Here is a 41,001-nt window from a genome sequence, read left to right as displayed (position 1 = left end):
GTGGCGGGGTCTGATGGCCGGGGTGAGCGCGGTGGCTTCGACGGTCTCGGTGGCCGGGGTGAGAGCGGCGACTCCCACGGTTCCGGTGGCCGGGGTGGGTCCGGTGCTGTGGCGGGGTCTGATGGCCGGGGTGAGCGCGGTGGCTTCGACGGTCTCGGTGGCCGGGGTGAGAGCGGCGACTCCCACGGTTCCGGTGGCCGGGGCCAACTCGGTGTCGCAACGGAGTCCGGTGGCCGGGACGAGTCCCGTGCCAAGGCGCAGGCCGGTCACGAGGATGACCGGGACGCGCCGCAGGCCGCCCCAGCCGCCCGGCCCGCGGGACGCCCGGCCGACGTGGCCAGGGAAGCGCTCCGGGCCGCCCGCCGGGAGGCGCTGCGCGCCGAGGCGTCGGCGGCGGAGTCCCGGCGTGGCCGGCGGACACCGCCACGGCCCGCCGTCTCCCCACCCGCCTCCGCGCGCCCCGGCGAAGAATCCCCGGCCACCGCCCGCGTCCGAGCCGCCCACGACATGCGGCAGTTCCTGGCGAACTCCTTCCGCATGCCCGCCTGGACCGACACTCCGGAGCAGCCGGACACCTCCGGCACGGACACCTCCGGCACGGGCACCTCTGGCACGGGCACCTCTGGCACGGGCACCTCCGGCACGGGCACCTCCGCCGGCGAATCCGACGCCACGCAACCCGACCGCACCGAACCTCGCCCCCCGGCCCCGGCGCCTCCGCAGATCCCCGCCACCATGGCCGCTACCCACCGCGTCACCGAACCCCTCCCCCCGGCCCCGGCGCCTCCGCAGATCCCCTCCACGATGGCCGCTCCCCACCGCGACACCGAACTCCGCCGTACCTTCCCGGCGTTGCCGCCCCGGGTGGACTCCCCGGAGGACCGCGGCTTCGCCGAGACCTGGTGGGGGAACGCCTGGGTCGACGCGCTCGAACAGGGTGCGCTGGACGTCAAGCGGCTGGGCCGCGGCCGGGGTTACGCGGACCAGGGCCAGGTGGACGCGATCACCGTGACCCCGGGCCTGGTGCTGGCCTACGTGCGGGGGAGCCGCCCGCGCCCGTACCGGGTGCAGGTGCGGCTGCGCACACTGGAGGACGCGGACTGGGAGCGCTTCCTGGACGCGGCCGCCGACCGGCCGGGGTACATCGCGGCACTGCTGGACAAGGAGTTGCCCCAGTCCCTCGCCGACTGCGGTGTGCCTCTGCTGCCCGGCCCCGGCGACCTCGCCCCGCAGTGCAGCTGCCCCGACTCGGGCCGTCCCTGCAAGCACGCGGCCGCCCTCTGCTACCAGACGGCCCGCCTGCTCGACGCCGACCCCTTCGTACTGCTCCTGCTGCGCGGCCGCGGCGAGAAGGCCCTCCTCGACGCGCTCTCCCGCCGCAGCGCCGCCCGCGCGGCCCGCGCCGCCCAGGAGGGTCCACCGCGCTCCGTGCCGGGCGTCCGCGCCGCCGACGCCCTCGCTCCGCGCCGGCTCCCGCCGCTGCCAGGCCCGCTGCCCGTGCCGGCGCACCCCGAGCAGCCGCCGGTGTACCCGGCGGCGCCCGGCGGGCCGGATCCCTTCGCACTGGACCAGCTGGCGACCGACGCCGCCGCCCGCGCACACGCGCTGCTCTCCACCGGCCGCGACCCGGTCGGCGAACTGACCCTGTGGCAGGACGCCGTACGGCTGGCCGCCGCTCGCCCCGGCTCCGGCCTGACCGCCGGCACCCGCGCCCTCTACGCCACGCTCGCCGCGGCCGCCGACCGCACCCCGGCCGACCTGGCCCGCGCGGTCGCCGCCTGGCGGCAGGGCGGGCCGGAGGGGCTGGCCGTGCTGGAGGAGCCGTGGGATCCGCCGGCCGGCCGCTTCGACCGGGCCCGTCCGCTGCTGCTCGCCGCCGACCTGCCGGCGTTCCGCCCCTGGCGCAACCGCCTCACCCACCCGCGCGGCCACGTCCAGCTCCGCCTGGGCCGCGACGGCCTGTGGTACGCCTACGAGTCGGAGCCGGGCCGCGACGACTGGTGGCCCCGGGGCACCCCCGACCTGGACCCGGTCGGCGCCCTCACCGGTCTCGGCACACCGGACGACCTCTGAGCGACGCAGGCCGCCGACGGTACCGGCCGCGTCCGCCGACGGCACCGGCCGCGTCCGCCGCCGGACCGGCAGCCCACGGCATCCGGTGAAGGCCGTGTGAGGATCCCCGGTGATTCCCGGGGCCCGGTGCGGACAGCGGGGCCCAGCGGCCGCCCGTCCGGCCGCGGCGGTTGGCGTGGAGCGGTGAGTGAGACGAAGACCCCTGCCCTCCAGTACCGCTTCGACGGCCCGGAAGATGCCCCGGTCCTCATCCTCGGCCCCTCGCTCGGTACCACCTGGCACGGGTTGCAGGGACCCTCCAGGGGCGTCCACACCAGTCAATTGCGGGCATGAAATCGCAGGTCAGGGCCTACTGGTCCGAGAGGGTCCGCCCAGTTCGTGACAGCTGCGTGACAGCGGGTGATACGGTGAGGCCCGCCAGAAGCGTTCCGACGGGGACCTCCGCGCGGAGCCCTGAGACCCCGAAGCCGCACCGGAGCGCTCCGGCGCCTCTTCGGCGTGAGATCGGTTGCGCTCGCACGAGTGGTTCCCGGGAGCGGTGCAGGAACGCATGCCCGAGCAGCCGACCCGCCGAAGGAAGGCACTCCCCGGGTGCGAAATACTCTCCCGATGAGTTCACGCACTTCTCCGATCAGCCAGCCGATCACGATACGGAGGGCAGTCGCGCGGGATGCCAAACGGCTCACGCGGCTCGTGCGTGGCTCAGGCGCCTACGAGGGTAAGTACGCAGCCGCAGTCGCGGGCTACCGGGTCGGTCCTGATTACATCGAGGCCCACCGCGCCTTCGTAGCCGTCGGCGCCGACGAGCATGGAGGCCGGGTCCTCGGGTTCTACTCGCTCGTCCTCGCTCCACCGGAGCTCGACCTGCTGTTCGTCGCTGACGAAGCGCAAGGACGGGGTATTGGACGATTGCTCGTCGCGCACATGCAGTCCGAGGCCCGTGCCGCCGGGCTCGACCGTGTCAAGGTCGTGTCGCATCTTCCCGCCGAGGACTTCTACCACCGCGTTGGTGCAGTGCGGACCGGGACCGCGCTCGCGAACCCGCCCGCCGTGCCGTGGGACCGTCCCGAATTGGAGTTTCGCATTCCTTCGGAATGACGCGGTGTGCCGGTTCGCAGGGCACCGGGCTCGCCCGCATGGTGGCTGGCATGCAGGAGCCGCTGGACGCCGCGCGCTCCGTGTGTGCCGTCGTCTCTGCCCTGGCGGGGGATCGCCTGCGCCGGCGGCCTCTCCCGGCGACCCCCTCGCCTCCGGCACTCCCAGGGCCATCGAAATCGCGTACACCTCGGCTGGCTCCACACACGATCGAGGTCGGCCGCGTAAATACGTGGTTCACACAACCCCGATCTGTGAGACGAAGTGGCCACAGTCCACCGTCAGCGCTGCAGGGGGGTGATGTCTTGCCAGTGCAGCCATCAGCGCAAGTGGAAGTAGTCACAGCCCTTGCCCCGTGGAGCTAGGCCGACCGGCGTCGGTGCGGCCCGCGGTGGAGCGGATCTGCGGGAGGCTCCGGACAGGGGCATCAGAGCCTGACTGTCGTGGGTGTTGGCCAGGTCCGACTCGGAGCTGGGGTCGTCGTAGGCGTCGACGATGGCGATGGTCCTGCCGGAGCCGCTGGCGGAGGCGGTGGAGGTCAGGCCGTAGGCCGACCGCAGGTCGCCGGGGCCGTGGCCGCTGGGGGAGTCCGCGGCGGCGTTCGGCCGGACGGTCCGGGGTGCGATGCCCTTCTTCGCCGCCTGCTCTTCCTGGAAGGCGGTGGTGCCGCTGGTGACGCGCCGGGCGTTGCAGGATGCGTAGCCCTTCTTCGGGGTGCCGGCGCACTGCGGCATCTCCAGGCGGAACCGCCGGCCCACCCAGCGCTACGGCGTGGGGGGCCGCTGCGGGGAGCGGAGTACGAGCAGGGTGATCTCGCTCGGGGCGAAGACGCGGAAGGGCGGGCCCCAGAAGCCGGTGCCACGGCTGGTGTAGAGGAGGGTGCGGGTGCCGTGGCGGCTGAGGCCGGCGAGGGCGGGCTGGTCGATGCGGACCAGGTGGTGGAAGGGCCAGATCTGGCCGCCGTGGGTGTGGCCGGAGAGCTGGAGGTCGACGCCGCCGGCTGCCGCCCGGTCGACGAACTTGGGCTGGTGGGCCAGGAGCAGGACGGGGTGGTCGGGGTCGGCGCCGTGCAGGGCTCCGGCGAGGTGGGCGCCGTGCCCGGCGAGGCCGGAGGACTCGGCGGTGACGTCATCCACGCCGGCGACCACGAGGGTGTCGCCACCGCGTTCGAGCAGCAGATGGCGGTTGCGCAGCGGCTCCCAGCCCAGCTCGTCCATCAGGTCGACCCAGCCCTGGGCCTCGCTGTAGTACTCGTGGTTGCCGGTGACGTAGACCCGGGCCCGGGTGGCCTGCACGGTGCCGAGTGGGGCGGCCTGGGCGCGGCGGCGTTCGGCCGTGCCGTCCGCGATGTCTCCGGTGTGGCATACCAGGTGGGCGTTCAGCGTGTTGACCGTCTCGCATACCCGCGCCGACCAGCGGGCGCGGTCGAGCGGGCCGTAGTGGGTGTCGGTGATGAGGACGACGCGCGTGCCGTCCAACCCGGCCCCCAGACGCGGAAGTTGCACGTCCAGACGGCGTACCCGTGGTACCCGGCGGGCCTCGGCGTACCCCCAGGTGAGCAGCACGGTGGCTGCGCCGAGGACCGCCCAGGTGACGATCCGGGCCCGGCCCCGGCCGTCGCCGACACCGGTCACGGTCAGGGCGAGCCGCAGCGGGACGCCGAGCACGACGGACCAGGTGAACAGGGTCCAGATGGTGCCCAGCAGGGTGTCTCCGACGATCGCCGCCCAGTCCTGCTGGCGTCGGCCGTGGCCGCGCACCATCGCGAGCGGCATACCGATCAGGCCGAGGGCGAACAGGGCGGTGCCGGCGAGCGTGACAGGGAGCGGCCAGTGCTGGCCGGTGTGCAGCAGCAGCCAGCAGGGCACGGTCCACAGCAGGACGGGGGCGATCAGGGGGAGGTAGCGCATCAGGCGGTGCAGTCGGCTCTGCCGAGTCGCGTGCGCTGCACTGTCGGCGGATCGGGTTTCGCTGGTGTCGGTCACGCTTCCCCTCCTTGAGCAACCACTCTGCCGTCGCGCGCACTGTATCCGGCCGTCCCAGGCCGGTCGGGGTGCTCATGGTGGGCAGCCCCATGTGGGTGCTGTCCCGGGTCCGGGGTCTGACTCGCTTGTTCCGGCGGGGGTGTCTGCGTTCGAGGCGAGCCGCCTTCCAGGACGGCAGGAACCGGGGCCGCTGTGTGTTCGTGCCCCCGACGGCGGCACAGCACGACCCGTCCAGCGGATCTGCGACGAGGAGGTCACCGACCCGGCGACGGGTCTGACCTGGCAGCGCGGCTCCTCACCGGCCGCGATGAGCGTGACGGAGGCCACCGCGTACTGCCGAGACCTCCGACTGGCCGGCCACACCTGGGACTGCCCGGCATCAGGGAACTCGCCGTCACGGTCGACGACAGTCGGATGGCCCCCGCCGTCGGCCCCGCGGCCTGCCCTGCGACCCAGAAAGACGCCTGGCACTCGACGGCCGGTGCCTCTGAACTCGAGCCCGCCATGCGCCGGGCCCTGAACTACGACGACCCCACCAACTGCCGCAAGCTCACCACCGGATACGTCCGCTCCGTACGCCGAACGCACCAGTGTCCGGTTCTCGCCGGTCCGCGTTAAATGCCTGGACTGAGATCCTCTCTCAACGGGACACTTCCGACTTCCGAACCTCTGGGAGTGTGATGGGGACAACAGATACGCGAGGGCCGACGCCGGGCAGGAGCGCGGTCGTTCTGGCATTGCGCCGCTACGGCCGAGAACTGATGCGACTACGACGGCTGGCCCTGCCCGCGCTGCTGCTGCCGGCCGTGGGTAACATCGGCATTAGCTACGTCGCCCCCCTGCTGATCGCCAAACTGGCAGGACAGGCCGCCGGCGACAGCGGTCTCACCCTCACCTCGGCGCTGCCGTACGTGCTGGGCTTCGGCGTGACTCTGCTGCTCGCCGAGGCCGTGTGGCGGGTCGGGCAGCACTGCCTGAACCGCGTGGACGCCCTCGGCATGGAACACCTGTACGTGAGCGGCATGGACGAACTCCTCGCCAAGGACGCGGCATTCTTCCACGACAACTTCGCCGGCTCCCTGACCAAACGGGTGCTGAGCTTCGGCAAGCGCTTCGAGGACTTCGTCGACACGGTGACGTACCGGATCGTGGGCAGTCTCGTCCCCCTGGTGTTCGGTGCCGTGGTCCTGTGGAGCTACGAACCGATGCTCGTCGTCGGCCTTCTTGTGATGATCGCGCTGACCGTGGTGGCCGCGACACCTCTGATCCGTCGCCGGCAGAGGCTCGTCAACGACCGTGAGGCGGCGATCGCCCGGGTCTCCGGCCACGTCGCCGACAGCCTCACGAACATGGAGACCATCCGGGCGTTCGCGGCCGAGCGGCGGGAGGCCGACGAACACCGCAGCCGTGTCGCGGACTCCCGTCGCCTGACGCTGAGGTCGTGGGACTACGGCAATCTGCGCGTCGACACCTTGATCGCCCCCCTGTCCGTGCTGACCAACGTGCTGGGCCTGTTGGTCGCCATCGCCTTCGGCGGCCCGGGCCAGGGAGTGGAGGAGGTCGTCGTCGCTTTCACCTACTACTCCAACGCGACCCAGATCATGTTCGAGTTCAACCAGATCTACCGGCGTCTGGAAAGCTCGATGACCGAGGCCGCGCAGTTCACGGAGCTGCTGCTGGATCCGCCCACCGTGCTCGACCCGACGGAACCCGAACCGCTCGCACCGCGGGACACAGGAATCCGCTTCGAGGCGGTGACCTTCGCTCACACGGGCGCGAAGCCGATTTTCCAGGCACTCGACCTGGACGTGCCCGCAGGCGCACGGATCGGTCTGGTCGGCAGGTCCGGCGGCGGCAAGACCACACTCACCCGGCTCCTGCTGCGGATGTCGGACATCGACGACGGACGCATCCTGATCGGTGGTCAGGACATCAGCAGGCTGCGCCAGACCGACCTGCGCTCACTGATCGCCTACGTCCCGCAGGAACCCGCCATGTTCCACCGCAGCCTGCGGGACAACATCGCCTTCGCCCGGCCCGGAGCCACCGACGAGGAGATCCACGCCGCGGCCGCGGCCGCGCACGTCACGGAGTTCGCCGACCAACTCCCGGACGGCTTCGGCACTCTGGTGGGGGAGCGGGGAGTGAAACTCTCGGGCGGCCAGCGCCAGCGCGTCGCCCTCGCCAGGGCCATCCTGCGCGACGCCCCGATCCTGCTGCTCGACGAGGCGACCAGCGCGCTGGACTCGGAGAGCGAGCTCCTCGTCCAGGACGCCCTGTGGCGGTTGATGGACGGACGGACGGCCCTCGTGGTCGCCCACCGTCTGAGCACCGTCGCCGGCATGGACCGTCTCGTCGTCCTCGACCGCGGAAGCGTCGTCGAGCAGGGCACCCACGAGGAGCTGCTCGCGGCCAAGGGTGCCTACGCCAAGCTGTGGCAGCACCAGTCGGGCGGCTTCCTTGGCGAGAGCACCGAGTTGGCCTCCGGACGCCCGGTACCAGGAACCGGTCCCAGTGGGCTGCCCGGACCGGCCGACCCGGCGCCGGACGGGGACCGCAGGACGTCGTCGCACGCTCGTACGAGCACCGGGTCCAGGTGACCGAGTCGGTCACGGAGCGGGATGTCGACGTTCGCGATCCGCTGTGGTCGGCCAGAGTCGGATTCAGGATGTTCCATGAGCTGGGATTGAGCATCTTGTGCGGGACTGGGCCGGGGGCTGTGGGTGTGGGGAGAATTGGCGGGTGCTGTCCTGCGGCGGGGTCCGACTCTTGAGATCTCTGACCGGGGTGTCTTGCTCACGCTGTGTCGACCTTTGGCCGGGCATGGGGCGTTGCTGGTACCGGGTCGGCCGGGTGTGTCTCGACAGGGGCTTGCCGACCAGGCGTCGTCACGGTTCTGACCGTCCGCGCGGTCCGGTGCCGGCTACGCGATGCGCCACCGGGTCGGAAGGTGAACGAGCATGACCGGTACGTCCCCTGCCCCGCGTACCCGCCGACGCCGGCCGTCGGGGGAGGTGGTCCTTGGAGTGGACACGCACCGGGACGCTCATGCGGCTGCTGTGCTCTCCCTGGTGGGGGCGGTGATCGGCACGGAGGTGTTCCCGGCCACCGTGGCTGGATACCGCGAACTGCTGGAGCGGGCAGCACGGCTGGGCACGGTGCGGCGGGCCGGGGTGGAGGGGACCGGCTCCTTCGGGGCGGTCCTGTCCCGCTGCCTGCCGGCTCAGGGTGTGGACGTTTTCGACGTGAACCGGCCCGATCGGACCGACCGTCGTAGGCGGGGACAATCGGATCCGCTCGATGCCCGGAACGCGGCCCGGTCAGTGCTGAGCGGGCGGACTCGCGCGCAGGCCAAGTCGGGTCATGGTCCAGTGCAGATGGCCCGGATGCACAACCTCGCTGAGGTCTCGGGCGTCAAGGCCCGCACCCAGGACCACTACGAACGTCGCATCAAGGAGGGGAAGACCCGAAACGAGGTTGTCCGGTGCCTCAAGAGGTACGTCGCCCGAGAGGTCTTTCACCTGGTCCGGCCCACATCCTCACAGCCCCCGCTGTAGGGGCAGTCGTGATACGTGAGAGGGTCTGGGGCGTGAGTGAGACACCGTCGAACACCCTGCAATACCGCTTTGACGGGCCAGAAGAGGCTCCGGTCCTGATCTTGGGTCCCTCCCTGGGTACCACCTGGCACATGTGGGACCGCCAGGTCCCCGAGCTGACGCAGCAGTGGCGGGTCTTCCGGTTCGACCTGCCGGGCCACGGCGGAGCCCCCGCCCACCCGGTCGGCTCCGTCGGCGAGCTGGCGGCCCGCCTCCTGGCCACGCTGGACGCGCTCGGCGTGCAGCGCTTCGGCTACGCCGGGTGTGCGCTGGGCGGAGCGGTCGGCATCGAGCTGGCCCTGCGCCACCCCGAGCGGCTCGCCTCGCTCGCGGTGGTCGCCGCCTCGCCCCGGTTCGGCACCGCCGACGAGTTCCGCCAGCGCGGAGTCGTCGTCCGCACGAACGGGCTCGACCCGATCGCACGGACCGCGCCCGACCGCTGGTTCACCGGCGGGTTCGCCGCGGCGCAGCCCGCGATCACCGAGTGGGCCGTCCAGATGGTGCGCACCACCGACCCGGGCTGCTACATCGCGGCCTGCGAGGCCCTCGCCGGTTTCGACGTCCGGCCCGAGCTGGGCCGGGTCGGCGCGCCGACCCTGGTGCTGGTCGGCTCCGAGGACCAGGTCACCGGGCCGGCCGAGGCCCGCACCCTGGTCGCCGGGATACCGGACGCCCGTCTCGCGGTCGTCCCCGGCGCCTCCCATCTGGTGCCGGTCGAGCAGCCCGCCGCCGTCACGGACCTCCTGGTGCGGCACTTCTCGACGGCCTGGCAGCAGCCCTTCGACACCGGCCAGACGGCACTGCCCGCCGCCCCGGTCAACCCGGCCCTGACGGCGGCGCCACCGGTCGTGCCCGTCGCCGAGATCGCACCCGCCGTCGTACCGCCGCACCCGTTCGGGCCGCCCGACCGGTACGAGACCGGGCTGAAGATCCGCCGGGAGGTGCTGGGCGACGCGCACGTGGACCGGGCGCTGTCCCAGGCCGACGAGTTCTCCGGCGACTTCCAGGAGTTCATCACGCGCTACGCCTGGGGCGAGATCTGGGACCGGCCCGGCCTGGACCGCCGCACCCGCAGCTGTGTCACGCTCACCGCACTGGTCGCCGGCGGCCATCTGGAGGAGCTGGCCTTCCACACCCGCGCCGCCCTGCGCAACGGCCTCACCCCGGACGAGATCAGGGAGGTGCTGATGCAGGCGGCCGTGTACTGCGGCGTACCGGCGGCGAACAGCGCGTTCAAGGTGGCCCAGCAGGTCATCCGCGAGGAGACCACGCCCACCCAGTGACACCCCGGGCGGCCGCAGGCGGCAGGATGTGGAGACATGAAGCTCACCAAGAAGTCCCACGCCTGCGTCCGCCTCGAGAAGGACGGGCGGACGCTCGCCATCGATCCCGGAGGGTTCAGCGAGCAGGACGCCGCGGTCGGCGCGGACGCGATCCTGGTCACGCACGAGCACCCGGACCACTTCGACGAAGGCCGGCTGCGGGCCGCGCTGGAGGCGAACCCGGCGGCCGAGATCTGGACCCTGAAGTCCGTCGCGGACCAGATCGCGGCGGCCTTCCCCGGCCGTGTGCACACCGTCGGCCACGGGGACACCTTCACCGCAGCGGGCTTCGACGTGCAGGTCCACGGCGAGCTGCACGCGGTGATCCACCCGGACATCCCGCGCATCACCAACGTCGGCTACCTGATCGACGGCGGCCGGGTCTTCCACCCCGGCGACGCCCTCACCGTCCCCGACCACCCCGTGGAGACGCTGATGCTCCCGGTGATGGCCCCCTGGAACAAGATCTCCGAGGTCATCGAGTACGTCCGTGAGCTGAAGCCGCAGCGCGCCTACGACGTCCACGACGCCCTGCTCACCGACCTCGCCCGCCCGATCTACGACCGCCAGATCGGCGCCCTGGCCGGAGCCGAGCACCTCCGGCTCGCCCCGGGAGCCTCCGCCGACGTGTGAGCCGGGCCGGTTGTCACACCCTCCGGGTAGGTTGTGAGACATGCGCATCGCCACCTGGAACGTGAACTCGATCACCGCCCGCCTCCCGAGGCTGCTCGCCTGGCTGGAGAGCAGCGGCACCGATGTGCTCTGCCTCCAGGAGGCCAAGATCGCCGAGGAGCAGTTCCCGTTCGACCAGCTGCGCGAACTGGGCTACGAGGCGGCGGTCCACGCCACCGGCCGGTGGAACGGCGTGGCGGTGCTCTCCCGCGTAGGCCTGGAGGACGTCGTCAAGGGCCTGCCCGGCGACCCCGGCTACGACGGCGCGACCGAGCCCCGTGCCCTCGCGGCGACCTGCGGCCCGGTCCGCGTCTGGTCGGTGTACGTGCCCAACGGCCGAGAGGTGGGGCACCCGCACTACGTCTACAAGCTCGAGTGGTTCGAGGCCCTGAGGGCGGCCGTCGCCGGCGACGCGTCCGGCAGCCGCCCGTTCGCGGTCCTCGGCGACTACAACGTGGCACCGACCGACGACGACGTCTACGACGTGGCCGCCTTCGAGGGCCTCACCCACGTCACCCCCGCCGAGCGCGCCGCCCTCGCCTCCCTGCGCGAGGCGGGTCTCGCCGACGTCGTCCCGCGCCCCCTGAAGTACGACCACCCGTACACGTACTGGGACTACCGCCAGCTCTGCTTCCCCAAGAACCGCGGCATGCGGATCGACCTGGTGTACGGCAACGAGCCGTTCGCGGGGGCCGTCAAGGACGCCTACGTCGACCGCGAGGAGCGCAAGGGCAAGGGCGCCTCCGACCATGCGCCCGTGGTGGTCGACCTGGACGTGTGATGCCACGCTGGGTCCATGCACCTTCCGTTCCTGGGCCACCGGCACCACAAGAGCGATGGGGCGGCGCTCCCGGCCGACCCCGAGGGCATCGCCGCGCTCCTGTCCGAATGTGAACTGCTCCGCTCCCAGGCGGACGAGGCGGGCGTCCGCCTCGACGACACTCCGGCCTCCCTGGAGGCGCTGGACCAACTGGTCCCGCGCTGGCGCGAGGACGCGGAGATCCTGCCCTGGCTGGGCAACGACGCGGGGCTGTACCTGGGCACGGTCGTGGTGCGCACCGTGCCCGGCGCGGTCTGGCGGATCCGGGCCGACGGCGAGCCCGTGGTGCGGCTCGTCTCCGGCCGTGAGGTCGAGGTCGCTCGGTCCGGCCGGGAGTGGGCCGCGAGCGGTGTCCCCGAGCTGTCGCAGCTGTACGCGGAGATCGCCGAGGCATGACACCCCGCATGCGGAATCGGAGTAAATACGGCTATTGCCCGAAAAGTGCGTGTCGTCCCTGAAGTCCACTGGCGTCTGGATAGTTTGCGGCAATCACGACACAGCTGAGAGTGAGTAGGGCTGCGGATGGCCGTCGATCCGTTGATCGAGCTGCGTGACGTCAACAAGTACTACGGGGAGCTGCATGTCCTGCAGGACATCGACCTCACCGTCGGCAAGGGGGAGGTGGTCGTGGTCATCGGCCCGTCGGGGTCGGGGAAGTCGACGCTGTGCCGGACGATCAACCGGCTGGAGACCATCGAGTCCGGGACGATCAGGCTGGACGGGCAGCCGCTGCCCGCGGAGGGCAAGGCGCTCGCCCATCTCCGCGCCGAGGTCGGCATGGTCTTCCAGTCCTTCAACCTCTTCGCCCACAAGACGGTCCTGCAGAACGTCTCCCTGGCCCAGATCAAGGTCCGCAAACGCAAGCGGGAGGACGCCGACCGCCGCTCCCGGGAACTCCTCGACCGTGTCGGCCTGCTGAACCAGGCCGACAAGTACCCGGCGCAGCTCTCCGGCGGCCAGCAGCAGCGCGTGGCCATCGCCCGCGCCCTCGCCATGGAACCCAAGGCCCTGCTGTTCGACGAGCCCACCTCGGCCCTCGACCCCGAGATGATCAACGAGGTGCTGGAGGTCATGCGGCAGCTGGCCCGCGACGGCATGACCATGGTCGTCGTCACCCACGAGATGGGCTTCGCCCGCTCGGCCGCCAACCGGGTCGTCTTCATGGCCGACGGCCGGATCGTCGAGGACCGCAGCCCGGAGGAGTTCTTCACCAACCCGCGCAGCGAGCGTGCCAAGGACTTCCTCTCCAAGATCCTCAAGCACTGACCGGGGGAGTGCGACCCGTGTTCCGTACCACCCGTGTGCCCCGTGCCCTCTGCGCCCTCCTGGGCGTCCTCGCCCTGCTCGCCGCCGCCTGCGGCAAGGAGGGCAGCCCGCCGGGCAAGGGCCCGGCGGCCGGACAGCTGCCCCACTACCAGGTCGCACAGGGCTTCAGCCTGCCCGCGTCCCCGACCTGGACCCGGGCGAAGAAGCGCGGCTACTTCAACGTCGGCGCCAAGGAGGACCAGCCCTACCTCGGCGAGAAGGACCCTGCGACCGGCACCTACTCCGGGTTCGACATCGAGATCGCCAAGATGATGTCCGCCTCCCTCGGCTTCCCGCCCCGGACCATCCGCTTCCGGACGATCGCCTCCGCCAACCGCGAGACCGCCCTGCAGAACGGCCAGATCGACTACTACGTCGGCACCTACACCATCAACGACAACCGCAAGAAGCTCGTCGGCTTCGCCGGCCCGTACTACATGGCCGGGCAGTCCCTGCTCGTACGCAAGAACGAGAACGACATCCACGGACCGCAGGACCTCGACGGCAGACGCGTGTGCTCGGCGGCCGGTTCGACGCCGTACCAGCGCATCAAGGCCGACTACCCGAAGGCGATTCTCGTCGCCTACGACACCTACTCGGTGTGCGTGGACAACCTGCTCACCTATCAGGTCGACGCCGTCACCACGGACGACGCCATCCTCATCGGCTACGCGGCCAAGGCCCCCGGCGAACTCAAGGTCGTCGGCAAGCCCTTCTCCGAGGAGCCGTACGGCATCGGCGTCCCGCACGGCGACACCGCCCTGCGCTTCGCCCTCGACGACGCACTGGAGGCACGCGAGAAGAACGGTGACTGGAAGAAGGCCTACGAGGCGACGCTCGGCCTGTCCGGCGTGCCCGCCCCCCACCCGCCCGCGATCGACCGCTATCCGGCGAGCTGAGCGAGGACGGCATGAACGTACTGACAGAGAACTTCTCGACCTACTGGGACGGCTTCCTCGGGACCCTCGAACTGACCGTCTACGCCTCCCTGCTCGCCCTGGCCCTGGGCTTCGTGATGGCTTCCTTCCGGGTCGCGCCCGTCGCCTCCCTGCGGGTCTTCGGCACGGCCTGGGTCACGGTCCTGCGCAACACCCCGCTCACCCTGCTGTTCTTCGCGGTGCTGCTGGGACTGCCCCGGTTCGGACTCGTGCTCCCCTTCGAGGTGTTCGCGATCCTGGCCCTCGGCTGCTACACCTCGGCCTTCATCTGCGAGGCCCTGCGCTCCGGCATCAACACCGTGCCCCGGGGACAGGGCGAGGCGGCCCGCAGCCTCGGCATGTCCTTCGGACAGACCCTGTCCCTCGTCGTGCTGCCCCAGGCGTTCCGGTCGGTGATCCCGCCGGTCGGCTCCACCCTCATCGCGCTCGCCAAGAACTCGGCGATCGCGGGCGCGTTCAGCGTCACCGAGCTGCTCGGCACGTACCGGACCATCAACGAACTCGGCTACAACATCGTCTGGACCTTCGTCTGGATCGCCGTCGGCTATCTGATCATCACGCTCGCCATCAGCGCGCTGTTCAACCTGCTGGAGCGCACGTACGGAGTCGCCCGATGACCGAGGCCACCGCGCTCTACGACGTCCCGGGGCCCAGCACCCGCCGGCGGCACGCCGTGTACGGCGTCGTCTCCACCGCGGTCCTCCTCGCGCTGCTCGCCTGGATCCTGTATCTGCTGTTCGACACCGGCCAGTTCACCTACACCAAGTGGATGCCGTTCGAGTACAAGGGCATCCAGGAACTGCTTCTGCGGGGTCTCGGCAACACGCTCAAGGCGTTCGTGCTGGCGGCCGTCCTCTCCCTCGCCCTCGGCGGTCTCCTGGCCACCGGGCGGCTGTCGGACCACCGGCCGGTGCGCCTGCTGGCCACGGTCGTGGTGGAGTTCTTCCGCGCCATGCCCGTGCTGGTGATGATCTTCTTCATCTTCGTGGCGCTCCAGGTGCGGCCGCTGCCCGCACTCGTCGCCGGGCTGACCCTCTACAACGGCTCGGTGCTCGCCGAGGTGTTCCGCTCCGGTGTGAACGCCGTCGAACGCGGCCAGCACGAGGCGGCGTTCGCGCTCGGCATGCGCAAGACCCAGGTCATGACGCACGTCCTGGCCCCGCAGGCGGTACGCGCCATGCTGCCCGCCATCATCAGCCAGTTGGTGGTGGCCCTGAAGGACACCTCCCTCGGCTATCTCATCACCTACGAGGAGTTCCTCCATGCCGGGAAGCTCATCGCGTCGAACCTCGACTACGATTTGCCGTTCATCCCTGTGGTGATGGTGATCTCGCCGATCTACATCGGGATGTGCATGCTGCTCTCGTGGTTCGCCGGCTGGGTGTCCCGGCGTGAGCAGCGCAGTCCCAAGACCGAGGCCGTGGCGCTCGCCACGGCCGAACCTGGGACGCTGCTGCCGGGTGGGGAGCCCCCCACGGCCCTGAAACCGTAGGGGGCAGCAGTTCACACGGGCCAGGCTCGTCCGGCGGCAGCCGGAGATCACTGCTCGCGCAGGGGGACGGACACGTACGACGGGTCGTCCGACGGCGAGGAGAAGGTCAGCTGCGCGCCGGACGGGTTGTGCTCGATGTAGAGCGGGTCGACGGTGTCGACCACCAGCGCGAGGCGGTGCCCGGCCGGGACGTCGTAGGCCGTGGAGAACAGGTCCAGGTCCACGTCGAACGGCTCGCCGGGCGTCCGGTCGTGCCAGGTGTAGGGCGCGTTGGTGACCAGCTTGCCGAAGCCGAGCGGTCCCACGTCGTACAGGTAGGCGACCAGGGTGCCGCTCTCCTTGGTCGGGGTGAGCGTGGTGTGCAGCGAGGCCGTGCCACGCACCTGCTGGGCCGTGCCGTAGCGCTCCGACTGCCACACGGCCGCCCAGCGGCGCGGCAGCAGCGGGATCGAGGCGACGGGCGGCAGCTGGGCGACCTGGTCCAGGATGCTGGAGAGGAAGACGATCCCGCCGTCCGCGCCCGAGTCGACGTTCGCGTGGATGGTGGTGGAGCCCGCGAGCGCCATCTTCCGGCGGGTCGCGCCGACCGACTTCCAGTCCGGGTAGCCCTCGTATCCCCCCGCGCTACGGGACTTCAGCTGGACGGGCTGTTCGCGGTCGATGCCGTTGCCGGCGCCCTTGAGGTAGTGGTCGAACCAGCGCCCGGTGTCCGTCCACACGTCGTTGGGCAGCCCGAACAGGCCGGTCAGCTCGGCGGTCGCGTGGTCGCCGGGACGCAGCTCCAGCCGCTTCGGGACGGTCAGCTTCTCGTAGAAGTCGGCGTACTGGTTCACCGGGAAGATCGTGTCGCCCCAGGCGTTGGCGAGCATGACGGCGGCGCCGTTCTTGTTCAGCTGGTCGACATAGGTCGCGACGGAACGTTTCCGCCCCCAGTCGATCATCTCCTGCTCGTGGGTCAGGTCGGAGGCGTAGAAGTTGTCGAAGATCTGCCGGAGTTCGGGGCTCTCCCGCCCGGTGAGGATGCCCGCGCCGTCGAGCAGGGCACCCGCCTGGAGGTGCTGGGTGCGGCCCGAGTAGATCGAGGCGATCAGGTCGGCCCAGCCGCTGAGCGCGGCGACGGCCTTGATGCGCTTGTCGTGGGCGGCGGCCAGCAGGCTGATGCCGGCGCCGTAGGAGACGCCCGCCATGCCGATGTGCCGTGGGTCCGCGGGGGTGTTGGCGAGCGCCCAGTCGATGACCTTGGAGGCGTCCGCTATGTCCGGCGGACCGGCCACTTCTATCTCGCCGCCGGACTGCCAGAAACCGCGCACGTTGTACGTGAGCACCACGTAGCCGGAATCGGCGAGCTTCTGTGCCTGGGCGAGATACTCCACCTGCGGCAGGCCCCAGCTCGTGGGCAGCACGATGAGCGGGTAGTCGTGCGAGCCGTCGGCGCCCGCGGGCGTGACGACGTTGGCCTTCAGTACGGTGCCGCCGTCGCCGGTGATGTCCACGAAGCGGACGGACGGGGCGGCCTGCGCGGCCGGAGCCAGGCCGACGACGGTCCCGGCGACCAGCGCCGCGGAGACGGCTCCGACGGCAGTGGTGCGCAAGGTGGTGCGACCGTGTCCCATGGGTCACTCCTCACTCGTGTCAGTGCAAAGTGACCCGACGGTAACCGGCGGAACCTACCGTAAGTAACCCGTCGGTAAGTTACGTGCCGGTAAAGACTGTTGAGCGTCACGACGCCCGGTGCGAGGTGCGGGCCGTCTCGGTCGCCGGGAGCGGGGCCTGTGCCGCCCGTGTCACGTCCGCGACCAGCTCGACGAGGTCGGGGCCGTACGCCTGGGAGTTGACCACCTTCAGCAGCAGGACGAAGGGGTTGTTGCCGTGCTTGCGGTTCAGGCGCTCGTGGTTGCGGGCGAGATAGCGCGTGGCGGCCTGGTTGGTGATGGCCCGCTGCCCGCAGAAGAGGAACACCGGCCGGGTCTGCACGCCCGCCGTGAGGCGCGCCAGCAGGACGTACTCGGTGACGCCCGGGTCCATGCGGTACCGGTCGCCGCCGATCTGGAAGGCCCCCCGGTCCGGGCCGGGTTCGGGATCGATGTTCACGCGCACGCCGGGGAGCATCGCCGACATGTGGGCCAGCATCCGCCGGTTCGACCCGGGGCCGCCCACGCAGAACTCGGTGCGCTCGCCGAACCCCTGCTGCGTCGCGTCCTGCGTGACCATCTGCAGATGCGCCCCGCAGTCCTTGATCAGGGCGGAGAGTTCCAGCAGCGCGAAGACGTCGAAGCGATGGACGGCCGGCTCCGAGGTGGCCGGGTCGCGGTTGACGACGAGCAGCGACTCGGAGTTCTCCGGCAGCCCGAAGAACTCCTGCTTGCGCCGCAGCTTGCGCCGCCACAGGTAGGTACGGGCCAGCCAGCCCAGCGCGGCACTGACGCCGGCCGCTATGACGCCAAGGGCGATGTTGCGCACGTCGTCGTTCATGGCCGCGCATGCTAGCGGGCCCGGGTGAGCACTACGCACCGGTGTTCGATCTGTGACGTTCGTGTGGCGGGGGCCGAGGCGTACTGTTGGCCCTACGGGCCATCTGGTTACGCTGCGCGGACGGTCCCGACGGGAGGTACGGATGGGTCGCCTTGGCGCGCAGAAACTGGCGGTGGTGGCGGTATCAGCCGCTGTGGTGTCGGTGGGAGCGGCGGCGCCGCCCCCCGCGCCGAGTGAGACGCGCACGAAGGTTCCGGTGGCCGTCGGCTACGGCGGCGCCGTTGCCAGCGTCGACGCGGACGCCTCGGCCGCCGGCATAGAGGTCCTCAGGAAGGGCGGCAACGCGGTCGACGCGGCCGTCGCCACGGCAGCCGCACTCGGCGTCACCGAGCCCTACTCCTCCGGCATCGGCGGCGGCGGCTACTTCGTCTACTACGACGCCAGATCCCGTACGGTGCACACCATCGACGGCCGCGAGACCGCGCCGCTGACCGCCGGCTCCGACCTCTTCACGGAGAACGGAAAGCCGCTCGCCTTCGCCGACGCCGTCAGCAGCGGCCTGAGCGTCGGCACCCCGGGCACGCCCGCCACCTGGCAGACGGCGCTCGACACCTGGGGCAGCAGGAGCCTCGGTACGGTCCTGAAGCCGGCCGAACGGATAGCCCGCGACGGCTTCACCGTGGACGACACCTTCCGCGCGCAGACCGCGTCCAACGAGACCCGGTTCCGCTACTTCCCCGACACCGTCAAGCTGTTCCTGCCGGGCGGACAGCTCCCGGTCGTCGGCTCCACCTTCAAGAACCCGGACCTGGCCCGCACTTACGAGGAGCTGGCGAGGAAGGGCGTCGGCGCGATCTACCGCGGCGACCTCGGCGACGACATCGTCGACACGGTCGACAAGCCGCCGGTGGACCCCGGTTCGGGGTGGAACGCCCGCCCGGGCAGGCTGACGGAGAAGGACCTGGCCGCCTACGGCGCCAAGCTGCAGAAGCCCACCAGGACCTCGTACCGCGGTCTGAAGGTGTACTCCATCGCGCCCTCCTCCTCGGGCGGCACCACGGTCGGCGAGGCGCTCAACATCCTGGAGCGGACCGACCTCTCCAAGGCGAGCGACGTGCAGTACCTGCACCACTACATCGAGGCCAGCCGCGTCGCGTTCGCCGACCGCGGCCGCTGGGTCGGCGACCCCGCCTTCGAGGACGTACCGACGAAGGACCTGCTCTCGCAGAAGTACGCCGACTCGCGCGCCTGCCTGATCACGGACGATGCGGTGCTCAGCAGCCCCCTCGCGCCCGGCGACCCGCGCCACCCGGCCGCCTGCAACACCGGCGGTACGGCGGCCCCGACGACGTACGAGGGCGAGAACACCACCCATCTGACGGTGGCCGACAAGTGGGGCAACGTCGTCTCCTACACGCTCACCATCGAGCAGACCGGCGGCAGCGGCATCACCGTCCCCGGCCGGGGCTTCCTGCTCAACAACGAGCTGACCGACTTCTCCTTCGCGCCGGCCAACCCGGCCGTGCACGACCCGAACCTGCCGGGACCGGGCAAGCGGCCGCGCTCGTCCATCTCCCCGACCATCGTCCTCGACCGGCACGACAGGCCGGTGGTGGCGCTCGGTTCGCCCGGCGGCGCGACCATCATCACCACCGTGCTGCAGACCCTGACCGGGTTCCTCGACCGGCACCTCCCGCTGGTCGACGCGATCGCCGCACCGCGGGCCAGCCAGCGCAACGCGGCCAGGACCGAACTCGAACCCGGCCTCTACAACAGCGACCTGAGGGGGAAGCTGGAGGCCATCGGCCACTCGTTCTCGCTCAACCCGGAGATCGGCGCGGCGACCGGCGTGCAGCGGCTGCCCGGCGGCAAGTGGCTGGCCGCCGCGGAGAAGGTACGACGTGGCGGAGGCTCGGCGATGGTGGTGGACCCGGCGCCGTAACCGTCAGCTCTCGGGAGCGGGCGGCCGGGTCTCCTCCGCGCGGGCGGACGGCTCGGCCGCCTCGGCACGGAAGTCCAGCCGTCCGTCCCGCACGTCCACCCGGACCCGGCTGCCCGAGGAGATCGTGCCGTCCAGCAGCAGCCGCGACAACTGGTTGTCGACCTCCCGCTGGATGGTGCGGCGCAGCGGGCGGGCGCCGTACTCGGGCTGGTAGCCGCGCTCGGCGAGCCAGTCGACGGCCGCGTCCGTGAACTCGACCACGACGCCCTGGCCGTCCACCAGCCGGCGGGTGCGCTCCAGCAGCAGGTCGGTGATCTGCCGCAGCTGCTCGCCCGTCAGCTGCCGGAAGACGACGATCTCGTCGATGCGGTTGAGGAACTCCGGCCGGAAGTGCTCGCGCAGCGGCCGCAGGATCTGTTCGCGCCGCGCCTCCTCGTCGGCGTCCGCGCCGCCCGGCCCGAACCCGATCCCGGCACCGCGCCGCGTGATCACGTCGGAGCCCAGGTTGCTGGTCATCACGATGACCGTGTTGGTGAAGTCCACCGTGCGCCCCTGGGAGTCGGTGAGCCGGCCGTCGTCCAGGACCTGGAGCAGGATGTTGAAGACGTCCGGGTGGGCCTTCTCCACCTCGTCCAGCAGGAGCAGCGAGTACGGGTGCCTGCGCACCACCTCGGTGAGCTGTCCGGCCTCCTCGTGGCCGACGTACCCGGGCGGGGCGCCGACCAGCCGGGAGACGGTGTGCCGCTCCTGGTACTCGCTCATGTCGAGGCGGACCATGCGGTCCTCGCTGCCGAACAGGGCCTCGGCGAGCGCGCGGGCCAGCTCGGTCTTGCCGACACCGGTCGGGCCGAGGAAGAGGAAGCTGCCGATCGGCCGGTCCGGGCTCGAGAGTCCGGCGCGCGAGCGCAGCACGGCCTCGGCGACCACGCTCACCGCCTCCTCCTGGCCGACCACCCGCCGGTGCAGATGCTGCTCCAGGCCGAGCAGCCGCTCCTTCTCCTCCTGGGTCAGCCGGCTGACCGGGATGCCGGTCCGCCGGGACACCACCTCGGCGATGGCCTCGGCCGTCACCTCCAGGTTCAGCCCCTCGTCGGCCTCGTCGTCGCCGCTGGCCTCGGCGATGCGCTCCTTCAGCGCGCCGATCCGGTCACGCAGCTGCGTGGCCTGCTCGTACTGCTCGTCGGCGACCGCCTGGTCCTTGTCGCAGACGAGCTGTTCGACCTCGCGCTCCATCGCGCGCACGTCCGTGCCCTTCGTCCGGGCGCCGAGGCGCACCCGGGCACCGGCCTGGTCGATCAGGTCGATCGCCTTGTCCGGCAGCCGGCGGTCGGTGAGATAGCGGTCCGACAGCTCCACCGCGGCCACCAGCGCCTCGTCGGTGTAGCGGACCTGGTGGTGGGCCTCGTACCGGTCGCGCAGACCGCGCAGGATCTCGATCGTGTCCTCGACCGTCGGCTCGGGCACCAGGATCGGCTGGAACCGCCGGGCCAGCGCCGCGTCCTTCTCGATCCGCCGGAACTCCTCCAGCGTGGTCGCGCCCACGATGTGCAGCTCGCCACGGGCGAGCGCGGGCTTGAGGATGTTGCCCGCGTCCATCGCGCCGCCCTCGCCGCCCGCACCGGCGCCGACGACGGTGTGCAGCTCGTCGATGAAGACGATCAGCCGGTCCGAGTGGGCGCGGATCTCCTCCACGATGGTGTTCAGGCGCTCCTCGAAGTCGCCCCGGTACCGGGTGCCCGCGACGACCCCGGTCAGGTCCAGGGCGACCACCCGCCGCCCCGCCAGGACATCCGGGACCTCCCCGTCGACGATCCGCTGCGCGAGCCCCTCGACGATCGCCGTCTTGCCCACGCCCGCGTCACCGATCAGCACCGGGTTGTTCTTGCCGCGGCGGGACAGCACCTCGATCGTCTGCTCGATCTCCTCGTCACGGCCGATGACCGGGTCGATACGCCCCTGCCGGGCCAGCTCGGTCAGATCACGGCCGTACTTGTCGAGGGTCGGCGTGGAGGTGGGCCGCTGGCGCTCCGTGCGCGTCTGGACGGCCTCCGGGGCCTCGGGCGGCAGGGCGCCCGCCGAGAAACGGGCCTCGTTCAGAATGTGCCCGGCCGCCGAGTCCGGGTTCGCGGCCAGCGCGCTCAGCACGTGCTCCGGGCCGATGTACCCGGCACCGGTCGACCGCGCCAGGTCGTGCGCGTCCAGCAGGGCCCGCTTGACGGCCGGGGTGAGCGACAGCGACGTGGGCGGCGGCGCCTCGCCCGGCGGGTGCTGCACGGGGCCGGCGCGGTCGTCGATCTCCGTCGCGAGCGAGTCCGGGTCCGCACCGGACCGGCTGAGCAGGCTCCGGGTGGGCTCGGTGGACAGGGCGGCCCGCAGCAGGTGCTGTGTGTCCAGGTTCCGGCTGCCGTGCTCGGCGGCGTACTGGGCGGCCCCGCGCACCATCTCCCGGGCCGGCTGGCTGAGCAGGCGGCCGATGTCGATGTGGCGGGGGCCGGGGGCTCCGCCGCCGGCCCCGCCGAAGTAGCGGCCCAGGAATTCACCGAAGGGGTCGGGAGGGTAGCCGTTGGTCATGGCGTTCCGTTCCTTTGGTGCTCGTTCTAACACCTTGGCACGGATGCCTGCGGCTGGCATGTGCGGGCGCCTCTTGTCCGGGACCTCGTGCGGCGGGGCGGGTGCGGGTCGTTGCGGGGCCGGTCGTGAAGCTCCCCGCGCCCCTGGGCCGGCTGCCCTAGCGCCTCTCGGTGAGAACCCTCGGGCCGGTCTCCGTGATCGCCACCGTGTGTTCCACGTGTGCCGCGCGTGACCCGTCGTTCGTACGGAGGGTCCAGCCGTCCGAAGCCTCGTGGTAGCCGTCCTTGCCGCTCGCGACGAGCATGGGCTCGATCGCCAGGACCATGCCGTGGCGCAGTGGGAGGCCCCGGCCGGGGCGGCCCTCGTTGGGGACCTCCGGGTCCTCGTGCATGCGGCGGCCCACTCCGTGGCCGCCGAAGCCGGCCGGGATGCCGTAGCCGGCCGTGCGGCAGATCCGGCCGACGGCGTGGGCGATGTCGCCGATGCGGTTGCCGACGACGGCCGCCTCGATGCCGGCCGCCAGGGCTCGCTCGGCCGTCTCGATCAGGCGCAGGTCCGACGGGCGGGGGCGGCCGGTCACGAAGCTGATCGCCGAGTCTCCGACCCAGCCGTCCAGGGCGGCACCGCAGTCGACGGAGACCAGGTCGCCGTCGCGCAGGCGGTAGCGGGTGGGGATGCCGTGCACGATCGCGTCGTTGACCGAGGCGCAGATGACCGCCGGGAAAGGGGTCGGGGCGAACGAGGGGCGATAGCCGAGGAACGGCGAGGACGCGCCCGCCTCGCGCAGCACCTCCCGAGCCACCTCGTCCAGTTCCAGCAGGGAGACGCCGACGTCCGCGGCCTGCCGTACGGCCGTCAGGGCCCGCCCGACGACCTGGCCCGCCACGTGCATCGCGTCGATCGATGTGTCCGTCTTCAGTTCCACCATGCCAATTACTATACCGGTATTTGAATGGGGTGCGGTCGGGGGCGGTATTAGAATGGGCGGCATGGTGCGCACTCCTCTCACTCCTGAAGAACGCGAACGCGGCGAACGGCTCGGGCAGTTGCTGCGCGAGGCGCGCGGCGCGCGGAGCATGGCCGAGATCGCGGCCGAGGCAGGCCTCTCGGCCGAGACCCTCCGCAAGATCGAGACCGGGCGTGCGCCGACCCCGGCCTTCTTCACGGTGGCCGCGCTGGCCGGGGTGCTGGGGCTGTCCATGGACGAGCTGGTGACGCGATGTGCGCTGGTGGGCATCTGAGATCCGCCTGGGGCGGCCCGGAACGCGCAAGGGTCAACATCGAGCAATGAGCCGCCCGCACACTCCCGGAAAACTCTGCGTAGCAGGCCCGTAACACGGCTGGTGTTGCCTACCGACCGGAGTGCTGGCAGTCGGGCGGGAGTCGGGCATGGCTGTGGATCGACTCTCTGGTCGAGTAGGGGAGTTCGCGAACTACCTGGACGGCCTCATGGGGCGCCTGGATCAGGGCGGGGGCTGGTGCGGGGTCTTCCGGCAACGCGATCCGGAAGGCATGCAGGCCTGCCTCGACGGGCGGGAGGTGCCGCCGTGGGACGTGGTGGAGGCGCTGCTCCAGGACCTCGCCGCGGGGTACGGCCCCGCAGCGGCCGCCGCCGAGCGGGAACGGGCCCGTACCCTGCACACGGCCGCCCTCACGGCGTACGACGCCCGCCCCGGCGCCCGGGACGCCCTCGGTGACCGTCTCGACGTCATGCTCCGCGAACAGCGCTACGCCGCCGAGCGCCAGGCCGAACTGAGCCGCCTGCTCACCGCGGTGACCTCCCGCGAGGAGGCCGAGGCCCTCCACCTGGACCTCGCCTGGTCCCGCGACGACTTCGAAAGGGCCACCGCCCGGTGTGCCGAACTCCGGGACCGGATGGCGGAGCTGGACCGACGGGCGGTGGGAGTGCCGATTCCGGAGGTGCCGGGCGCCCGGGGCGGGGGCGGCGGGGGTGGCACCCGGTTCGCGGGGCAGGCTCCTTCGTCCCCCGCCCCGGACGCCGCCCCTGCGGCCCACCCCGCAGGCTCCGTGACGGACCCGGCCCCCCGGTTCGCCGCGCCCTCCGGTGCCGTCCGGAGCCCCGAGAGCACGCCCCCGGCGGCAACCGCGCCCTCCGCGCCCTCCGCCAAGACCCGTAAGCGGCGCCGTGGCAGTGCCCGGTTCGCCGGGATGACCGAGGACGAGGGCGCGTCGGTCGTCGTGCCGCAGGCACCCGCTGCCGCTGTGCCCGACCCGGACGCCGGGCGGCGCACACCGCGCGGGGCGCGGTTCGCCGGGGCCGCGGAGGCCGCCGGGCCGGCGGAGGTGCCCGTCGAGGCGGTGGATACCGAGGCGGCTGCGGCCGTGGCCGAGGCCGTGGAGCGGCTGGTGCGGCTGCGGGCGCAGGGGCGCACCGGCGAGGCGCATGTGCTGCTGGTCGAGATCACGCACTGGCCCGCCGCCCGCTTCCCGCTGCTCGCGGACGGGATGCAGCGCGCCGGGCTCGGCGCCGACTGGGCCACGCTGCTGTGGGAGGCCGCATCGCTGCCCGCCGAACGGCTGGTCGCCGCCGCCGACGCGCTGGAGGCGGCCGGGAGGGCCGCGGACGGGCAGCAGATGCTGCGTCAGGGAGTGGCCAGGCCGGCCGACGAGATCGGTGCCGCCGTGCTGGGACTGGACACGGAGGCGCGGGGGCGTGAGGTGCGGGCCCTGCTGGACGCGTACGTCCGCGTCCGCACCCCCGAGGAGGCCGCCCGCAGCGTCGCCGCCGACCCGCGCCGCCTCGTCCCGCTCCTGCTGGAGGCCGCCCGGGGCGTCTCCCAGGAGCGTCACTGGGACCTGGTGCACGCCCTCCGCGTCGCCGGACTCACCCCCTGAGACGTCCCCGCGATCACCCTAAGGAGTGCGAAACGTGATCGACTCAGCGGGTTAACGACGATGGTCTTGGCAAGGACCTTCACGAGGCTTACTTTCGTCCCTCTACGGGCCGTTTCTACGGGCGTAGAGGCTCGGACGTCGCGTCGAAGGAGCAGCTCATGGCCAACGTCGTACGTGCCGCACTGGTCCAGGCCACCTGGACCGGCGACACCGAGTCCATGGTGGCGAAACACGAGGAGCACGCCCGCGAGGCGGCCCGCCTGGGCGCACGGATCATCGGGTTCCAGGAAGTCTTCAACGCCCCCTACTTCTGCCAGGTCCAGGAGCCGGAGCACTACCGCTGGGCCGAGCCGGTGCCCGACGGGCCGACCGTGCGCCGGATGCAGGACCTCGCCCGCGACACCGGCATGGTGATCGTCGTACCGGTCTTCGAGATCGAGCAGTCCGGCTTCTACTACAACACCGCCGCCGTCATCGACGGCGACGGCAGCTACCTCGGCAAATACCGCAAGCACCACATCCCGCAGGTCAAGGGATTCTGGGAGAAGTACTACTTCAAACCCGGCAACCTCGGCTGGCCCGTCTTCGACACGGAGGTGGGCAAGGTCGGCGTCTACATCTGCTACGACCGGCACTTCCCGGAAGGATGGCGGCAACTCGGCCTGAACGGAGCGCAGTTGGTCTACAACCCGTCCGCCACCCACCGCGGGCTGTCCTCCTACCTGTGGCAGCTGGAGCAGCCCGCCGCGGCCGTCGCCAACGAGTACTTCGTCGCCGCCATCAACCGGGTGGGCCAGGAGGAGTACGGGGACAACGACTTCTACGGGACGTCGTACTTCGTCAATCCGCGCGGCCAGTTCGTCGGTGACGTCGCCAGTGACAAGGACGAGGAACTCGTCGTCCGCGACCTGGACTTCGACCTGATCGAGGAAGTGCGCCGGCAGTGGGCCTTCTACCGCGACCGCCGCCCCGACGCCTACGAAGGGCTGGTACAGCCGTGAACGACCTCTACGCCCGCCACCGCGGCGTCCTGCCCGACTGGCTCGCCCTCTACTACGACGAGCCGCTGGAGATCACCCACGGCGAGGGCCGTCATGTGTGGGACTCCGCCGGCAACAGGTACCTGGACTTCTTCGGCGGCATCCTCACCACCATGACCGCGCACGCCCTGCCCGAGGTGACCAAGGCGGTCAGCGAGCAGGCCGGCCGGATCGTCCACTCCTCGACCCTCTACCTCAACCGGCCGATGGTCGAACTCGCCGAGCGCATCGCCCAGTTGAGCGACATCCCGGACGCCCGGGTCTTCTTCACGACCTCCGGCACCGAGGCCAACGACACGGCCCTGCTGCTCGCCACCACCTACCGGCGCAGCAACACCGTCCTGGCCATGCGCAACAGCTACCACGGCCGCTCCTTCAGCACGGTCGGCATCACCGGCAACCGCAGCTGGTCCCCGACCTCGCTGTCCCCGCTGCAGACCCTGTACGTCCATGGCGGCGTCCGCACCCGGGGCCCGTTCGCCGGGCTGGACGACCGCGCCTTCATCGACGCGTGTGTGGCGGACCTGACGGACGTCCTCGGGCACACCCGCCCGCCGGCCGCGCTGATCGCCGAACCCATCCAGGGCGTCGGCGGGTTCACCTCCCCGCCGGACGGACTGTATGCAGCATTCCGTGAAGTGCTGAATGCATACGGGATCCTGTGGATCGCCGACGAGGTGCAGACGGGCTGGGGCCGCACCGGCGAGCACTTCTGGGGCTGGCAGGCGCACGCCCGCAGCGGACCGCCGGACATCGTGACCTTCGCCAAGGGCATCGGCAACGGCATGGCCATCGGCGGGGTGATCGCCCGCGCCGAGATCATGAACTGCCTGGACGCCAACAGCATCTCGACGTTCGGCGGCACCCAGATCACCATGGCCGCCGGACTCGCCAACCTCGGCTACCTCCTCGAACACGACCTCCAGGGCAACGCCCGGCGCGTCGGCGGGCTGCTCATCGAGCGGCTGCGGGCCGTCACCGCGCAGCTGCCCGGGGTGCGGGAGGTGCGCGGGCGGGGGCTGATGATCGGCATCGAGCTGGTCAGGCCCGGGACCGACGAGGCCGATCCGCAGGCGGCCGCCGCCGTCCTGGAGGCGGCCCGCGAGGGCGGACTGCTGATCGGCAAGGGCGGCGGCCACAACACCAGCGCCCTGCGCATCGCGCCGCCGCTGTCGCTGACCGTGGCGGAGGCGGAGGAGGGCGCGGCGATCCTCGAACGCGCGCTGAGGAGCACGTACTAGAGAGCGGGTACAGGGTCATGACCACCACCTCGGAGATCCGTCACACGGGCTGGCAGCCGCTCGACCCCGCCCTCTCGGTGCGCCAGGTGCTCACCCTGGAGCGGGTACAGGCAGGCGAGCCCGAGGTGGTGGCGGGGGCCGGGCAGCTCGACCGGGCCGTGCGCTGGGTGCACGTCGCCGAGGCCGCCGACGTCGGGGTGATGCTCACCGGCGGCGAGATGGTCCTCACCACCGGTGTGCTCCTCGCCGGCGACGAGGCCAAGCAGGCCGAGTACATCCAGTCCCTGCACCGGGCGGAGGCCGCGGCCGTCGTGCTCGGGCTCGGCCGGGCCTTTCCCACGCCGCCCGAGGTGATGCGCCGGGCCGCCGAGCGGTGCGGGCTGCCCATGGTCGTCCTGCACCGGCCGTTCCCCTTCGCGGAGCTGACGGAGGAGGTCCAGTCCCGGCTGGTACGGCGGAAGTTCGCCACCGTGAGTCTGTCGGAGTCGGTGCGGACCGCGCTCACCGGGCTGATCACCGCGGGTGCCCCGCTGCAAGGGCTGCTCGACGAGGTCGCCCAGCACAGCGGCTGCCCGGTCGTCGTCACTAACCTCGCCCACCGCGTCCTCGCCACGGCGGGGGAGCGGCCCGCGGTGGACGACGTGCTGCGCGACTGGGAGCGGATCGCCCGGCAGGCGGGCGGCAGCGAGGGCGACGGCTGGATCCGCGCCGAGCTGGGCGGACGCGGGGAGCGCTGGGGCATGCTGCTGCTGTGCGGCTACCGGGGCGAGGCGGCCTCCGGGCGGCTGCTCGCCGACCGGGCCGCCGAGGCCGTGGTCCTGCACCGCATGCTCGGCGGCGGCTCGGCGCACACCTGGGAGGAGCAGTCCGCGCAGGGACTGCTGACCGACCTCGTCTCCGGCGTCGTACCGGCCAGGCAGCTGCTGCCCCGGGCGCGGGCGGCCGGGCTGCCGGTGAACCGGCGGACCTTCGTGCCCCTGGTCGTCCCGGCCGGGGATCCGGGCGAACTCGACCGTGTGCTGCGGGTGCTGGGTCTGCCGGGGCTGGTCGCCGAGCTGGCCGAGGGGGCCACCGCCGTTCTGCTCAGCCTCGCCCGAGACCAGCAGGCCGAGGTGCTGACCGCGCACTTCGCGGCCCGGCTGCGGACCGGGACCGGGGTGCCGAACGCGGTGGTCGCCGCGGCCGATCCGCGCACCGACTGGGACGACGTGCCGGCCGGGCTGCGCGAGGCCCGGCACGTCGCCGACGCGGTGGCCGACTCCTCGGCCGTCCTCGACCTGCCGGCCGTCGTACGCCTGCGGGACGTCCATCTGCGCGGCCTGGTCCGGCTGCTGAGGGACGACCCCCATGTGCAGTCCTTCGCCGAGCGCGAGCTGGACGGGCTGCTGTGCGGGAACGACCAGGAGCTGCTGAACGTGCTGCGCACCTACCTGGCGACCGGACGCAACAAGTCCCGCACCGCCCAGCTCCACCACGTCTCCCGGCCCGCTCTCTACCGACGCCTGGAGGCGATACAGACCCGGCTGGGCGTCGACCTCGACGACTTCGAGCAGGCGGCCTCCGTGCACATCGCGCTCCTCGCGCACGACGCGCAACAGGGGTGAAACATGCCACGACTTGGGAAAACGGCGGTGAAACATGGGTTCGCAGACGCGTGACACGGTGGCACGCCGACCGCCCCCAGACGTGACACGCTGCCAATCGAACGGCTTCTTCGGACTTCCTAGGCTCACCGGACACCGAGCTACCGGAGGTCCCGATGAGCCGAGTGATCCGTGCCGCCCTGTTCCAGACCGCCTGGACCGGCGACAAGGAATCCATGATCCAGGTCCACGAGCAGGCGGCCCGCGACGCGGCCGCGCAGGGCGCCCAGGTCCTGTGCTTCCAGGAGCTGTTCTACGGCCCCTACTTCTGCCAGGTCCAGGACAAGGCCTTCTACGAGTACGCCGAGCAGATCCCGGACGGCCCGACCGTGCGGCGCTTCCAGGCGCTCGCGAAGGAGCTGGGCCTCGTCCTCGTCCTGCCGATGTACGAGGAGGAGCAGCCGGGGGTCCTGTACAACACCGCCGCCGTGATCGACGCCGACGGCTCCTACCTGGGCAAGTACCGCAAGACGCACATCCCCCAAGTGCAGGGATTCTGGGAGAAGTTCTACTTCCGCCCCGGCAACAGCGGCTGGCCCGTCTTCGAGACGGCCGTCGGGAAGATCGGCGTCTACATCTGCTACGACCGCCACTTCCCGGAGGGCTGGCGGGCACTCGGCCTCGGCGGTGCCGAGATCGTCTTCAACCCGTCGGCCACCTCACGCGGCCTGTCCCGCTACCTGTGGCAGCTGGAACAGCCGGCGGCGGCCGTCGCCAACGAGTACTTCGTGGGCGCGATCAACCGGGTCGGCGTGGAGGACCTCGGCGACAACGACTTCTACGGCACCACGTACTTCGTGGACCCGGAGGCCCAGTTCGTCGGCGAGGTGGCGAGCGACAAGGAGACCGAACTCGTCGTCCGCGACCTGGACCTGGCCAAGCTCCGCGAGGTCCGCGACCGCTGGCAGTTCTACCGCGACCGGGCTCCGGGGGCCTACGCGCCGCTGACCGCACCCTGATCGCACCGACCGCACCGTCCACCCTGGGAGGAGACGGACCATGAGCAGCCGTACCGTCATCCGCGGTGGTCTCGTCGTCACCGCGTCCGACGAGATCCACGCCGACGTCCTGATCGAGGACGGCCGCATCGCCGCCCTCGCCGCCTCCGGCACCCCCGCCGCCGAGGCCTTCACCGCCGAGCGGGTCATCGACGCCACCGGGAAGTACGTCATCCCGGGCGGCGTCGACGCCCACACGCACATGGAACTGCCGTTCGGCGGCACCTTCGCCTCCGACACCTTCGAGACCGGCACCCGGGCCGCCGCCTGGGGCGGTACGACCACGATCGTCGACTTCGCGGTGCAGAGCGTCGGGCACACCCTGCGCGAGGGCCTGGACAGCTGGCACGCCAAGGCCGAGGGCAACTGCGCGATCGACTACGGCTTCCACATGATCGTCTCCGATGTGAACCAGGAGACGCTCAAGGAGATGGACCTGCTGGTCGAGGAGGGGGTGACCAGCTTCAAGCAGTTCATGGCCTACCCGGGCGTGTTCTACTCCGACGACGGCCAGATCCTGCGCGCCATGCAGCGCTCCGCCGACAACGGCGGGCTGATCATGATGCACGCCGAGAACGGCATCGCGATCGACGTCCTGGTCGAACAGGCGCTGGCCCGTGGGGAGACCGATCCGCGCTACCACGGTGAGGTGCGCAAGGCGCTGCTGGAGGCCGAGGCCACCCATCGCGCCATCAGGCTCGCTCAGGTCGCGGGCGCCCCGTTGTACGTCGTGCACGTCTCGGCGACGGAGGCGGTCGCCGAGCTGGCGCGGGCGCGTGACGAGGGGCTGCCGGTCTTCGGCGAGACCTGCCCGCAGTACCTGTTCCTGTCGACCGACAACCTCGCCGAGCCGGACTTCGAGGGTTCGAAGTACGTGTGCAGCACGCCGCTTCGCCCCAAGGAACACCAGGCCAAGCTGTGGCAGGGGCTCAGGACGAACGATCTGCAGGTCGTCTCCACCGACCACTGCCCGTTCTGCTTCGTGGGCCAGAAGGAGCTGGGCCGCGGCGACTTCTCCAAGATCCCCAACGGACTGCCCGGCGTCGAGAACCGCATGGACCTGCTCCACCAGGCCGTCGTGGACGGGCACATCTCCCGGCGCCGCTGGATCGAGATCGCCTGCGCCGCCCCGGCCCGCATGTTCGGCCTGTACCCGAAGAAGGGCACCATCACCCCGGGCGCCGACGCCGACGTCGTCATCTACGACCCGCACGCCGAGCAGGTCATGTCCGCCGAGACGCACCACATGAACGTCGACTACTCGGCGTACGAGGGCAGGCGGACCACCGGCCGGGTCGAGACCGTGCTCTCGCGCGGCGAAATGGTCATCACCGAGCGGGAGTACACCGGACGCGCCGGACACGGCGTCTACACCCCGCGCTCCACCTGTCAGTACCTCACCTAGGAGTCGCGCCCATGGACTTCGGACTCGTCCTGCAGACCGACCCGCCGGCCTCCCGCGTCGTCAGCCTGATGAAACGGGCCGAACGCAACGGCTTCACGTACGGCTGGACCTTCGACTCCGCCGTGCTCTGGCAGGAGCCGTTCGTGATCTACAGTCAGATCCTCTCCAACACCTCGAAGCTGACGGTCGGCCCGATGGTCACCAACCCGGGCACCCGCACCTGGGAGGTCACCGCCTCCACCTTCGCCACCCTCAACGACATGTTCGGCAACCGCACCGTCTGCGGCATCGGCCGCGGCGACTCCGCGATGCGTGTCGCCGGCCGCAAGCCGAACACCCTGGCCCGGATCAGCGAGGCCATGAAGGTCATCCGCGCCCTCGGCCGCGGGGACGAGGCCGATCTCGGCGGTACGGCGATCCGGTTCCCGTGGATCAAGCCGGGTGCCGAACTCCCCGTGTGGATGGCCGCGTACGGCCCCAAGGCACTGAAGATGACCGGCGAGGAGGCCGACGGGTTCATCCTCCAGCTGTCGGACCTGTACCTCACCGAGTACATGGTGAAGGCCGTGAAGGACGCGGCCGCCGCCGCCGGCCGTGACCCGTCCGAGGTGACGATCTGCGTCGCCGCCCCGGCCTACGTCACCGCGGACGACTCGCCCGAGGCACTCGCCCACGCGCGCGATCAATGCCGGTGGTTCGGCGGCATGGTCGGCAACCACGTGGCCGACCTGGTCTCCAAGTACGGCGAGCACTCCGGCCAGGTCCCCGACGAACTCACCGACTACATCAAGGCCCGCGAGGGCTACGACTACTCCCACCACGGACGCAGCGGAAATCCCGACACCGCGTTCGTGCCCGACGAGATCGTCGACCGGTTCTGCGTCATCGGCCCGGCCGGGAAGCACATCGAGAAACTGAACGCGCTGCGCGAGCTGGGCGTCGACCAGTTCGCCGTCTACGACATGCACGACGCCCAGGAAGCCACCATCGACGCCTACGGCACGACGGTGATCCCGGCCGTCAACGCCTGACCCGCTCCCTCGCTCTCTCCGCACCCCCCACTCCTGGTCACCCCTCCCCGCGTCCCCGGGGAGGGGCGAGTGCCCGCACGGCCTCTCCCGTCCCACCCCTCCTCGATTGGCCTGCCCATGACCGACACCGCCCCCACGGCCATACCGCCGACCGCTCAAGTCACCCTCGCCGACGGCCGGGTGGAGATCGCCCCCGGTGCGCCGCAGCCCAGCGGCCCCTACGCCAACGCGGACCTGCTCCCCGTCCCCGCGGCGAAGCGCACCTGGACGACGTACAACTTCTCCGCGCTGTGGGTCGGCATGGCCCACAACACGGCCTCCTGGACCCTCGCGTCCGGGCTGATCGCGGTCGGCATGGACTGGAAACAGGCCGTGTTCACCATCGCGCTCGCCAACCTCATCGTGCTCGTGCCGATGCTGCTCACCGGGCACGCGGGACCCAAGTACGGCATTCCCTTCCCGGTCTTCGCCCGCGCCTCCTTCGGGGTGCGCGGCGCCAACCTGCCCGCCGTCGTACGGGCGTTGGTGGCCTGCGGCTGGTTCGGCATCCAGACCTGGATCGGCGGCGAGGCCATCTACTTCCTGGCCGGCAAGCTCATCGGCGACAGCTGGGCGAACGCCTCGCACATCGGCGGCTACGCCTGGACCATGTGGCTGTCGTTCGCGATCTTCTGGCTGATCCAGGTCGCGATCATCTACCGGGGCATGGAGACCATCCGCCGCTTCGAGAACTGGGCCGCGCCCTTCGTGCTCGTCGGCGCGTTCGTGATGCTGTGGTGGATGAGCAGCAAGGCCGGCGGCGTCGGCCCGCTGTTCGACCAGCCCTCCCGGCTGGGCTGGGGCGGCGACTTCTGGAAGCTGTTCTGGCCCTCGCTGATGGGAATGATCGGCTTCTGGTCCACCCTGAGCCTGAACATCCCCGACTTCACCCGCTACGGCAAGAGCCAGAAGGCCCAGACCTGGGGCCAGGCCCTCGGTCTGCCGACCACGATGACCCTCTTCGCCTTCCTCTCCGTGCTCGTCACCTCCGGTTCGCAGGCGGTCTACGGCAAGGCGGTCTGGGACCCGGTCCAGCTCGCCGCCAAGACGGACAACGTGGTCGGCCTGCTCTACGCCCTGGTGACCGTCCTGGTCGCGACCCTCTCCGTGAACATCGCGGCCAACCTGGTCTCCCCGGCCTTCGACTTCTCCAACGTCGCGCCCCGCAGGATCAGTTTCCGAACCGGTGCCCTGATCACCTCGGTCCTCGCCGTGCTGATCTTCCCGTGGAAGCTGTACTCCGACCCGCAGGGCTACATCTTCACCTGGCTCGGCCTGGTCGGCGGCCTGCTCGGCACGGTCGCGGGCATCCTCGTCGCCGACTACTGGATCCTGCGCCGCACCCGCCTGGCCCTCGCCGACCTGTACCGCGCGGGTGGCCGCTACTGGTACGCGGGCGGCTGGAACTGGCGGGCGGTGGTCGCCTTCGTGGCCGGCGGCGTCCTCGCCGTCGGCGGCGCGGACTTCCATCCGCTGATCGACGGCCGCCCCGTCCCGGCTCTCAAGTCCCTCGCCGACTACGGCTGGGCCGTGGGTCTCGGCACCTCGCTGGTGCTGTACCTGGCGCTGACGTTGCTCACCGGCCGGAAGGAGGAGCCGGCTCAGGCCGTCTGAGCTCGGACGAGGCCTCCCGGCGGCCGGCAGGCCGCCGGGCGCTCGGCGGGCCCGGGAGCCGCTCGTACGGCGTCAGCCGGATCCGCCGGCCTGCAGGGCGGCGACGGCGCTCTTCGCGGCCTTGATGGCCCCCTTGTTGATCTCGTCCGTGCCCGGGGCCTTCTTCGTCTCGAAGTCGCTGCCGTTGTAGGTGACGATCACCAGGGCGTTGGAGATGCGGGCCATCACCACGCCCTCGCGGGTCTGCTGCTTGTCCTCGGTGGTGAGGTTCACGACGGAGTACGCGGCGTCCCCGAGGCCCGGAACGGTCCCGCCGCCGCTCTTCTCGCCGACCCGCTGCTCGTACTCCTTCTTCGCCTCCTGGTCCGATTCGGTCACCTCGTAGGAGACGTCGAGCCAGCGGTAGTCGTAGCCCTGGAGGGCGTTCCACGAGCAGGTGCGGCGGAGCGCGGTGTCCGTCGAGGGGATCTCCTTGCCCGCCGTCCTGGCCCCGGGCACAAGGGACTTGATCGTCGCCACGGGCACGCCGGTGCAGGGGGCGGGCGCGGCGGTGTACGCCTTCGACACCGCGGTGGAGGACGGGGCGGAGGCCGCATGGGTGGGCGTCTCCCGGTCCGGCCGCTGATCGGCGGCGGACGGCGCGGCCGGGCCCGACGACAGCGCCCAGCCGGCACAGGCCAGCACGGCGACCGGCGTCAGACGCGCGGTGAGGGCGAGCGGCAGAGGAAGAGAACGCACAGCGCACTTCTCGTGGGGGAGGGGGTACGGAAGGGGTCCGCATGGTGGACGGGGACGCCAGTGTCACACGACTGTCTGTGGGGCGGAAGGGGTAACTCGCTGCGTGCCCGACCGGTCACTGCGGTGCGTTCACGACGTACTGATCTGCCCGTTATGTGCCTCGAGCCAGCGGTGGGCGCCGACCTCGCTGGGGTACGCGCGGACGGTGAACGCCGCGGCCGACCAGCCGACGGCCCATGCGGCCAGCGCGGGCATGACGGGTGCCGCGACCAACCAGAGGGCGCGACCGGCGAGGGTCAGCCAGACGGAGCGGCGGACCTCGTCCCGCTTGGCGGCACGGAACGCGCCGGGGGAGGGCGGGTCCAGGAGCTTCCTGCGGTGGTCCCGGCGCTGTACCAGCCACCCCCACACCAGGGCCGCACCGGAGGCCGCCACCTGCGTCCAGTCCCACACCGTGCGGAGGGCCGGCGGCAGGGCGCCGCGGAAGCTTCCGTAGAGAACGAGCGCGATGTAGCAGCAGAAGGCCAGGACGGCCAGCCATGCGGCGGCACCGAGGGTGCGGCGCAGCCAGTAGCGCGCACCGCGCTCGAACCAGGTGGTGCCGAGCCCCGGCAGGGCCGGGATCCGGGCCGGGGCCGCGGAAGCCTCGCCCCTAGAAGATGCTCTTGATGCCATGCCACACGTCGTCTTTCAGTCGAACGAAGTCGTCCCCTGTCTGGGACAGGACGTGACCCGTGCCGTGCAGTACCCCGCCGACCACACCGTGGTCGTGGATGTCCTCGCTCCAGTGCTCGTGGAAGGCGTGGTCGACGACACTGGTCGCGCCGATCACGATCGCGCCGCCGACACCGGCCACCACCGCGGTGGGCACCTCGAAGGGCGCGAGGGCCACGAGGCCCGCCGTGACCGCCGTTCCGGCCACCAGGCCACCGACGTTGGCGCCGCCGTCCACCGCGACCGAGTGCTGCCACGACCAGCCCTTGTCGTGATCGTCGGAGGCCTCCAGCAGCCCGCAGGCGCCCGCCGCGGCGACGTCCAGCACCGGCACCTCCTTGAGGAAGTCCGGGAGCTTCTCCAGGGTCTCGCCCGCGCGCAGGGCGTCCGCGGCATCGGCCAGCTTCACGTTGAGCGCACGGTCGTAAGGGAGTTCGGTGCTGCCGTTTTCGGCGCGGGCGATCGCGTCCTCCAGGGAGTCGACCTCGGCGACCGCGTCACGGTAGGCGCTCTTGGCGGGGAGGTCGTCGGGCATCTTCCGGCCCTGCTGCTGGAACGTCCTGCGCTCCGCGCGGAGTTCCTTCTTGGCGGCCTGCGCCTCGGTCTTCGCCGAGTCCAGCCGGGCCCGGGCCTCTGCACCGCCGGCCCGCGCGTCCTCGGCGTCGTACGCGTACAGGCCGCGCAGATAGTCGGCGATGGTGACCTTGTCCCCGGTGGACGCGTCCTTCGACGTCACCTGCGCGTACAGCCCCTGCAGCTGCTGCGCCGCCACCAGCCGCGCATGCTGCGCCGTGTGCAGGATCTCGTCGCGTGCCTTGGCGTACTCGTTCATCGCGGAGATCGTCTTCTGGTCGTCCGCGCTGGGCGGACTCGCCGTGACGATCTGCAGGGGCAAGCCCTTGGCACCCGTCGGCACCCCCTTGCGCGTCGCGATGTGCTCCGCGTTCTGCAGGGCCGTCTCGCACGTGGACAGCGCGTCGGCCAGCGTGCCGAGAGTGCTGCCCGCCCGGTGCACCAGCTCGGCGAAGCCGCCCGCGGTCACCGCGTCCTCGGTCCACCGCGCGCGGAAGGTCTCGGCCGCCTCGCCCTTCCAGCTCGCGTCGTCCACCAGGGTGTCGACGGCGCGACTGAGCGGCTTGACCACGTCGTCGAGCTTGTCCTTGGCGTTCTTGTACGTCTCGGCCATCGTGCGCAGTCCGCCGATGTCGCCGCCGACCCAGCTGTCGCCCATCAGCCCTCACCCGCCATCAGGTCTTCGAAGGCACCGTGGACGTCCACGTCGTGCCGGTGGAAGGAGTCACGGGCGTACGCGGCCTTGTCGCCGTGGTCGTCCATCCGGTCGCCCAGCCCGATGTGGAGGGCGACGAGGAGGTCGGCGACCTCCTTGATGGCGTGGTCCAGCCCCCCGTCGCCGCCGCCGACCACGGGCGGCGCCACGTCGGGGTGGAGCTTGCGGTAGTCGGCGGCCTGCTCGTGAAACGTCCTCGCCAGGGTGGCGAGGTCGTCGTAGACCACCTTGAAGTCGGCCGTCATCGGCGCACCTCCTGCGCGTAGGCGACCAGGTCGGCCGGCCGCCAGTTGTGCCGTCCGGGAGGGACACTCGGGTCGAGCAGGACGGTGACGCCCTGCTCGCGCACGGACTCGGCCAGCGGACCGATCGAGGCCGCGACCCACGGCTGCGCCTCGCCGAGCGCGTCCGCCAACCGCTGAGGCGTGCTGAACGCGAACACCACGGTGCCGTGCGCGGGGTGCTCGAACAGTTCGAGAACCACGAAGGGCACGCGCGCCGGGCCGCCCTGCGTACCCGTCGTCCCGACGGACCGGGGGTGGGCCGGCACCAGCACCGGCGTGCCGTAGGCGGGGACGCCCGGCCTGGGGCCCGGCCGTCCGTCCGCGTCCGGCTGCGCGGGCGGCGCCGCCTCGACCAGGTCCCGCAGGCGCGAACGGCGCGGCTCGGCCGCGGGCTCGGGCTCCGGAAGGCCGCCCGGCTCGACGAAGTCGCTTATGCGTGAACGTATCGGCGCCCCCACCGCCGTCACCTCTTCCCCGTGTCTGGCCCGTGGACAAGCGGGCCCGGCCACAGTAGCCAGGGGAGAAAGGGGTGAATCCCGCTATGTCGGGGCAGGGGCCAGGGCGTATGCGGAACCCATACGACCGCTTGGCCGGGCTCTGATCAGCCCTTGACCCGTTGATGAACCGGCGGCGCCGCGCCCGTTTCCGCCGTCGGGTCCGTCAGCTCGTGCGGGGACGGACCAGCCCGCTCTCGTAGGCGAGGATGGTCGCCTGGACCCGGTCGCGCAGGCCGAGCTTGGACAGCAGGCCGTTCACGTGGGTCTTCACGGTGCCCGTGGTCACGCCGAGTTCGGCTCCGATCTCGGCGTTGGTGAGGCCGGAAGCGATCTTCAGCAGTACTTCCCGTTCCCTCGGGGTGAGTTGGCCGAGGGCCCCGGCCGCCGGGAGAACCCGCGGTGCGCCCTGGGCGAAGGTGTGGATGAGGCGACGGGTCACTGCGGGGGCCAGGATGCCGTCGCCCGCGGCCACGACGCGGATCGCGGTCAGCAGATCCTCGGGCAGGGCGTCCTTCAGCAGGAACCCGGACGCTCCGGCGCGCAGGGCCTCGTACACGTACTCGTCGAGGTCGAAGGTGGTGAGCACCAGCACCCGCGGCCCGTTGTCCGGCGCGGTGATCAGGCGGGTCGCGGTGAGTCCGTCCATGCCCGGCATCCGGATGTCCATCAGGACGAGGTCGGGCGCCTCGGCGGCGGCGAGCGACACCGCCGTCGCTCCGTCGCCGGCCTCGCCGACGACGGTGAGGTCGGGTTCGGCGTCCACGATGGCGGCGAAGCCCGCCCTGACCACGGCCTGGTCGTCGACGACGATCACGCGTACGGCGACGGGGACACCTCCTGGACGGGGGCCGGAACGGGTCCGGCCGGCAACGACACCCGTACATTACCGGCTGGTTCGAACACGATGCCTCCTTCGCCCGCGGCGACCTGCACGCGCAGGCGTTCGGCGACCGGGCCGGCGACGGCGAGCGGTACGCCCGTCACCGTGATGTGCAGAGTGCCACGGCGCCGCCTCAGGGTCACCCGTGCCGGCCCGTGGTCGCCCGCGCCGAGCGCCGCTTCGACGATCCGGTACGTCGAGACGTGCACGGAGGGCGGAAGGCCGCGCGCGGCCTCCGGCAGGCCCCGCACCCGCACGTCGCGGCCGGTGGCGCGCAGGGTGCGGCAGAGCGTGCCGAGGTCGGTGGCGGTCGGGGACGGCGAGAGGCGGTCGACGGGGTCCGCACCGTCGTCGAGGCTGTGCAGCATGTCCCGCATGGCGGCGAGGGCCGCCCGGGCCGCGGCGGCCACGTCGTCGAGCCGTCCCTGCCCGGCCAGGTCGACGAGCGAGGCCGCATGGTGCAGTACGGCCTCGCGCAACGTCACCGCCAGCCGGTGCCGTTCGGCCTCGGCGGCCCGTTCCGCATGCCACATCGAGCTGGCGAGCGCGAAGTCGTCGCTCGCCAGCATGCGCAGGCGCCGGCGCCGTACGACGAGGCCGGCGCCGCACACGGCGGCGAAAAGGGGAGCCAGCAGGACGCACAGGAAGACCACCATCGCCGGGGCGAACCCGTCGACCGCCTCGCCCGCCAACCAGCCGTCGGCAGCGGCCGTGACCGTGATCACCGAGGCCGTGCCGAAGGTCCCCGCGATCGCCGCCGGCCAGGAGCCGGAAGGACCCCGCCCGTAGGCGGCGACCGCGTACACCGCGAGCATCTCCACGAGCGCGCCCCCGACGAGGAACTCCGACACCCGTGACGGCAGAGGCACCGCCGCGACGGCCACCGGCCACAGCCAGGCCGTGGCCAGCACGGCGACGAAGGCGGCCACCGGGGCACGTCTGCGCCACAACAGCGGCAGCGCGTGCAGGACCAGCAGTGCCGTCACGACGATCAGGTCCGGTACCGCGGCGCGCCTGGTCCGTTCCGGCCAGTCCTCCACGGTCGAGAGAGCGGTGACCACCGGCAGGACCATCGCGGTGAAGGCCAGGGCGGGGTCGGTGAGCCGCTGCTCCCGCAGGACGTCGCGCCGCCATACGGGCCCGGGCGGATGCTGCGGCCCGGCAGTGTCGGGCAGTGTCGCGCGGACCAGCCAGCCCCCGTCGGGGCCCGGGCCGGCGGTCAGTTCGCCTCCGGCCGACGCGGCCCGTTCCCGCATGCCGGCCACGCCGCGTCCCGCGCCGAGACCGCCGGCGTCGTGCGGTGCGCAGGTGCGCGGCGGCGCGTTCTCCACGGTCAGTTCCAGCAGGCCGTTCGCCCGGCGGACGAACACCCGGGCGGCGGCACCGGGGGCGTGCCGCAGGGCGTTGGTGAGGGCCTCGCGGACGATTCCGTGGATCGCCTCGGCCGCGGGGCCGGTCAGGTCGTCGGGGATGTGGGCGGCGACGGGACGGCCCAGCCGGCCGAATCCCGCGACCAGTTCCTCGATCCCGGCGCTCGTGACCCCGGGCCCGGGACGGTCCGTGTCCCGTAGGAGACCGACGAGCCGCTGCAGCGCCGCCACGGTCTCGGCGCCGGTGCGTTGCGCGAACGACAGTGCCTCGGCGGCCAGTTCCGGCCTGCTGTCCTTGAGCCGGCGTGCGGCGTCGACGGTGACGACGACCGAGGTGAGGTGATGGGCACTCACGTCGTGCAGTTCGCGGGCGAGGCGCCGGCGTTCGTGGTCGCCCGCCGTGCGGCGGGCGTGCTCCGCTCCGGCCAGCCGGCGGGCCGCGGTGAGCCGCCCGCCGATCCACTGGCGCCGCGCTTCGCCGAGTCCCGCGCACAGGACGTACACGGACAGGGCGAGCGCCGTCGTCAGGAGCGAGGCGCGGAAGCCCTCCTGCACGGCGGCCAGCCCCCACTCGACGCCGACGAGCCCGGCGACGGCCCGGACCGTCACCGGCACGGGGCAGCGGACGGCCACGGAGTACAGGGCGACCAGCGTGCCCAGGCCGAGGTAGCCGTCCGGCCAGACGGCCATGCCGAGGACGTAGGCGGCCAGTGCCCCGGCCAGCGCCCGCACGGGTGCCTGCCGGCGTCGGCCCAGGGCGGCCGTCTCCAGGGACAGGGCGCACACGACACCGATCAGGCCCGGCAGGGCGGGCGTTTCGTCCGGGCCCACCCCGGGCCACAGCAGGGCACTTTGTCCGGCTGCCAGCACCAGGGGCAGAAGCCGGTTGCGTATCGTCTCCATCTCGGCGACGAGCGTAGAGCGCGGCCCGAACGCCGGACACCGGCCCTGGGGCCGAGGCCGATCCCTACCCAGCGACAGAGGCACCGTTCGTGCCGCAGGGCGACGGCGGGGCCGGGTGCCACCGGAGAAGGTGATGGCATGACGACTCCACCCCTGCCCGAACCCCTGCCCTATCAC

Annotated in this window: 36 protein-coding genes and 2 pseudogenes (1 of these 38 only partly in view); 24 read left to right on the top strand and 14 right to left on the bottom strand. The window is 71.6% G+C overall.

What is annotated here, in order from left to right:
• Positions 1–270, bottom strand: a pseudogene (locus ABZ471_RS00910) (hypothetical protein); the annotation flags it as partial.
• 63 nt (positions 271–333) lie between these two features.
• Between ABZ471_RS00910 and ABZ471_RS00905 the strand changes: the two are divergent.
• From ABZ471_RS00905 to ABZ471_RS00895, 3 genes are all read left to right on the top strand, one after another.
• Positions 334–2,073, top strand: coding sequence for an SWIM zinc finger family protein (locus ABZ471_RS00905; protein ID WP_359060937.1), 1,740 nt, complete (start codon positions 334–336; stop codon positions 2,071–2,073).
• A 183-nt stretch (positions 2,074–2,256) separates the two neighbouring features.
• Positions 2,257–2,406, top strand: coding sequence for a hypothetical protein (locus ABZ471_RS00900; protein WP_359061290.1), 150 nt, complete (start codon positions 2,257–2,259; stop codon positions 2,404–2,406).
• A 276-nt stretch (positions 2,407–2,682) separates the two neighbouring features.
• The gene (locus ABZ471_RS00895) at positions 2,683–3,171 is read left to right on the top strand and encodes a GNAT family N-acetyltransferase (protein WP_359060935.1); all 489 of its coding nucleotides are present in this window, start codon (positions 2,683–2,685) and stop codon (positions 3,169–3,171) included.
• Positions 3,172–3,620: 449 nt separating this feature from the next.
• On the opposite strand, the pseudogene ABZ471_RS00890 reads toward ABZ471_RS00895, so the two are convergent.
• Together ABZ471_RS00890 and ABZ471_RS00885 are read right to left on the bottom strand one after the other, a co-directional pair.
• Positions 3,621–3,902, bottom strand: a pseudogene (locus ABZ471_RS00890) (peptidase S8); the annotation flags it as partial.
• Between the two features lie 30 nt (positions 3,903–3,932).
• Positions 3,933–5,153, bottom strand: coding sequence for a metallophosphoesterase (locus tag ABZ471_RS00885; protein ID WP_359060933.1), 1,221 nt, complete (start codon positions 5,151–5,153; stop codon positions 3,933–3,935).
• A gap of 680 nt (positions 5,154–5,833) precedes the next feature.
• Here ABZ471_RS00885 and ABZ471_RS00880 point away from each other — a divergent pair.
• From ABZ471_RS00880 to ABZ471_RS00835, 10 genes are all read left to right on the top strand, one after another.
• Positions 5,834–7,753, top strand: coding sequence for an ABC transporter ATP-binding protein (locus ABZ471_RS00880; protein ID WP_359060931.1), 1,920 nt, complete (start codon positions 5,834–5,836; stop codon positions 7,751–7,753).
• Between the two features lie 360 nt (positions 7,754–8,113).
• Positions 8,114–8,710 carry a transposase gene (locus ABZ471_RS00875; RefSeq protein WP_359060929.1) on the top strand — a complete coding sequence of 199 codons (597 nt, stop codon included), beginning with the start codon at positions 8,114–8,116 and terminating at the stop codon, positions 8,708–8,710.
• 32 nt (positions 8,711–8,742) lie between these two features.
• A complete protein-coding gene (pcaC, locus tag ABZ471_RS00870; protein ID WP_359060927.1) occupies positions 8,743–10,032 on the top strand; it encodes a 4-carboxymuconolactone decarboxylase in 1,290 nt (429 codons plus the stop codon).
• A 36-nt stretch (positions 10,033–10,068) separates the two neighbouring features.
• Complete coding sequence (locus ABZ471_RS00865; protein ID WP_359060925.1) at positions 10,069–10,704, top strand: MBL fold metallo-hydrolase; 636 nt, start codon at positions 10,069–10,071, stop codon at positions 10,702–10,704.
• A 40-nt stretch (positions 10,705–10,744) separates the two neighbouring features.
• Positions 10,745–11,524, top strand: coding sequence for an exodeoxyribonuclease III (locus tag ABZ471_RS00860; protein WP_359060923.1), 780 nt, complete (start codon positions 10,745–10,747; stop codon positions 11,522–11,524).
• Positions 11,525–11,539: 15 nt separating this feature from the next.
• On the top strand, positions 11,540–11,959 hold the full coding sequence (locus ABZ471_RS00855; RefSeq protein WP_359060921.1) for a DUF6278 family protein: 420 nt from the start codon (positions 11,540–11,542) through the stop codon (positions 11,957–11,959).
• Between the two features lie 126 nt (positions 11,960–12,085).
• Positions 12,086–12,829, top strand: coding sequence for an amino acid ABC transporter ATP-binding protein (locus tag ABZ471_RS00850; protein WP_359060920.1), 744 nt, complete (start codon positions 12,086–12,088; stop codon positions 12,827–12,829).
• Positions 12,830–12,846: 17 nt separating this feature from the next.
• Positions 12,847–13,767 (top strand): glutamate ABC transporter substrate-binding protein, encoded by a 921-nt coding sequence (locus ABZ471_RS00845; RefSeq protein ID WP_359060918.1) that lies wholly within the window; start codon positions 12,847–12,849, stop codon positions 13,765–13,767.
• A gap of 11 nt (positions 13,768–13,778) precedes the next feature.
• The gene (locus ABZ471_RS00840) at positions 13,779–14,423 is read left to right on the top strand and encodes an amino acid ABC transporter permease (RefSeq protein ID WP_359060916.1); all 645 of its coding nucleotides are present in this window, start codon (positions 13,779–13,781) and stop codon (positions 14,421–14,423) included.
• Positions 14,420–15,298: an amino acid ABC transporter permease gene (locus ABZ471_RS00835; RefSeq protein WP_359060914.1), complete on the top strand. Its 879-nt coding sequence runs from the start codon at positions 14,420–14,422 to the stop codon at positions 15,296–15,298. Before ABZ471_RS00840 ends, ABZ471_RS00835 begins: the two co-directional genes overlap by 4 nt.
• 47 nt (positions 15,299–15,345) lie before the next feature.
• Here the strand turns inward: ABZ471_RS00835 and ABZ471_RS00830 are convergent, their stop codons facing one another.
• Both ABZ471_RS00830 and ABZ471_RS00825 read right to left on the bottom strand, forming a co-directional pair.
• The gene (locus ABZ471_RS00830; RefSeq protein ID WP_359060912.1) at positions 15,346–16,911 is read right to left on the bottom strand and encodes an alpha/beta fold hydrolase; all 1,566 of its coding nucleotides are present in this window, start codon (positions 16,909–16,911) and stop codon (positions 15,346–15,348) included.
• Between the two features lie 106 nt (positions 16,912–17,017).
• Positions 17,018–17,770 carry a hypothetical protein gene (locus ABZ471_RS00825; protein WP_359060910.1) on the bottom strand — a complete coding sequence of 251 codons (753 nt, stop codon included), beginning with the start codon at positions 17,768–17,770 and terminating at the stop codon, positions 17,018–17,020.
• 142 nt (positions 17,771–17,912) lie between these two features.
• On the opposite strand from ABZ471_RS00825, the gene ggt reads away from it, so the two are divergent.
• Positions 17,913–19,712 carry a gamma-glutamyltransferase gene (ggt, locus tag ABZ471_RS00820; protein ID WP_359060908.1) on the top strand — a complete coding sequence of 600 codons (1,800 nt, stop codon included), beginning with the start codon at positions 17,913–17,915 and terminating at the stop codon, positions 19,710–19,712.
• Positions 19,713–19,715: 3 nt separating this feature from the next.
• On the opposite strand, the gene ABZ471_RS00815 is transcribed toward ggt, so the two are convergent.
• Both ABZ471_RS00815 and map read right to left on the bottom strand, forming a co-directional pair.
• Complete coding sequence (locus tag ABZ471_RS00815) at positions 19,716–22,283, bottom strand: ATP-dependent Clp protease ATP-binding subunit (protein ID WP_359060906.1); 2,568 nt, start codon at positions 22,281–22,283, stop codon at positions 19,716–19,718.
• 157 nt (positions 22,284–22,440) lie between these two features.
• Positions 22,441–23,211 (bottom strand): type I methionyl aminopeptidase, encoded by a 771-nt coding sequence (gene map / locus ABZ471_RS00810; RefSeq protein ID WP_359060904.1) that lies wholly within the window; start codon positions 23,209–23,211, stop codon positions 22,441–22,443.
• 61 nt (positions 23,212–23,272) lie between these two features.
• Here map and ABZ471_RS00805 point away from each other — a divergent pair, with 61 nt between their 5' ends.
• The 9 genes from ABZ471_RS00805 (at position 23,273) to ABZ471_RS00765 (ending at position 34,150) form a co-directional block, all read left to right on the top strand.
• Complete coding sequence (locus tag ABZ471_RS00805) at positions 23,273–23,524, top strand: helix-turn-helix transcriptional regulator (RefSeq protein ID WP_359060902.1); 252 nt, start codon at positions 23,273–23,275, stop codon at positions 23,522–23,524.
• 148 nt (positions 23,525–23,672) lie between these two features.
• Entirely contained in the window at positions 23,673–25,139 is a 1,467-nt protein-coding gene (locus ABZ471_RS00800; protein WP_359060900.1) for a hypothetical protein, read from the top strand.
• A gap of 158 nt (positions 25,140–25,297) precedes the next feature.
• Positions 25,298–26,140: a nitrilase-related carbon-nitrogen hydrolase gene (locus ABZ471_RS00795; RefSeq protein WP_359060898.1), complete on the top strand. Its 843-nt coding sequence runs from the start codon at positions 25,298–25,300 to the stop codon at positions 26,138–26,140.
• Entirely contained in the window at positions 26,137–27,420 is a 1,284-nt protein-coding gene (locus tag ABZ471_RS00790; protein ID WP_359060896.1) for an aspartate aminotransferase family protein, read from the top strand. The genes ABZ471_RS00795 and ABZ471_RS00790 overlap by 4 nt, the downstream gene beginning before the upstream one ends.
• Before the next feature lie 17 nt (positions 27,421–27,437).
• Entirely contained in the window at positions 27,438–29,024 is a 1,587-nt protein-coding gene (locus tag ABZ471_RS00785) for a PucR family transcriptional regulator ligand-binding domain-containing protein (protein ID WP_359060894.1), read from the top strand.
• 155 nt (positions 29,025–29,179) lie between these two features.
• Positions 29,180–30,022 (top strand): nitrilase-related carbon-nitrogen hydrolase, encoded by an 843-nt coding sequence (locus tag ABZ471_RS00780; RefSeq protein ID WP_359060892.1) that lies wholly within the window; start codon positions 29,180–29,182, stop codon positions 30,020–30,022.
• Positions 30,023–30,062: 40 nt separating this feature from the next.
• Positions 30,063–31,466: a dihydropyrimidinase gene (gene hydA, locus ABZ471_RS00775; RefSeq protein ID WP_359060890.1), complete on the top strand. Its 1,404-nt coding sequence runs from the start codon at positions 30,063–30,065 to the stop codon at positions 31,464–31,466.
• An 11-nt stretch (positions 31,467–31,477) separates the two neighbouring features.
• Positions 31,478–32,497, top strand: coding sequence for a TIGR03842 family LLM class F420-dependent oxidoreductase (locus ABZ471_RS00770; RefSeq protein WP_359060888.1), 1,020 nt, complete (start codon positions 31,478–31,480; stop codon positions 32,495–32,497).
• Positions 32,498–32,614: 117 nt separating this feature from the next.
• On the top strand, positions 32,615–34,150 hold the full coding sequence (locus tag ABZ471_RS00765) for an NCS1 family nucleobase:cation symporter-1 (protein WP_359060886.1): 1,536 nt from the start codon (positions 32,615–32,617) through the stop codon (positions 34,148–34,150).
• Between the two features lie 72 nt (positions 34,151–34,222).
• Here ABZ471_RS00765 and ABZ471_RS00760 read toward each other — a convergent pair whose 3' ends face one another.
• The 7 genes from ABZ471_RS00760 to ABZ471_RS00730 all read right to left on the bottom strand — a co-directional run bounded on the left by ABZ471_RS00760 (position 34,223) and on the right by ABZ471_RS00730 (position 40,824).
• Positions 34,223–34,888 carry a hypothetical protein gene (locus ABZ471_RS00760; RefSeq protein WP_359060884.1) on the bottom strand — a complete coding sequence of 222 codons (666 nt, stop codon included), beginning with the start codon at positions 34,886–34,888 and terminating at the stop codon, positions 34,223–34,225.
• 129 nt (positions 34,889–35,017) lie between these two features.
• On the bottom strand, positions 35,018–35,563 hold the full coding sequence (locus ABZ471_RS00755) for a hypothetical protein (protein ID WP_359060882.1): 546 nt from the start codon (positions 35,561–35,563) through the stop codon (positions 35,018–35,020).
• Complete coding sequence (locus ABZ471_RS00750; protein ID WP_359060880.1) at positions 35,541–36,833, bottom strand: WXG100 family type VII secretion target; 1,293 nt, start codon at positions 36,831–36,833, stop codon at positions 35,541–35,543. Before ABZ471_RS00750 ends, ABZ471_RS00755 begins: the two co-directional genes overlap by 23 nt.
• Positions 36,833–37,135 carry a DUF6317 family protein gene (locus ABZ471_RS00745; protein ID WP_359060878.1) on the bottom strand — a complete coding sequence of 101 codons (303 nt, stop codon included), beginning with the start codon at positions 37,133–37,135 and terminating at the stop codon, positions 36,833–36,835. Before ABZ471_RS00745 ends, ABZ471_RS00750 begins: the two co-directional genes overlap by 1 nt.
• Complete coding sequence (locus tag ABZ471_RS00740) at positions 37,132–37,632, bottom strand: SAV_915 family protein (RefSeq protein WP_359060876.1); 501 nt, start codon at positions 37,630–37,632, stop codon at positions 37,132–37,134. The genes ABZ471_RS00745 and ABZ471_RS00740 overlap by 4 nt, the downstream gene beginning before the upstream one ends.
• Before the next feature lie 202 nt (positions 37,633–37,834).
• Positions 37,835–38,485, bottom strand: coding sequence for a response regulator transcription factor (locus ABZ471_RS00735; protein ID WP_359060874.1), 651 nt, complete (start codon positions 38,483–38,485; stop codon positions 37,835–37,837).
• Positions 38,482–40,824 (bottom strand): histidine kinase, encoded by a 2,343-nt coding sequence (locus ABZ471_RS00730; protein WP_359060872.1) that lies wholly within the window; start codon positions 40,822–40,824, stop codon positions 38,482–38,484. The genes ABZ471_RS00735 and ABZ471_RS00730 overlap by 4 nt, the downstream gene beginning before the upstream one ends.
• Before the next feature lie 138 nt (positions 40,825–40,962).
• Here ABZ471_RS00730 and ABZ471_RS00725 point away from each other — a divergent pair, with 138 nt between their 5' ends.
• On the top strand, positions 40,963–41,001 hold the 5' end (the start) of the coding sequence (locus ABZ471_RS00725) for a CPBP family intramembrane glutamic endopeptidase (RefSeq protein WP_359060871.1). Its footprint extends 1,017 nt past the window's final position; 39 of the gene's 1,056 nt are visible here — the first part of the coding sequence; its start codon is at positions 40,963–40,965; its stop codon lies off the right edge, out of view.

Source organism: Streptomyces sp. NPDC005728, assembly GCF_040630895.1.
In the GTDB taxonomy this organism is placed as follows: domain Bacteria; phylum Actinomycetota; class Actinomycetes; order Streptomycetales; family Streptomycetaceae; genus Streptomyces.
Note: the sequence above shows the minus strand (reverse complement) of the source record. Positions and strands in the feature narration are given on the sequence as shown.

Bases quoted from the DNA above. Each gene is read 5' to 3' on its own strand.
- ABZ471_RS00730 (WP_359060872.1), bottom strand. From the start codon at position 40,824: ATGGAGACGATACGCAACCGGCTTCTGCCCCTGGTGCTGGCAGCCGGA.
- ABZ471_RS00800 (WP_359060900.1), top strand. From the start codon at position 23,673: ATGGCTGTGGATCGACTCTCTGGTCGAGTAGGGGAGTTCGCGAACTAC.
- ABZ471_RS00755 (WP_359060882.1), bottom strand. From the start codon at position 35,563: ATGGCATCAAGAGCATCTTCTAGGGGCGAGGCTTCCGCGGCCCCGGCC.
- ABZ471_RS00865 (WP_359060925.1), top strand. From the start codon at position 10,069: ATGAAGCTCACCAAGAAGTCCCACGCCTGCGTCCGCCTCGAGAAGGAC.
- hydA (WP_359060890.1), top strand. From the start codon at position 30,063: ATGAGCAGCCGTACCGTCATCCGCGGTGGTCTCGTCGTCACCGCGTCC.
- ABZ471_RS00765 (WP_359060886.1), top strand. From the start codon at position 32,615: ATGACCGACACCGCCCCCACGGCCATACCGCCGACCGCTCAAGTCACC.
- ABZ471_RS00750 (WP_359060880.1), bottom strand. From the start codon at position 36,833: ATGGGCGACAGCTGGGTCGGCGGCGACATCGGCGGACTGCGCACGATG.
- ABZ471_RS00795 (WP_359060898.1), top strand. From the start codon at position 25,298: ATGGCCAACGTCGTACGTGCCGCACTGGTCCAGGCCACCTGGACCGGC.
- map (WP_359060904.1), bottom strand. From the start codon at position 23,211: ATGGTGGAACTGAAGACGGACACATCGATCGACGCGATGCACGTGGCG.
- ABZ471_RS00815 (WP_359060906.1), bottom strand. From the start codon at position 22,283: ATGACCAACGGCTACCCTCCCGACCCCTTCGGTGAATTCCTGGGCCGC.
- ggt (WP_359060908.1), top strand. From the start codon at position 17,913: ATGGGTCGCCTTGGCGCGCAGAAACTGGCGGTGGTGGCGGTATCAGCC.
- ABZ471_RS00785 (WP_359060894.1), top strand. From the start codon at position 27,438: ATGACCACCACCTCGGAGATCCGTCACACGGGCTGGCAGCCGCTCGAC.
- ABZ471_RS00880 (WP_359060931.1), top strand. From the start codon at position 5,834: ATGGGGACAACAGATACGCGAGGGCCGACGCCGGGCAGGAGCGCGGTC.
- ABZ471_RS00855 (WP_359060921.1), top strand. From the start codon at position 11,540: ATGCACCTTCCGTTCCTGGGCCACCGGCACCACAAGAGCGATGGGGCG.
- ABZ471_RS00770 (WP_359060888.1), top strand. From the start codon at position 31,478: ATGGACTTCGGACTCGTCCTGCAGACCGACCCGCCGGCCTCCCGCGTC.
- ABZ471_RS00875 (WP_359060929.1), top strand. From the start codon at position 8,114: ATGACCGGTACGTCCCCTGCCCCGCGTACCCGCCGACGCCGGCCGTCG.
- ABZ471_RS00805 (WP_359060902.1), top strand. From the start codon at position 23,273: ATGGTGCGCACTCCTCTCACTCCTGAAGAACGCGAACGCGGCGAACGG.
- ABZ471_RS00780 (WP_359060892.1), top strand. From the start codon at position 29,180: ATGAGCCGAGTGATCCGTGCCGCCCTGTTCCAGACCGCCTGGACCGGC.
- ABZ471_RS00830 (WP_359060912.1), bottom strand. From the start codon at position 16,911: ATGGGACACGGTCGCACCACCTTGCGCACCACTGCCGTCGGAGCCGTC.
- ABZ471_RS00745 (WP_359060878.1), bottom strand. From the start codon at position 37,135: ATGACGGCCGACTTCAAGGTGGTCTACGACGACCTCGCCACCCTGGCG.
- ABZ471_RS00840 (WP_359060916.1), top strand. From the start codon at position 13,779: ATGAACGTACTGACAGAGAACTTCTCGACCTACTGGGACGGCTTCCTC.
- ABZ471_RS00850 (WP_359060920.1), top strand. From the start codon at position 12,086: ATGGCCGTCGATCCGTTGATCGAGCTGCGTGACGTCAACAAGTACTAC.
- ABZ471_RS00835 (WP_359060914.1), top strand. From the start codon at position 14,420: ATGACCGAGGCCACCGCGCTCTACGACGTCCCGGGGCCCAGCACCCGC.
- ABZ471_RS00860 (WP_359060923.1), top strand. From the start codon at position 10,745: ATGCGCATCGCCACCTGGAACGTGAACTCGATCACCGCCCGCCTCCCG.
- ABZ471_RS00895 (WP_359060935.1), top strand. From the start codon at position 2,683: ATGAGTTCACGCACTTCTCCGATCAGCCAGCCGATCACGATACGGAGG.
- ABZ471_RS00825 (WP_359060910.1), bottom strand. From the start codon at position 17,770: ATGAACGACGACGTGCGCAACATCGCCCTTGGCGTCATAGCGGCCGGC.